This is a genomic window from Sulfitobacter sp. (assembly GCF_036960155.1).
Lineage (GTDB): Bacteria > Pseudomonadota > Alphaproteobacteria > Rhodobacterales > Rhodobacteraceae > Sulfitobacter.
In genome coordinates, this window is sequence record NZ_JBALWB010000003.1 from 78860 (window position 1) to 136530 (window position 57671).

At 53.5% G+C, this 57671-nt stretch carries 48 protein-coding genes and 2 pseudogenes (1 of these 50 cut by a window edge); 34 read left to right on the forward strand and 16 right to left on the reverse strand.

All coding sequences use genetic code 11. The annotated features are described in order from the left end of the window. The coding region (locus V7775_RS10400) for a Calx-beta domain-containing protein (RefSeq protein WP_335751831.1) at window positions 1-4189 on the reverse strand (4189 nt) is incomplete at its 3' end. Window positions 4190-4345: 156 nt separating this feature from the next. Between V7775_RS10400 and V7775_RS10405 the strand changes: the two genes are divergently transcribed. Beyond that, entirely contained in the window at window positions 4346-5500 is a 1155-nt protein-coding gene (locus V7775_RS10405; protein WP_335751832.1) for a hypothetical protein, read from the forward strand. A gap of 706 nt (window positions 5501-6206) precedes the next feature. Here the strand turns inward: V7775_RS10405 and V7775_RS10410 are convergent. From V7775_RS10410 to V7775_RS10450, 8 genes and pseudogenes are all read right to left on the reverse strand, one after another. Beyond that, a complete protein-coding gene (locus tag V7775_RS10410) occupies window positions 6207-6596 on the reverse strand; it encodes a hypothetical protein (RefSeq protein WP_335751833.1) in 390 nt (129 codons plus the stop codon). Further along, a complete protein-coding gene (locus V7775_RS10415) occupies window positions 6593-7513 on the reverse strand; it encodes a toprim domain-containing protein (RefSeq protein WP_335751834.1) in 921 nt (306 codons plus the stop codon). The genes V7775_RS10410 and V7775_RS10415 overlap by 4 nt, the downstream gene beginning before the upstream one ends. Before the next feature lie 619 nt (window positions 7514-8132). Then, window positions 8133-8402: pseudogene (locus tag V7775_RS10425) on the reverse strand (IS3 family transposase); the annotation flags it as partial. Window positions 8403-8430: 28 nt separating this feature from the next. After that, a complete protein-coding gene (locus V7775_RS10430) occupies window positions 8431-9261 on the reverse strand; it encodes a hypothetical protein (RefSeq protein WP_335751835.1) in 831 nt (276 codons plus the stop codon). Then, entirely contained in the window at window positions 9258-10466 is a 1209-nt protein-coding gene (locus tag V7775_RS10435) for a tyrosine-type recombinase/integrase (RefSeq protein ID WP_335751836.1), read from the reverse strand. The genes V7775_RS10430 and V7775_RS10435 overlap by 4 nt, the downstream gene beginning before the upstream one ends. Window positions 10467-12365: 1899 nt before the next feature. Further along, window positions 12366-13256 carry an RNA polymerase sigma factor SigJ gene (sigJ, locus tag V7775_RS10440; RefSeq protein ID WP_335751837.1) on the reverse strand — a complete coding sequence of 297 codons (891 nt, stop codon included), beginning with the start codon at window positions 13254-13256 and terminating at the stop codon, window positions 12366-12368. Beyond that, the gene (locus V7775_RS10445; protein WP_335751838.1) at window positions 13250-13792 is read right to left on the reverse strand and encodes a hypothetical protein; all 543 of its coding nucleotides are present in this window, start codon (window positions 13790-13792) and stop codon (window positions 13250-13252) included. The genes sigJ and V7775_RS10445 overlap by 7 nt, the downstream gene beginning before the upstream one ends. Then, window positions 13789-14175 carry a hypothetical protein gene (locus V7775_RS10450; RefSeq protein ID WP_335751839.1) on the reverse strand — a complete coding sequence of 129 codons (387 nt, stop codon included), beginning with the start codon at window positions 14173-14175 and terminating at the stop codon, window positions 13789-13791. The genes V7775_RS10445 and V7775_RS10450 overlap by 4 nt, the downstream gene beginning before the upstream one ends. A 403-nt stretch (window positions 14176-14578) precedes the next feature. Here V7775_RS10450 and V7775_RS24730 point away from each other — a divergent pair, with 403 nt between their 5' ends. Beyond that, window positions 14579-14971: a hypothetical protein gene (locus V7775_RS24730; protein ID WP_443070111.1), complete on the forward strand. Its 393-nt coding sequence runs from the start codon at window positions 14579-14581 to the stop codon at window positions 14969-14971. A gap of 672 nt (window positions 14972-15643) precedes the next feature. Here V7775_RS24730 and metG read toward each other — a convergent pair. After that, window positions 15644-17356: a methionine--tRNA ligase gene (gene metG / locus V7775_RS10460; protein ID WP_335751840.1), complete on the reverse strand. Its 1713-nt coding sequence runs from the start codon at window positions 17354-17356 to the stop codon at window positions 15644-15646. A gap of 73 nt (window positions 17357-17429) precedes the next feature. Further along, the gene (locus V7775_RS10465) at window positions 17430-18131 is read right to left on the reverse strand and encodes a hypothetical protein (RefSeq protein WP_335751841.1); all 702 of its coding nucleotides are present in this window, start codon (window positions 18129-18131) and stop codon (window positions 17430-17432) included. A 379-nt stretch (window positions 18132-18510) separates the two neighbouring features. On the opposite strand from V7775_RS10465, the gene V7775_RS10470 reads away from it, so the two are divergent. Continuing rightward, window positions 18511-18684, forward strand: a complete 174-nt coding sequence (locus V7775_RS10470) for a hypothetical protein (protein WP_335751842.1) — start codon at window positions 18511-18513, stop codon at window positions 18682-18684. On the opposite strand, the gene V7775_RS10475 is transcribed toward V7775_RS10470, so the two are convergent. Next, window positions 18655-19911 (reverse strand): MFS transporter, encoded by a 1257-nt coding sequence (locus V7775_RS10475; protein WP_335751843.1) that lies wholly within the window; start codon window positions 19909-19911, stop codon window positions 18655-18657. The genes V7775_RS10470 and V7775_RS10475 overlap by 30 nt on opposite strands. 152 nt (window positions 19912-20063) lie before the next feature. Between V7775_RS10475 and V7775_RS10480 the strand changes: the two genes are divergently transcribed. The 7 genes from V7775_RS10480 (at window position 20064) to V7775_RS10510 (ending at window position 26915) form a co-directional block, all read left to right on the forward strand. Continuing rightward, on the forward strand, window positions 20064-21107 hold the full coding sequence (locus tag V7775_RS10480) for an aldo/keto reductase (protein WP_335751844.1): 1044 nt from the start codon (window positions 20064-20066) through the stop codon (window positions 21105-21107). A gap of 108 nt (window positions 21108-21215) precedes the next feature. Then, window positions 21216-22127, forward strand: coding sequence for a 3-keto-5-aminohexanoate cleavage protein (locus V7775_RS10485; protein WP_335751845.1), 912 nt, complete (start codon window positions 21216-21218; stop codon window positions 22125-22127). Continuing rightward, window positions 22124-22657: a lipocalin gene (locus tag V7775_RS10490; protein ID WP_335751846.1), complete on the forward strand. Its 534-nt coding sequence runs from the start codon at window positions 22124-22126 to the stop codon at window positions 22655-22657. The genes V7775_RS10485 and V7775_RS10490 overlap by 4 nt, the downstream gene beginning before the upstream one ends. Further along, entirely contained in the window at window positions 22654-24123 is a 1470-nt protein-coding gene (locus V7775_RS10495) for a carnitine 3-dehydrogenase (RefSeq protein WP_335751847.1), read from the forward strand. The genes V7775_RS10490 and V7775_RS10495 overlap by 4 nt, the downstream gene beginning before the upstream one ends. Continuing rightward, window positions 24120-24866, forward strand: coding sequence for an SDR family oxidoreductase (locus tag V7775_RS10500; RefSeq protein WP_335751848.1), 747 nt, complete (start codon window positions 24120-24122; stop codon window positions 24864-24866). The genes V7775_RS10495 and V7775_RS10500 overlap by 4 nt, the downstream gene beginning before the upstream one ends. A 193-nt stretch (window positions 24867-25059) precedes the next feature. Beyond that, window positions 25060-25989 carry a fatty acid desaturase gene (locus V7775_RS10505; protein ID WP_335751849.1) on the forward strand — a complete coding sequence of 310 codons (930 nt, stop codon included), beginning with the start codon at window positions 25060-25062 and terminating at the stop codon, window positions 25987-25989. A 20-nt stretch (window positions 25990-26009) separates the two neighbouring features. Then, window positions 26010-26915 (forward strand): EamA family transporter, encoded by a 906-nt coding sequence (locus V7775_RS10510; protein ID WP_335751850.1) that lies wholly within the window; start codon window positions 26010-26012, stop codon window positions 26913-26915. Here V7775_RS10510 and V7775_RS10515 read toward each other — a convergent pair. Further along, complete coding sequence (locus V7775_RS10515; protein ID WP_335751851.1) at window positions 26912-27619, reverse strand: NUDIX hydrolase; 708 nt, start codon at window positions 27617-27619, stop codon at window positions 26912-26914. The two genes, V7775_RS10510 and V7775_RS10515, sit on opposite strands and share 4 nt — an antisense overlap. Before the next feature lie 31 nt (window positions 27620-27650). After that, window positions 27651-28070, reverse strand: coding sequence for a DUF983 domain-containing protein (locus tag V7775_RS10520; RefSeq protein WP_443070112.1), 420 nt, complete (start codon window positions 28068-28070; stop codon window positions 27651-27653). Window positions 28071-28263: 193 nt separating this feature from the next. Here V7775_RS10520 and V7775_RS10525 point away from each other — a divergent pair, with 193 nt between their 5' ends. The 4 genes from V7775_RS10525 to V7775_RS10540 all read left to right on the forward strand — a co-directional run bounded on the left by V7775_RS10525 (window position 28264) and on the right by V7775_RS10540 (window position 30262). Then, on the forward strand, window positions 28264-28812 hold the full coding sequence (locus tag V7775_RS10525; protein ID WP_335751852.1) for an EF-hand domain-containing protein: 549 nt from the start codon (window positions 28264-28266) through the stop codon (window positions 28810-28812). Window positions 28813-28880: 68 nt separating this feature from the next. Next, window positions 28881-29465, forward strand: coding sequence for an RNA polymerase sigma factor (locus V7775_RS10530; RefSeq protein WP_335751853.1), 585 nt, complete (start codon window positions 28881-28883; stop codon window positions 29463-29465). After that, window positions 29452-29784 carry a hypothetical protein gene (locus tag V7775_RS10535; protein WP_335751854.1) on the forward strand — a complete coding sequence of 111 codons (333 nt, stop codon included), beginning with the start codon at window positions 29452-29454 and terminating at the stop codon, window positions 29782-29784. Before V7775_RS10530 ends, V7775_RS10535 begins: the two co-directional genes overlap by 14 nt. Window positions 29785-29788: 4 nt before the next feature. Continuing rightward, window positions 29789-30262 carry a hypothetical protein gene (locus tag V7775_RS10540; protein ID WP_335751855.1) on the forward strand — a complete coding sequence of 158 codons (474 nt, stop codon included), beginning with the start codon at window positions 29789-29791 and terminating at the stop codon, window positions 30260-30262. Between the two features lie 76 nt (window positions 30263-30338). Here the strand turns inward: V7775_RS10540 and V7775_RS10545 are convergent, their stop codons facing one another. Next, the gene (locus tag V7775_RS10545) at window positions 30339-31754 is read right to left on the reverse strand and encodes a diguanylate cyclase (protein WP_335751856.1); all 1416 of its coding nucleotides are present in this window, start codon (window positions 31752-31754) and stop codon (window positions 30339-30341) included. Window positions 31755-31850: 96 nt separating this feature from the next. Between V7775_RS10545 and V7775_RS10550 the strand changes: the two genes are divergently transcribed. The 15 genes and pseudogenes from V7775_RS10550 to V7775_RS10615 all read left to right on the forward strand — a co-directional run bounded on the left by V7775_RS10550 (window position 31851) and on the right by V7775_RS10615 (window position 43090). Next, window positions 31851-32135, forward strand: a complete 285-nt coding sequence (locus V7775_RS10550; protein WP_335751857.1) for a DUF3572 domain-containing protein — start codon at window positions 31851-31853, stop codon at window positions 32133-32135. Then, entirely contained in the window at window positions 32126-32839 is a 714-nt protein-coding gene (locus tag V7775_RS10555; protein WP_335751858.1) for an HAD family hydrolase, read from the forward strand. The genes V7775_RS10550 and V7775_RS10555 overlap by 10 nt, the downstream gene beginning before the upstream one ends. 101 nt (window positions 32840-32940) lie before the next feature. Next, window positions 32941-34500 carry a trimethylamine methyltransferase family protein gene (locus tag V7775_RS10560; protein WP_335751859.1) on the forward strand — a complete coding sequence of 520 codons (1560 nt, stop codon included), beginning with the start codon at window positions 32941-32943 and terminating at the stop codon, window positions 34498-34500. A gap of 86 nt (window positions 34501-34586) precedes the next feature. Then, window positions 34587-35174, forward strand: coding sequence for a heme NO-binding domain-containing protein (locus tag V7775_RS10565; protein WP_335751860.1), 588 nt, complete (start codon window positions 34587-34589; stop codon window positions 35172-35174). Then, window positions 35171-36196 (forward strand): diguanylate cyclase domain-containing protein, encoded by a 1026-nt coding sequence (locus V7775_RS10570; protein WP_335751861.1) that lies wholly within the window; start codon window positions 35171-35173, stop codon window positions 36194-36196. The genes V7775_RS10565 and V7775_RS10570 overlap by 4 nt, the downstream gene beginning before the upstream one ends. 82 nt (window positions 36197-36278) lie before the next feature. Continuing rightward, a complete protein-coding gene (locus V7775_RS10575; protein ID WP_335751862.1) occupies window positions 36279-36545 on the forward strand; it encodes a GntR family transcriptional regulator in 267 nt (88 codons plus the stop codon). Window positions 36546-36589: 44 nt separating this feature from the next. Beyond that, window positions 36590-36889, forward strand: a complete 300-nt coding sequence (locus V7775_RS24735) for an FCD domain-containing protein (protein ID WP_443070117.1) — start codon at window positions 36590-36592, stop codon at window positions 36887-36889. A gap of 341 nt (window positions 36890-37230) precedes the next feature. Next, window positions 37231-37611: a dihydrodipicolinate synthase family protein gene (locus V7775_RS24740; RefSeq protein WP_443070113.1), complete on the forward strand. Its 381-nt coding sequence runs from the start codon at window positions 37231-37233 to the stop codon at window positions 37609-37611. A gap of 19 nt (window positions 37612-37630) precedes the next feature. Beyond that, a complete protein-coding gene (locus V7775_RS24745) occupies window positions 37631-37813 on the forward strand; it encodes a hypothetical protein (protein WP_443070114.1) in 183 nt (60 codons plus the stop codon). A gap of 118 nt (window positions 37814-37931) precedes the next feature. After that, a pseudogene (locus tag V7775_RS10590) lies at window positions 37932-39040 on the forward strand (aldehyde dehydrogenase family protein). After that, window positions 39040-39792, forward strand: a complete 753-nt coding sequence (locus V7775_RS10595; RefSeq protein ID WP_335751864.1) for an NAD(P)-binding domain-containing protein — start codon at window positions 39040-39042, stop codon at window positions 39790-39792. The pseudogene V7775_RS10590 and the gene V7775_RS10595 overlap by 1 nt, the downstream one beginning before the upstream one ends. Window positions 39793-39860: 68 nt before the next feature. After that, on the forward strand, window positions 39861-40379 hold the full coding sequence (locus tag V7775_RS10600; RefSeq protein ID WP_335751865.1) for an FAD-dependent oxidoreductase: 519 nt from the start codon (window positions 39861-39863) through the stop codon (window positions 40377-40379). A gap of 247 nt (window positions 40380-40626) precedes the next feature. After that, window positions 40627-41076, forward strand: coding sequence for a hypothetical protein (locus tag V7775_RS10605; protein ID WP_335751866.1), 450 nt, complete (start codon window positions 40627-40629; stop codon window positions 41074-41076). Between the two features lie 35 nt (window positions 41077-41111). After that, entirely contained in the window at window positions 41112-42152 is a 1041-nt protein-coding gene (locus V7775_RS10610) for a glycosyltransferase family 2 protein (protein WP_335751867.1), read from the forward strand. Next, window positions 42149-43090, forward strand: coding sequence for a glycosyltransferase family 2 protein (locus tag V7775_RS10615; protein ID WP_335751868.1), 942 nt, complete (start codon window positions 42149-42151; stop codon window positions 43088-43090). Before V7775_RS10610 ends, V7775_RS10615 begins: the two co-directional genes overlap by 4 nt. Window positions 43091-43092: 2 nt before the next feature. Here V7775_RS10615 and V7775_RS10620 read toward each other — a convergent pair whose 3' ends face one another. Then, a complete protein-coding gene (locus V7775_RS10620; RefSeq protein ID WP_335751869.1) occupies window positions 43093-43839 on the reverse strand; it encodes a WecB/TagA/CpsF family glycosyltransferase in 747 nt (248 codons plus the stop codon). A gap of 195 nt (window positions 43840-44034) precedes the next feature. Here V7775_RS10620 and V7775_RS10625 point away from each other — a divergent pair, with 195 nt between their 5' ends. The 5 genes from V7775_RS10625 to V7775_RS10645 form a co-directional block, all read left to right on the forward strand. Next, on the forward strand, window positions 44035-45492 hold the full coding sequence (locus V7775_RS10625) for a hypothetical protein (protein WP_335751870.1): 1458 nt from the start codon (window positions 44035-44037) through the stop codon (window positions 45490-45492). Between the two features lie 275 nt (window positions 45493-45767). Beyond that, a complete protein-coding gene (locus tag V7775_RS10630) occupies window positions 45768-52169 on the forward strand; it encodes a type I polyketide synthase (protein WP_335751871.1) in 6402 nt (2133 codons plus the stop codon). Window positions 52170-52173: 4 nt separating this feature from the next. Beyond that, window positions 52174-53148, forward strand: a complete 975-nt coding sequence (locus V7775_RS10635; RefSeq protein WP_335751872.1) for a glycosyltransferase family 2 protein — start codon at window positions 52174-52176, stop codon at window positions 53146-53148. Then, on the forward strand, window positions 53145-57626 hold the full coding sequence (locus tag V7775_RS10640; protein ID WP_335751873.1) for a MupA/Atu3671 family FMN-dependent luciferase-like monooxygenase: 4482 nt from the start codon (window positions 53145-53147) through the stop codon (window positions 57624-57626). The genes V7775_RS10635 and V7775_RS10640 overlap by 4 nt, the downstream gene beginning before the upstream one ends. Then, window positions 57623-57671, forward strand: partial view of a 4'-phosphopantetheinyl transferase family protein gene (locus V7775_RS10645; RefSeq protein ID WP_335751874.1) — the 5' end (the start) only. 662 nt of this gene lie beyond the right edge of the window; 49 of the gene's 711 nt are visible here — the first part of the coding sequence; its start codon is at window positions 57623-57625; the stop codon falls past the right edge of the window. The genes V7775_RS10640 and V7775_RS10645 overlap by 4 nt, the downstream gene beginning before the upstream one ends.

A 57671-nucleotide genomic window follows, 5' to 3' on the forward strand; every position in this document is an offset into this window, starting at 1 on the left:
CATCGCCCGCCGCATCCCCCTGATTGAACCGGCTGACTTGTAGGTCCGCAACCACCCTGGCAAGCGCATCGCTGTATTGCGCGCGGTCGACGCCGCTGCCACCGTTGAGAGAGTCAGCACCCGCGCCGCCCAGCAGTACGTCATCGCCCGCACCACCGCGCAAATCGTCATCATGGCCCTGACCATAAAGTATGTCGTTGTCGCCCATACCCGACAGCACATCCTTGCCCGCGCGGCCATACAGAACGTCGCCGCCCGCAGCCCCCCAGAGGGTGTTGTTGCTGCCGTCACCGCGCAGATCATCTGCGAAGCTTGTGCCATAGAGGTTCTCGATCAGCTGATAGGCATCGCCCGCCGCATCCCCCTGATTGAACCGGCTGACTTGTAGGTCCGCAACCACACCAGAAAGCGCATCGCTGTATTGCGCGCGGTCCACGCCGCTGCCGCCGTTGAGTAAATCAGCGCCCGCGCCGCCTAGAAGCACGTCATCCCCCGCACCGCCGTAGAGTTCATCATCACCGCGACCGCCTGCCGAGAAATCGTTTCCGGCTTCCGCGCGGATGACATTGTCGTTTTCATCACCTCGGATAACATCATTCCATCTTGTTGCTATCACATTCTCAATGGAAACAAGCTCGTCCGTAAAGGCAACACGCTCTACATCAGCAATTACACCAGACGGCTCACCCCCTCCGACCGCTTCCCTCGTGTTTATGACAAGCATTGCAGAACCGGTAGTTGAACTTAAATCAGCGATCAATCGGCCATCCGCGCCAGAGTAGTCTATCGTATCAGCGCCTAAACCTCCATCGACGCTATCATTTCCATCGGAATGGATAATCCAATCATCTCCGCCCAAAGCACTTATTTTTTCGGAACTCTGAACACCAGCGAGAACGTTTGAATCATCACTTGCAGCGCCGTCCAATGAACTCATTTTGAGGTTGGGAAAAAGGTCAAAGACCTTCTGTTGCGCCGCTTGGAATTTATCAGCGGTCCATTCGAACACGCCATTTTTGACCTCGGCAGCAGCACTGAATCCCTGCTTAATTTTTGTATCGAAATGATTGTCCCAAACTTTGTCTAGCTCTCCTTGAACCGCGTCAGCATAAAAATAGCTCGCCACGCCTCCGATAACGATACCCACCGCAATAAGTGGGAGAGCAGCCGTTCCAAGGATTAACCCTGCCCCAACTGCGACAGCAACACCCGCAGTCGCAGTGACACCATAACCGGCAACTGTACCGGTCACCAAGTCTTGAAATTCATCGGCAGCTTCATCGGATGACTTGGCATTAATAACATCCAGAGACTCTATCGCAGCATTCAGGAACCAAAGCTTTTTTTGAATTTCCTTTATGTCCTTAGCCTCAAAGTTCAATACAGATAGGTTTCCGGCGAGTTTCACTTTTTTCTCTGTCAGCTTGACAGTCCCATCCGAAGGTGAAGCATAGCTGTCATCAAGGCCAAAATTGAAGCGCCGCCCGTCAGCGACGGAGAAAGTGTCTTCCAAAATGCCTAGTGCCCGTTTACCTTCTTCTTCCAACCGAGACTGCGCTTCCAATACCTGCGCAATAAGCAGAGCCTTCTGATCAGAAGAGTCCCTTACAGTACCATTCACAACGCGATTGGGATCAAACTCCGCCCCATTCGCACTTTTGACAGACAGCCTCACCTGCTCATCCGCAATGCTTACAGAATTAAAGAAAGTGGGAATGTCGATAGTACCGTTACTCGAACCCGCTTTAATTACTGTGGAGCCCTGATGATATTGGGCCTGAACCGCGGAAGAGGCACCGTTTGCCAGCTGATAGCTAACTTCGACATCCGAGCTTGTAGGTTGGTCTAGCCTTAGTTCAAATTGCAGCACCTCACCTTCAACTGCTGATGCATCTCTGACGGAAAGGTTTGGTAGTTTTTGACTAACTAGCGTATTTTGAATTTCTCCTTCGGCTGCTGATCGAACCAATTCTCCATAGTTCACTCCAAGTACCTGCAGCTTCATAAATTCAGTGACTTCGTTTTCTGCGTCTAAACTTGTCGCAATACGAATTTCACCTGTTTTCGTACCCTTTACGATTGTCGCCGTTGCCGAGGTTGTTCCATCATAGTCACCCCGGGCATGAGTAGCAGAGGCCCCCCATGTACGATACTCAATCTGAATGTCTCGGTCCGTCTCCTGATCCAGTGTTACTTGGAACACAAGATCGTCGCCTTCGGCTGCCTGTGCATCTGAGACCGTTATCTTTGGTTGAGGCAAATTATAAATTTTCTGTGTGGCATTAAATTCAATAAGGTCAGCGTATTCCGACGTACCCTTGGCAAATTTAATAGTGTTTTCGGCGCTACCTGATCCATATGTCTGAAGCACTTTGGATGTTTGGAAATGCAAATGGTATCCGGTGGTTAGGCCCGTCAAGCCAATTTCGCCGACGACGTCACCTTTGGTTACCATAGCACCAATTGCAACTGGAATTGAATCTTTTTCCAAGTGCAGATAGGTCGCATAAAATTCATTTGCTTTGCCAGCATTGAATTGGATTGTAATGAAGTTTCCCATATTACTGCTTCCAGCAGTATCATGAGGAACGGACTCTCTCATATCAATAACAACCCCATCCGCTACTGCTAGCACTTCACTATAACGTCGCAGACCAAAGTCCCATCCAGAGGCAAAATCACCGTTATGCGAATAAGTGCCATTTGGATATTGGGTAATCCATACTGAATGAACGTCGGTATCAAATGGATAGGGGATAACAATATCAGCACTGTCGGCTACAGTTGGGATATTTTTTCCATTATCAAAGATAAAACCTTTTCCCGTTCCGTCCGCTATCTGAGCACCAGATACACTCACAATTTTCAAACTCATTGTGTCGGTAGCATCAGCCACACCATCTTCACGTGTCTGTATTCGGACTTCTGCCGAATTGCTTCCTTTGGGAATTACCAGAGTCGACCCAGCGGTGCCGAAATAGTCGCCCCCCGCCTGGCTCGCCGACCCCACAAGCGTCTGATATAAAATACTTATATCTTCACTTGCAACCTTGTCCAATGTGATCTTGAAGCGAAGCGTCCCGCCTTCCGTTGCCGTCGCATCCGCGATGCTGATCCGTGGCGGGTTCGAGGCAGTATCGTTGTCATAGATCGTGCCACTCGCCGTGCTATCAATGATCGTGCCGTATGACGTCCCGCTCAGCTTCAAACCAGTCGTCTCGGTACCCTCAACAGCGCTGTCATCCGTGGTTCTGACATTGATGACTGCGCTGGTCGCGCCCTCGCGGATGGTGATCGAACTGCCGGTCGTGCCTAGATAATCGCCCGCCGCAGAACTCGCGCTGCCAGTCGTGGTATAATAGCTCAGCGTAAAATCCTTGTCCGCCGCGCGGTCCAAGGTCACACGGTACGCAAGCGTCCCGCCTTCCGTTGCCGTCGCATCCGCGATGCTGATCCGTGGCGGGTTCGAGGCAGTATCGTTGTCATAGATCGTGCCACTCGCCGTGCTATCAATGATCGTGCCGTATGACGTCCCGCTCAGCTTCAAACCAGTCGTCTCGGTACCCTCAACAGCGCTGTCATCCGTGGTTCTGACATTGATGACTGCGCTGGTCGCGCCCTCGCGGATGGTGATCGAACTGCCGGTCGTGCCTAGATAATCGCCCGCCGCAGAACTCGCGCTGCCAGTCGTGGTATAATAGCTCAGCGTAAAATCCTTGTCCGCCGCGCGGTCCAAGGTCACACGGTACGCAAGCGTCCCGCCTTCCGTTGCCGTCGCATCCGCGATGCTGATCCGTGGCGGGTTCGAGGCAAATCCACCAACCTGAAGCGTAGCAGATACCGCACCAGCAGAACTTGTGCCGTCAGAAGCGTTCGCGACAAGCCTATCAGATGAGCCAACTGGACCTGAAACAAAGTAGGCGTCCGCTAAATCACGAAGGGTGAACTTGATTTCTTGAGACCCTACTGTGACGTTCGCATCTCTGTGGAATCCTGCGGTATACCCAGATGGAATAACCCTACCCGCCACCTCAATATAACCGCCACCGCTGCTCTCGTCTCGGAACCAGATGGCGTCAATATCCGCACCCCCGTCCGGATCAGACAAATTTACCAAGCTCAAGAGTGAGGATTTCTCACCGGGTTTAAAGTTACCAAATGATTTGAACGAAATACTAGGAATAGCCATTGAAATCCTCGAATCAGTAAAGTTTGCACCACACTTGGCTATCGCCTGCAATATGGAAAGTCCCTAGTGCTTCTCGTGACTTGAATTAAGTGTTCATCTTGCAATCCTAACGTACAAGCACCACGTATTCCGTATTGGCAATATAAGGCACAATTCATGGCTTCATTCAGCGGCTTCATCCGCAAATCCCCCGACGCACGCTTGGCGGTATTCCTAAATGCAAAAGGGGTTCATGCCCCCGATGACTTTAATTGGCAAAGCGAGGGGCGCGGAACGAAGCTTGTGAATGACATAAACGGCCTCATTGCCGAACTGCCGGAGGGTACCCAAGATCGCGTAAAAGCGGAACTGGATCACCTCGCCAGCTTGGCCACGCCCCAAACCATGACCGCAGCGGAACAAGTTTGCACCGCCCAGCGCATTGATCTGGAGGGATTGCAAGGCATTCAGGACGTCCTATTGATGCTGGCAATAGACCACCCCAAAACACTGGAACGCGTTGCTGCACAGGCCTCTTTGATGCAGCGTACGGGGGGCAAGAATTGGTCCGCCTTTCAATTCGAGGATGACGGCGAACCTTGGGCGCTGGGCGATGACATTGCCCGCGCAGGTTTTGTAACCGATGCCATTGCCCTTTTGAACCTGCCAGAACACCGCAAACGCGAAGCGGACTGGTACACCTCAATTCGCGTGCACCCTATTACGGGCGAAGAAACAGAAGTCTTGCAAGCAACAATATATGTCGAAGCGCGTGCCGAAAGTGAACTGACCTTTGGGCCATCTGAAGGGTTGGAACGGCAAGTGTTTCAACGTGTTTTGGAAGTCGGAATCGCCTGCAATGCAAAAGAACGGATTGTGGAAATCTGCGCCAATGGTGGCAAGAAAATACGCGATCAATACGCCTCATCCTTTGCCAAGCACTTTGCCCCTCAGTCTGCACCACCTGTCGAGGCTCCGCGACGGGACGTGTTGCTAAACGCACTGCTTTCAAATCCCAGCTTTCCAACGGAACCGGCGGACGGCATTGCAAAGGTCCAAGTTTCGTCTCTTGAATTTTATTCTGTAGGTGGCGGCTTTGCGCGTTTTGAGCATCTCGGGGATGATGAAACCATCTACCAATTCCTTGAACGCCAGTTTGGCGCGCAATCTCCAATTCATTCAACGGGCTGGACGATAACTGGCGCAACACTTCGGATCATGCAAACACCCGAAGACGGTACGGGCCTGTCGGTTAGCGATGATAACCAGTGTCGGTTTCTAACGATCTCAGGTGATAGATTTAATGCGGCTCAGCACGGTCGATGCTGCTGAAGGCGTTTTCGAACATTGGCTATCCTGCTGTTTTTCAACAGAGTAGTTTTAGATGTTACAAGGGGCAACGGGGAACTGGGCGCTGGGCAGTACTGAGCAATAGATTTACCGAAGAGGTTCATGAGATGGGGTTGGGGTGTAAGCTTTGAAAAGCTGTCTGCAGAAATTTTACCGCTGCAAACCTTATCATTTCTTATCATTTACAAACGTGCTTCGAGGAGTGTTACGCATAGTAACAGCACAGCGAACGAGGTGAGCTGCCTTAAAGAGGCTGTTAAAGTTGCAATTTGTAACTTGTCTTCAAAATGGATGAAGATGCGGTGACTGTTCTGCCAATTACCGTAAAAAAGTGGCAAGGCTAAGGGCCTACTTCTGGCGGGATCACAATGCTTCAGGACTGTCGTGAAAGCGCCAAAGGCGCTGGTGCGCGATAGCTAGGTTATCTATTAAAAATTAGGTGCAACGTGCTGTGGGGGCATCTCAGAAGCGTTTATTAAATGCTAATCGAAGATTTTTATCTCTAGTAGGTGACTCTGGTTCCCGTTGGTAAGATAATCATTAATGTGAAGCCTATGGCTAGATATATATATTGGCCAGAAATTTAGGACAGGCTTATCCATTCATTTGTCAGGATTGTTAGGACAGTCTGGGTCTGTTTGCACTAGCACAACACCTTTCTTTGGCACGATTTTTAGGACAGGCTGTCCTAATTTTCTTGCTGGGGTTCTGATTTTTTCGTAAAATCGAAGGTGGGTTTAGAGCCATCACAAGGCAGGTGTGTTAAACGCCATTCTGTCGCCCGCCCTTTACCTTCCACACCCAAGGCATGCTGTTTAACCGCTACAATAAACCCTCTGTTTTCAAGCACCTTAAAGTAAGCGAGAGCGGTATCTTTTGTGCAATTCAGGCGCTCGGCTGCTTGGCGCGAGGATAGGTATATTTTGCCATTGTTGTAACCTTTGAACCTAGCAATCAATTCAAAAAATAGAGATCGTGGGCCGACCTTTAGTGATCTGTAGGCTGGATGGTTGAAAACGCTATGGTCAATCATAATGAACTTCGATTTCGAGCCTCGTTTTCCTTGCGGGCGTGTCATTTCTTAAATCCAGCTCTGAGCGCGTCGTTCCAATCCTGGCCGATTGGAGCCGGCATAAGGGATACAGACCAACCTGCTGCCTTCGCGCGATTTGCTAGTATTTTGCCAGAGTGCGCTCCTGAACCGCTGTCGTCGCTGTCGGTTGCAATAATCAAGCGTCCAGCATGCTTTGGCAGTACCAATGACTTCATTCCGCTAGTGGACAATGCAGCCCAGACCTCATGTGGGCCATCTAATATTCCGCTCAGCAAGCTCAAGCCGGTTTCAATGCCCTCACACACGACAAGGGGACCACTGGATGCTGACAAGCGCACTGCACCACCTCTACATGGCCCTAACATCATCTTAGCGGAGCCCGTCAGGCGTTGGCCTCTCTTAGTGAAGAATGTGCGGTGAACGCCTCCTGTCGGAACAACGTTCCCGATCATCGCAGAGCAGATGCCTCGGCTGGGTGTGTGGTACGCGTTTTCTATCCAACGCAATGAAGTGGGTAAGTGGCAACCTATGCCGCGCGATCTGAGGTAGGCTTCTCCTTGCGAGTTGATGATCGTCTTGCTTGATTTCCAAAGAGCTCTAGAGCGTGCTCTTGTTTTTGCGGCTTTTTCAATCTGTGCTGAATGGTTTTCCTGTGCCACGGCGGGACTGTAGTCGCCAACACTGCCGACAATGCCTGCCGCGGTCATAATTGAACGAAAGCCACAGCCGCCTTTCTTGCAGTGAAGCAAAAGCTTTTGAATGCCATCGCTGATTGTCAAAGCATCCTGATTATCAAGGCGCTCAACTTGGCAGACTGGGCAAGGGGCGACGCCGTAGGCTCCGTGCCATCGTCCATTAAGGTGTTGTGTTAATATTTTGGGACCAATTTGCGGCCGGTTTTTTTGGGAGTAGTCATGGGCAATAGTCTCCTGCTCGGCCAAGGCCGTTTTCAGAAAAGCACGTGTTAGGTGCAATACAAGTTGGGAAGTTGCTGCGATTGGGGTGCTTAGTTGATCAGCCGGAAAGTGGTCCAGTTTAAGTGGGGTGCAGTGAAACGACTTTGGCGGTCGTTAAAAATTCTAAGTTTTCAGGCTTTCGAGGGCGTTCGCAGTGGTTAGGTTGGAATAGATAAATTTAGAATAGGCACTGAATCTATCCTGGATGCTTCACAGCGCTTTAATCGCAGCATCTACCTCGCTCTCATTCCAGTACAGTTTCGATCCGATCTTCACTGGTTTTGGCAAACGCTTAGCCTTAACATCACCGTAGATCGTAGTGCGTCCACGATTTCCTAATTTGGCTCTTAATTGCCGCATGTTGACGTAGTTCAATTTGTCTCTCCGTGTTCAGTTATGTTCTGACCTAAACATGGCCGTTCGGAGAGTGGCAGATCAAGTTCTCTATTGTGACACTCTATGTGACACTTGAAGGTGCTTGGCTGGTTCTTGATTTTAATTAAGAAAAATCAAATTGTTAATATCTTTGTGTTGTCACAAATTTGATCTAGTTGTGGCGGATTGCAATAATTAGCATTTTCATTTTACGTGGCCTGAACAGGCCTTAGCCGCCGATCGCCGATTGCGCTATCGTGCCGCCCCAAGTGCCTGTGTAAGCCACCTTCCGATCGAAATCGACCGGGCTTTTCCAACCCGGTGCTGAGTGTCGGCGTGGGTTATAGAACCCATTGATGTATTCGAAGATGGCGATCGCTGCCTTGCGCCATGTCTCCCAAGGATGCCGGCAGATCAGCTCTGCTTTGATCGTTTTGAAGAACGTCTCAACGGCCGTATTATCATAGCAATTTCCTTTGCCGCTGATTGACACCTTGAAGGTAGTGGATGCAGTGCGGTTCGGAATGCTAGTCGGCTTTTGTCTTCCAGTAGCGATAAAATGCTTGGCGAAGTGCATCGTCGCTCTTTGTTTTGTATTTGGCAAATGACGTCACAAAATTCGCGCTTAAAACCTTGAAGGGAAGGCCTTCTGGTTTGTTAATATAACCATGTAATTCGCAAAATGCCTTTACGTCATAGCTCATCTCTGTCGGCTTTTGGTGCTCAATTTGATCAGTGTCGGAGCTCCATAGAAGCCCCGGAATAGGCCTTTTAAGCGCAAAGTCAGTTGGTAGGTGAACATACGAGGCAAGGGCCTCAATAGTTGGAAGGGAACTTTTGGGCCATAACCATTGGGCACCTGCAAGTCTCTTTTTATCATTATATCTCTGCACTGCGTTAAAGTAGCTTTCGGTGATACCTCTTCCGTTTGCGCTTGGATCGATAAGGTCAGTCGGAGTAATTACCTTCATTTCTTCCGGGTCGATGTGCTGAAAGTATCGACGTGGCGCGTAGTTCGCTGGGTCGTCGCCTTGCCGCTTGCTGTGATCAAAAATCCAATCGGGCGTTTCAACTATAGTTTCTCTCCATTTTACTAGCAAAGCAGTCTTGACGCCCCGAGCACCTATGGCGTCACAGGCAAATCGCCAAAAGGCCCTGATATAAAACCGCTCCGCTCTCCTGCGGTCATCATCTGTCTCAGACAGGTCAAGCAATTCTACAGAGAGATTTGGCATTTGTTGTGCCATAGCAATCCGGTTTTTCTGACTTACCAGGACCAGCTCTTCTCGGTTTTGTTCGCACAAAGACCGTATCCAGCCTCTGATTTGAGCAGCAGGTACGAAATCATCGGGGTTCATGATTGGCTCGTAGGCAAGTTGACAACATTATTGGTCTCACAGCCCGAAACAAATATGCTCCAACGTTCCATTAAAATGCGGCGCTTATCGATTAGGTCAGTGCGGCGGTAAGCCCGCTCTACTTTACTTGCAACAGAGTGAGCTAAGCATTCTTCGGCAACAACTCGTGGGGTATCCGTCTGCTCCTCTACCCAAGTTCGAAAGGATGAGCGGAAGCCATGTGGCCGTGCCTCCATTTTCGCTCGTGACATGTATGCACCCATCGTCGCGTCTGATAATACACCTTTACGCATGCTTGGGAACAAGAAGCCGTCGCGCGCAAAAGGTGAGGCTTGCGTGATCACCCCCAACGCTGCAACAGAAAGGGGGACGAGGAAGTCCTCCGTCCCGCCGCGTCTGCCTTTCATCATATCTGCGGGTATCGTCCAGATCGCCTTTTCCAAGTCGAATTGTTCGATGCGAGCAAAGCGCAACGGGGATGATCTGACAGCGGTTAGGATTAACAGCCGCAATGCCAGTTGTGTGATCGTGCCCTCATCAAGTGTCCGGTAAAAGGCCGGAGTTTCTTTCCATGAAAGAGCGGGGATGTTTTTTACTTTTTTGTCTTGTTGACCTAGCAGCAGCTTTGCCTTTTCGGCGGCTTGCAGGTCCACTGATAGTCCCAGCGCGGCTGCGTGTCGGAAACATAAGTGGAGGCGGCCCAGAGCCTTTACTGCTGTGTCGGGTTTGGTCTTCCAAATCGGGCGAAGAGTATTGCGTATGTCGATCTGATCAATTTCGGAGATGGGCATCTCTCCCAGTTTGGGCAGTACATGCAATTCCAATGGTGACATCCACCGGCCAGCTTTGCCATCCCCTTTGAGGCTTGCCTTGTGGCTCTCGAAGGCATCGGATGCCACATCACGCAAGACATGTAGATTGCGTTGAGAGGCGCGACGATCTGCTTCGCGCTGCTTAATTGGATCTTTGCCCTCTGCGGCGACCCTGCGCCATTTTTCGGCAAGGGTACGGGCTTCCTTCAGGACCACACGGGGGTAGGGGCCAAGCCCCATCTCACGACGTCGCCCGTGTACATGAACACGAAGCACCCACTTTCCATTGTTTTCGTCGGATTTGACAAGCCATAGACTGCCACCGTCACCGTACTTTCCGGCTGGAGCAGATTTTATCGCTATTGCAGCTAGCTTATTTAATCCCCGCGTCATGCAGTCCCCTTATCGGTCCCCCCTATGCCATTTGCATAGGTTGAGACAGTAGTGAACACATTGGGGCACTAAGTGTTAGATAAATATAAGATAAGCAGATTTTAAGGTGCAAGTCAGGACAGGAGTGAACAGCACTTTGGTGCTCCCCGCCCGCACCACTGTTTGCGTATTATTAATTTAAATTCAAGTGGTTGATGATGGTGTTCAAAAGTGAATCCACCCTTTGGTTGGTAGTGCGGATCGAGCAGAAAACGATTTCTAAAATCTCGCGGGCAAATATCATTGTAACACGTTGCAATGATATTGTGTGCCTTTGGGGCGGTTTTCAGCGAAAGGAACTAACGGCGTAGCGTGTAGCCGAGACGCGTGAACTCGGGCTCTTGTCTATGCCGTAGGACATATACGCTTCGCCTGTGCATCAAGTTAGAGCTCATGGCTATTTCTTCGCACATGCCAGTTTGGTGGTTGAACTGTTTGTTTTGGTGGTGTGTGTTAACATGAAGGTCAATAAAATCCCGTTGATGGGCGCCTGCTTTGGTCGAGAAATTAAATCGAACTGGCTTTGATAATTACCAACGAAGTTGCCGTTCTGTCCCATAGCTTAAAGGGTGGAAAACAGAAGTTCGCTGCGCCTAGGTCAATTTATTCCAATGCGGACGTTCACTAAGGGCGACGTTGGGTCTTCAATCTTGATTTGGAAGACTTCTTCCCAAGTATCAATTTCGGGCGCGTGCGCTGCTATTTCATGAAAACAAGAATTTGGCACTTAACCCAGATGTTGCCACCGTCATTGCGCAGACTCTGTGGCGTTCGGTGCTCTTGTCGCCGATGTTCGAGCATTGCGCGATAGTGAGGAAAATCTAAAGGCAAAGATTGATGCGCTAGAAGCTCAAGACAAAGACCGGATGCGGTGGCTATCGGTGCGTTAGGTGCCGCTGTGATTGCTTTGGGTTCCTACATTTGGGCATTCAAGGTGGACAATTGATAAAAGTCTACTTCGCGCGGTTTGCTAGTTTTTACTCCAAGGCAAACGCCCGCCTCTGTCAGTTCAGGGGTGGGCATTTTGCGTTTTGATGGTTCTATTATTGAATGGAAGACTTCGCCCTAAATCAGGACTGCACGTTTCAACGCACGGCATCCGGCTGGCGACAAATTTACACGTTTACATGGTTTTGAAATTGCAGCGGTGATTTCTGCTCTGAAAATGCTGCGCGGACTTTGCCAGGGCGCAAGAGCCTGAAACTGATAGCGAACTCTTTGGCCGCTGATTGGTTGGTATCATGACGGGTTTCATTTTGGTATTGAGATGCCAGCTATATCTTATTGCCCGTGGTGCGGTGTAAAGAAGCAGAATAGTGTGAAGGGGGCGAAGAGATGGCAGCGCACAACCGAGACGACGACGAAGTTTGGATAGTTTACGCATTCGGAGAGTTTGTGGCTCTTCTCGACAGTGAGCGCGATGCTGAGAGTATGTGCTCAATGCTGGGGTCGGGGCACACATGGAAGCACTTCATAGCAAATAGGGGGCGGTAATTGTGAAGCGTCTAGTTCTGGTCGGGGTGCCCCGCGAAGTGGCACAACAACCTTGCATGGTCTTTTGTGTAGCGCTGGGAACGTCAATGATTTCTGCGAAGAACCTAGTTATTTAGGATTTATGTTTCGGAGCTGGACGCGAGGTGTGGGGCGTTGGAAGGCTCATACTTTTGACTTTCACGATACACTTGCGGATTTTGCAGATCGCCAACGGGGTTACATCCTTTCGGAATTGGAACATAGGCTTAATTCCAAGAACATATAGCCAGAATGAGGAGGCATCAGGAAGCTGAGTATTCGCGAGTGCAGCGAAAGTCGGCAATGAACCAAAACTGTCAGGTGTTGCTCGATGAACCGATGACTGCTTTAGTGATCCATCGAATGGATGGCCGCACCAAGCTTGTCTGGGTTTCGCATAATGTAGAGCCACGCAATCTTTCCGTTTCGGCACGGTGCTAGCGTGGTAACAGAGTCCAAGAGCCCGTAATGGTAGCGCAGGAACGCTGGTTTCCCATTCACCATTGATACCCGTGTGCTCCAGCCTTGTTCGCTTTGGGCTTTTTCATATTGCGCTCGAAGTACTTGAACAATTTCGTCGCCGCCGATCAACGGACGCCGCGCCGCGCGTTTCTTCGCACCACCGTCAGTGATCGCAATGGAGTCGGGTGTAAACAATGCAAGCGCTTCGTCAAAATTCTGCGCCATGATCGCGGAAAAGAAACGCTGACTTAATTCGGCGACCTCTTCGGGTGTGGCGTCAAACCGCGGGCCAGAGGTCTGCAGTTTCTTTTGTGAGCGGCTAACAAGCTGGCGGCAAGCCGCTTCGGTTGTGCCGAGGGTGGCAGCGATTTCTGGATAACTGGCGTCGAACGCCTCTCTGAGGATAAACGCTGCGCGCTCTTTTTCCGTCAGGCGCTCCATTGCCCAAAGCAACGCCAACTCGCATTCCTGAGCAAGCTCAAAATGAGGGGGCGTCATTTCGGCGTCAGATTGAATAAGAGGCTCAGGAAGCCATGGGCCGACATATACCTCGCGGTGACGGTGCGCAGATCGCAGCGTGTCAATCGCCACATTTGTAGCAACGCGACGGAGCCAAGCCTGCGGATTGTCAATGTGGGCCGTGTCAGCCGCGGCCCACTTCAACCAAGTATCCTGGACTGCGTCCTCGGCTCCCGCACGTTCACCAAGCATACGGTAGCACAATGAAAACAGCTTTGTGCGCTCTGCCGCAAACACATCGGAGATTATATTCAACATTGATCCACTACCTGTATTTCTTCTTTTTTGACGCGGACAATGCTACAGGTTTGACCAAAGCCCAACCCGCGTTTCAACACCGGATATATTCGACCACTAGACGCGGCAAAGCTTGTTGCTGCGACGGTGGATGCACCAAAACGCCTTTCGATTTCATCTCGCAATTGGTCTAAATCAAGGGCGTTTGTAATGGCAGCTTGAGCAAACCTGTAACCAAGACCCACATCACCTGCGGCATCGGCATGCCCTTGCAGGCAAAGAGCAAGCTGATCTGAGGGAACTTGCGCCTCAAGGGCCATATCGACAACTAGCTGCACGCATGGCCCACAATCCCCTTCCTGCGTTGACCCAAGCAATGCACCCGCCCAGACATTGACGCCCTCTTTTGGCCCCCGAAACTGACTGTAGATTGGAAGCATGGCCAACCGTATCCCAGCCGCAGATGATGTATCAATGACATGAGTCATATAGCTGGTGTCGTAATCGTATCGCTTTGCGAAGCGCTTTGTTCCCATTTTTAGAAGAGACCGGATCATGATTTTGTCCTTGGTTTTTGAAAGTTGAGTGCCACGAATAGTCCGATAAGAGCTGGCAATTGGATGCCAACAAGGTTCGTTAAGGATATGATATCTATGGGAAGACCACGATGCAGCCAAATCCAAATATGAAATAGTGCATGAAGGACAAGCCAGGAAGCGCCACATATTCCAGCTGTCTTGTCATATTTGGCACCAGCCCAAATCAAGGCTGCACCGCTTGCCAGATAGGCAAGGGCCACATCCTTTGCAAAATGAAGGTTTAGCGGTCCGGTTGCTGAAACCCCTGGGACATTTTCATACCAATGCTGGGTAGCGCTCCACATATAGCCGGCTGTTCCAATGGAAAGCATGCCAACTGTAATCAATATTGTTCTTTGCATCATCACTCCGAATTTTTTGGGTCCTAGATATATGACGATTCAAACTCAGAGTTTGTGACAGCTTTCAAAAAAGGAGCAGACATTGCCGCATTAGCCGGCAAGGTCAGCTTTGTCCTGTGTGGACGGCTCCTGCTTAGCAAAACATTTCTGATGTGATTTATGTTTGTCAGATGCGGTCTTGTGTCCGGCCTGTTTGCGCGGATCACTTGGCGACTAGCCCTCCCTCTCGTGCATGTTTTCCACAAACCAAGCCCCATTTTGCGTATCGAACAACATGTGTTTAGGACAAAGCACGGTGTGTCTTGGTTTTAGGGTCGACAAAATTTCGATCACTTCATTGGTCTTGCTATCTCTGTGTTTCGGTTTGGCTCAGATTGCTCTGATGCGATAAAGTTGGTTTTTGGTGAGCACAGTCCAAACCATGCGAGCCGTTTTGTTGGCCAAGGCAACGGCTGCGACTTTTCCCTGTTTTCGCGCCATGATATCTGCGAACCATGGGTCACACCGCTCAGGGTTTCTGACAACTGCAGCATGGCGCATTACGACGCCAGTGGGTGCAGGAGCCATCCATCCCATCTGCATGGCCGACGAAGTTTTGGATGCAGAGATTTCGGCTATGTCTGACGATAACAGTAGATCCAGTGCTGCGATAACGGCTGGATGCTTTGACCAAATAGAGTATTTTTTGGGTGCAGGATTGGCTGCGGTTCAGAAATACATGTCGGAAATCATTTGCTCTTCGGATGAGGACCAATTGAAAGCACTGGGTTTGAGGTCATCTGTTTATGACGCATAAGGTGCAGGATCGAACGTGAGTGCTAGTAGATTTGGTTTTCGCGAATCCATAAATCTCGGGATTATAATTTTTGTGGTTTTGCTTGGTTTCGTTTGTGCCTTCGAGTTCCCAGCCAGTCCATTGTTCCTCGACTTGCAGCTTGGACATATTGGGCGTTCTTTTTCGCCTACGCTTGTTGCGATTTCGACCTTTTTGCTCGCCATAGCGCTTGGCAGTCAAGTGACCTTGTTCAGGCAGAACCGACATAGATTACGTTCTGTGTTGCGACCCAATTTAGGACGTGTCGTGAGTGCGGTCGTGTTGGCAGTTCTTTTACCATACTATGTCATCGATTATTTGCCCGTTACGTTTCTTTTCCCTGTGGTTGTTGCTTTGTAGGGAATTGTTTCAGGTCATAGCCCCAAACCAGATACTCTCTTTGCGTTAAAAGGGTTTGTCCTTTTCGGGTGCCCAGCGGCATATGTTTTCGCAAGCCTCATTATTTCCGGGGTACAGTCCCGTTGGGTGCGGGTTGCACTGTTTGGGCAGGTTTGGCTTGGAGCCTACGGTACCGTTCTCTTAGTGATCGGCATCCGGCCTTTCTTATGATGGAATGAAGATTCAATAATTGGGCGGCTAGACATTACTTCGTCTTGCCGCCCAATTATTCGTTCTGGGAGACTAAAAAGGTTGTTAGTCCCGCTTGCCTGCGAAACGTTCCGCCCAGTCTTCGCGCTGATCGTCGGTGATTTTTGCGAATAGCACTTCGGGGACCTCAAACACGTGACCAGCAGGTAGCTGTGCAACGGCGGCAGGCACATCATCTGGCCAACCCGCATCCTCAACCCTCATGCCTGCCAGCATCTTCGCTGCTGCATCGGGGATGAAAGGCGCGGCAAGGGACGCATAAAGCGGGATCAGGTTAAGCGCGAGGCGCACCTGTGCTGCGGCTTTGTCAGGGTCTGTTTTGAACGTGGTCCAAGGTGCTTGTGCTTGTAGGTATTCGTTACCTGCGGCCCAAATTGCGCGCAACTCAGCCGCCGATTTGCGGACTTCCATCTTGTCCATCTGCTCGGCGTAGCGGGCCACACGTTCTGTCAGGTCGGCGATCAATGCGTTCTCGGCCTCACCATATTCTCCAGCCTCGGGCACAGCTTCGCCAAATTTGGCGCGGCAGAATTTTGTGATGCGGCTGACAAAGTTACCCAATACATCCGCGAGGTCCTTGTTTGTATCGGTCTGGAAATTCTCCCACGTAAATTCAGAATCGGATGTTTCTGGCGCATGGGACAGCAACCACCAGCGCCAGTAATCGGCGGGTAGGATTTCCAACGCCTGATCCATAAACACGCCGCGTCCGCGTGAGGTGCTGAACTGGCCTCCGTCATAGTTGAGGTAGTTGAACGATTTGATGTAATCGACCAGTTTCCATGGCTCGTTTGAGCCCATGATTGTCGCGGGGAAGCTGAGCGTGTGGAATGGGACGTTATCCTTGCCCATGAACTGGGTGTACTGGACGTCATCGGCACCTTTGTCGGTGCGCCACCAACGCTCCCAATCGGTGCCTTTGCCTGCATCCACCCATTCCTGCGCACAGGCGATGTATTCGATGGGGGCATCAAACCAGACGTAGAAAACCTTGCCTTCCATGCCGGGCCATTCAGTATCGCCGCGTTTCACAGGCACACCCCACTTCAGATCACGGGTGATACCGCGGTCTCGGAGGCCATCACCGTCGTGCAGCCACTTCTTTGCGATTGATGTGGTCAACACAGGCCAGTCGGCTTTTGAATTGATCCATTCATCAAGGCGGTCCTTGAGGTTGGATTGCTTTAAAAACAGGTGCTTTGTTGCCCGCATTTCCAGATCGGTCGCGCCTGACACGGTTGAGCGTGGGTTGATCAGGTCTTCGGGATCTAGCTGCTTGGTGCAGTTATCACATTGATCGCCGCGCGCGTCTTCAAAGCCACAGTTGGGGCAGGTGCCCTCAACGTAGCGGTCGGGCAAGAAGCGGCCATCGGTTTCGGAATAGATTTGGCTTTGCTCGACTTCCTCTATGAGGCCCTCATCGGCCAAGGCGCCCGCGAAATGCTGGGTAAGGCGTTCGTTTTGATCCGAGGACGAGCGTCCGAAGTGATCAAACGAAAGGCCAAAGCCTTTGGCGATCTCTGCCTGCACAGCGTACATTTCTGCGCAATATTCTTCAACGGGTTTGCCCGCTTTGGCTGCGGCCAATTCGGCGGGTGTGCCATGTTCGTCGGTGGCGCAGAGGAACAGAACCTCGTTGCCGCGCTGGCGCAAATAACGTGCGTATAAATCTGCGGGCAGCTGACTGCCCACCAAATTTCCAAGGTGTTTGATCCCGTTGATATAGGGAATGGCGGAGGTGATGAGGTGACGGGTCATGGAACGGCCTTGTTTCTGCGTTAGGAGGGGGGATAGCGCAAGCAGCGCGCCCACACCAGTGGCTAGAACTTAGTCACGAGGGTAGATCTATGTTCCACTTTTCGCGGAATGTCTGTTTTACACGGGGTAAATCACCGTCGCGATCGGCAAGTAGATACAAGGTTTTGTATGCTGCTCTGCCCTTTTGAGTAATCTGGATGTCTTCGGACGTCTCCCAGTTAAGCCATTCTTTGTCGTTTTTGTAGCGGTTCACTTTGGACACCATCGTAGGGCGAGTTACCTGAGGGTCGTAGTCTTTTGCCAACTCAAAGAGGACGTGATGGCTGATGGGGAAACCAAACCGTTCCCGCGCGTGGGAAGCGGCGATAAGGAGCAGATCGAAGCCTTTGTTGCGGGACCTGATGGGTGGTTTTGCTGCATCGGGCATTAGGATTTTTCTATAGCCATTTATGGTATCTGATGGCCTTTGTTCTTGATCAGTAGGTGTCTGGATGCTCGGAAGGGCAATGCTGTTTGCGGTTGTTGCGTTCGTACTGGAAACACCCGTTGCCTGTGGCAAATGCGCACTATTCTGAGCGGTATTTCCGCCGATGATGTGAAGATATTGTTGCAGCTGTTGCTTTAGTTCGGTAGCTTCCTCCTCAAGCTCTGGCGACAGATCCGGAGCAACGCGCCCAGCAAGGCGTTTTAGAGGCAGTCGATTTTTGTTGAGTAGGTTATTGATTTCACGAATGAGAATCAGAGTTTTTTTGAGCTCTGTATTGGCATGTGTCATCGTCATGCCCTCCCCAACAAGCGCAGTGCCTATCTAAATATACCGCGTCCCAGCGGTAAATAGTGATGCAGATCATGCGGTGCCAAGCCGTATAATTGCATTGCGCAATATCCCATGGCGTGTCGCACCATATCAAACCAAACCAATATTTTAAAATTCTGTAACGAATCTAATCAGGCCTGTTCACCAAGTTGTCATAAGAAGGCTTGGGATGGCAAGTAATATCATTCGATGTCGTATGGTTTGTCTCTATTTGATATCAATTGATATTACGACAACGGGTACTAACTATGTGACAAGATGATCGTACAATATCAAACACCTATCCGAAGATAGAGGGGCTCAAGCTGCATGAGCAATTCTTTTGGAGGAGAATGTGATGAAATGTTGGAAACGAGCTTTTCTAGTTGTTATTTGCATCATGGCGCTGGCCGCGCTGATTTATTCGATGGCGTTCGGCAACCCTGACGCAGAAGCGTTGCATGTGTTGTTGGCAAAGATTGTCGCTCTGTCGTTGGGAGCGTTAGTTTTCTTGTTGGGATTGGACAGATGATCCATTCTTGGGTTCGCGGCTGCGCCCCGTGAGTCGACCCACGACAAAGCTGGTGCGGAGCGCGTTTACAAAGCGGGTGCGGTGGGTTGCAATGCGGCCTGCACGCATCCGTGCGATGCTGAAGATGATTAGCCCTAAATGACCAGCTGCAAGCATGATAAACAAGGCTTTTGGGCCGTAGTTATCTATCAAAATCGACGCGCCGTAGGGGGCTGCAATTGCCCCCATCGCAAACCAGAACATCAGCGCCGCGGATAATTCGACGCGCTCATCTGAACTGGCGAAATCATGGGCGTGTGCCGCCGCGACAGAGTAGATCGGAAAGGTTGTCAGTCCAAATAAACCCGCAGATAGCAAAATACCTGTAAGCCCCCAACTGGCGGTCGTTACTGTAACACCGCAGCTACAAATCGCAGCGACCGATAGCCAGATCAGGACTTTGCGGCGGTCATATTTATCAGCGATCCAGCCAACCGGAAATTGTGCCAAGGCCCCTCCGATGACAAAGGCAGCAAGGAACCATGCGATCTGGCCTGCGCTTAGGCCCATTTCCTGACCGTAAATTGGGCCAACCATTCTGAAAGAGGCGCTTGAGAGGGCGGCGACAATGACGCCCGCCACGGCTAGGGGTGAACGGCCGTAGGCCAATCCGGGGCGCAGGCGTGGGGATTTGGGCGTTTCAGGCTGGGCAACCTTGGTCAAGGTGATGGGCAGCAACGCCGCGCAGCACAGGATCGCTAGAATATTATATGAAATGTAATCGGCAGGAGCCAAAATACCGATCATGCCTTGCGCGGCTAGACTGCCAGACATGTCCACCATGCGGTAGGTGCCCATGGCACGGCCGCGCGTTTCATTGGTAACTTTTGCCTGCAACCATGCTTCAACCACCGTATAACATCCGGCAACGCACAATCCTGATGCGACCCGCATTAGCGCCCAAGCATAGGGATCTATTACCATCATATGAGCAAGTAACCCAATACTGCCCGCAGCGGTAAATGCGGCAAAGGCGCGGCTGTGTCCCACGCTGCCCAGCAATCGAGGGGCAAACCAACACCCAATGAAAAAGCCAAAAAAATGCGCAGAGCCGAGCATGCCGATTTCTTGGCGTGTAAACCCAAGGGCTGTGCCCGAAAGAACATCAAGTGGGCCAACCCCACCAGAAGAAAGCTGCAATAGGACAACTGAAAAAAACAGCGCCGCAAAAGAAATCATCATCCGCATGTCTTCTGAATGATCCTGTTGAGATAAAAAACATAGAGAAATCCGACAAAGCGTGTCGCTTTGTGTCTAAATTCGCATTGGGCATCGAAAACAGGTTGCGACTGGTGATGCGGTGATTAGTGTCTGCGCGAAACTAGGTAGGGGACCGAACAATGCAAATGACTAAACTGGGCCGCACGGGCATCGAAGTATCAAAGTTCTGTTTGGGTTCCATGACTTGGGGGACACAAAATATCACTGCCGAGGGCCACGACCAGATCGATGCGGCGCTGGCTGCTGGGATCAACTTTGTCGACACTGCTGAAATGTATCCGGTCAATCCGCTGAGCGCAGAAACGCAGGGGCGCACCGAAGAGGTGATTGGCGATTGGTTTGCAGCTGGCGGTGCACGTGAACGCATGGTGCTTGCGACCAAACACTCGGGCAACGGGATCGCTTATGTGCGCGAGGGCCGCGACATCACGGCGGCATCCATACCAGAGGCGATCGATGGCTCGCTTGCGCGTCTCAAGACCGATTATATTGATCTCTACCAGTTTCATTGGCCAAATCGCGGCAGCTATATGTTTCGCAAAAACTGGGCCTATGACCCCAGCAGCCAGAACCGCGCGACGACGATGCAAGATATGGAAGACTGCTTGGGGGCATTGCAGATCGAAGTAGACCGTGGACGTATCCGCGCCTTTGGCATGAGCAATGAAAGCGCATGGGGTTTGACGCAATGGGCTAACGCAGCAGAGCGGAGCAGTGGCCCGCGTGTAGCGACCGTGCAAAACGAATATTCCCTCATGTGCAGATTGGCGGATACGGATGTTGCCGAGGCATGTCACAACGAAGACATCGGGATGCTGTCGTTTTCACCTTTGGCCTGTGGCCTGCTGACAGGTAAATATCAGGATGATGCGATGCCGGATGGTTCACGCATGACGCTGAGCCCCGAATTGGGTGGCCGTAAAAATCCGCGTACATTTGAGGCCGTTGCAGCATATTTGGAAGTCGCGCAGAAGCACGGGCTTGATCCTGTTCAGATGGCGATGGCATTTGCGCGGGACCGCCCGTTTATGGCCAGCGTGATATTTGGCGCGACAACAATGGCGCAGCTCGAACTGATCCTTGCGGGTGCTGATCTGGAGCTTGGCGAAGAGGTTATGGCGGACATTGATCTAGCCCATCGTAGCCATCCGATGCCCTACTAAAGGCGTCCGAAGAAAAATTTGGACGTTTTTGGAAAAGACTAAGACGCTTTTGGATGTCAGGCTGGGTATAGACCGTGTTTGTGTCCTTCAAAATAATAGGAGACCGCTATGCCACTCGCAATGAACCGTGAGGTGTTTATCACCTGCGCTGTAACCGGATCTGGGGCAACACAGGACCGCAGCCACCATGTGCCACGCAGCCCCGAGCAGATTGCCGATAGTGCAATTGCGGCGGCAAAGGCAGGGGCGGCTGTTGTGCATTGCCACGTGCGCGACCCAGAGACAGGCGCGCCAAGCCGTGATCTGGGGTTGTACCGTGAGTTAACTGAGCGGGTGCGCGACAGTGAAACTGACGTTGTGCTGAACCTTACGGCCGGTATGGGCGGCGATATCGTCTTTGGCGGTGTTGAAAACCCGATGAACCTGAATGAGGCGGGCACCGACATGATCGGCGCGACCGAGCGGATGGCCCATATCAAGGAATGCCTGCCGGAAATCTGCACGCTAGATTGCGGCACGATGAACTTTGCCGAAGCCGACTATGTCATGACCAACACGCCGGGCATGTTGACGACCATGGGTCAAATGATGACTGAACTGGGCGTAAAGCCCGAAATCGAAGCCTTTGATACAGGTCATCTTTGGTATGCCAAAGAACTGGTTAAACAAGGCGTTCTGGACAGCCCCGCATTGGTTCAACTGTGCATGGGCGTGCGTTGGGGCGCTCCGGATGATCTCAATACCTTTATGGCGATGGTCAATAACGTACCGGATGATTGGACGTTCTCGGGCTTTGGTCTTGGGCGCAACCAGATGGCTTATGTCGCGGCATCCGTTCTTGCGGGCGGCAACGTGCGCGTCGGACTAGAGGACAACCTGTGGCTTGACAAAGGCGTATTGGCCGAAAACCATGAGCTGGTGACACGTGCGCGTGGCATCATTGAAGGCATGGGCGCAACGTTGATCGGCCCTGAGGCCGTGCGTGAAAAGCTGGGTCTGCAAAAGCGGATGCCGCGTTGATACGCAGCATTTTGCTGGCCAGTCTATTGGCATTGGGCGCATGTGTGGCACAGCCACCTGCGCCCGTGCCTGTTGACCCCAGCTACCGTGACCAAAATGCGCTGATTGGCGTAACTTCGCGATTTGACGCGGATAAATTTTCTGGCCTTTGGTATGTGCGTGCAGGGTTTGATCCCACAATCTCGCGCATGGCGTTTCGCATGATTGATACACCCAAAGGCCACTCAATGCGTCTGGGCGTTTTTGTATGTGACGGCGGTGGCGTTTGCGGCGATTACGCCGAAGACCTACCTGCCACCAAGAACGGTAAAGGCCGCTACAGCGTGAAAATGCCAAACGGCCAAACCCGAGAGTTTTGGGTGCTATGGGTCGATGAAGGTTTTCGCACAGCAGTTCTGGGCAACAAGCAGGGCGATTTCGGCTGGATCGTGGACCGCAGCACCACTGGTGGCGCGGACCGGATCAAAGCCGCACGAGAGATATTAGATTTCAACGGCTACAACGTGAGCCTTCTTAGGACAGTAAAATGAGCAAGATAGCAGCAATTATTGGCGGCGGTGTTATTGGTGGCGGCTGGGCCGCACGGTTTCTTCTGAACGGTTGGGACGTACAGGTCTTTGACCCTGATCCACAGGCCGAACGTAAAATTAGCGAAGTGATGGCCAACGCCCGCCGCTCCCTTCCGGGATTGACGGATGTGGCACTGCCGCCAGAGGGCAAGCTGACCTATCATGCGACCATCGCCGAGGCTGTAACTGGCGCGGACTGGATTCAGGAAAGCGTGCCAGAGCGTCTTGAAATCAAACACGCAACTTTTGCTGAAGTGCAGGCCGCTTGTGCGCTAGATGCTGTGATCGGGTCGTCTACGTCCGGCTTTAAGCCCTCTGAACTGCAGATCGGCGCCATGCGCCCAGAGCAGATCATGGTCGCGCATCCGTTTAACCCTGTTTACCTGCTGCCACTGATCGAATTGGTCACCACTAAGGTTGAACCTACGCTGATCGAGAAAGCCAAAGGGCTGCTCACGTCGCTGGGGATGTTCCCGCTGCATCTGAAAAAAGAGATCGACGCGCATGTTGCGGATCGCTTTCTTGAGGCAGTCTGGCGCGAAGCTCTGTGGCTGGTCAAAGACGGCATCGCCACTACCGAAGAAATCGACAATGCGATCCGCTATGGCTTTGGTATCCGTTGGGCGCAGATGGGTCTGTTTGAGACCTACCGCGTTGCGGGCGGTGAAGCGGGCATGAAGCACTTTATGGCGCAGTTCGGTCCATGTCTGAAATCACCTTGGACCAAGCTGATGGATGTGCCTGACTTTACGGAAGAATTGGTCGACCTCATTGCGGGTCAATCCGATGAACAGTCCGGCATGCATTCCATTCGAGAGCTTGAGCGTATCCGGGACAACAACCTCGTGACCATGATGCGGGGCCTAAAGGCGGAAGATTGGGGCGCTGGTGCGCTGCTGAATGCCCAGGAACGGGAAATGCGTGTTGGCACGGTACACGGCGCAGTGGCTGCTGATCTGCCAGCGGATGTGTTGGTTGAAACAGCCCACCGGACGATCCCGCTGGACTGGACCGACTATAACGGCCACATGACGGAATCGCGTTATTTGCAGGCCTTTGCCGATGCAACTGACCGCTTTATGACGATCATTGGCTGTGACGCTGAGTATATTTCATCAGGCGGCAGCTACTTTACTGCGGAATCCCACATCCGTCACATTGATGAGGTTCACGCAGGTGCGTTGGTGACAATACGTACCCGTGTGGTGATGGGGGAGGGCAAAAAGATGCACCTCTGGCATGAGATGTATGAGGGCGACCGCTTGCTTGCCACCGGTGAACACTTCTTGCTGCACGTCAGCCTTGAGACACGTAAACCCACACCACCTTCCGAACATATCGAGGCGGCGTTGGTTCGGTTTGCAAAGGGTCACGCGGGCCTACCAACACCCGAAGGTCTTGGCCGGGCCATCGGCGCGCCAAGATGAGCAAAGTCCTAATCACTGCAGGCGCGTCTGGTATTGGACGCGCCATGGCAGAAGCATTTGAGGCTGTGGGCCATGAGGTCTGGGTGACGGATGTTGATCAGGCCGGCCTCGCAGCGTTGCCAAAGACTTGGCACACGCGCGAGGCAAATGCGGTGGACGAGGCGCGCATGGCGCAGATTATCGCTGAGATGGGTCAAATTGACGTGGTGTGTGCCAATGCAGGCATCGCGGGCCCCACGGCACAGATCGAAGACATCGAACTGGACGAATGGCGCGCCTGTGTGAGCGTTAATTTGGAGGGGGCATTTCTGGCCACGAAACATGCGGCACCTCTGATGAAGGCCGCAGGGCAGGGTGCTATCATTCTGACCTCTTCGACCGCGGGCATTTACGGGTATCCAAACCGCGCGCCTTATGCGGCGGCGAAATGGGCGATCATCGGGCTGATGAAAACCCTTGCAATGGAACTGGGCCCGCATGGCATCCGCGCGAACGCGATTTGTCCGGGTGCAGTTGAGGGCGCGCGCATGGAAGGCGTGCTGGAACGCGAAGCATTGGCCAAGGGGATGACCCGTGATCAGGTCTATGACGGTTACGCGGTTGGCACCTCGATGCGGCGGTTTGTTGAAGCCTCCGATATCGCCAACATGGCAGTCTTCTTGGGTTCAGACGCTGCGCGATTGGTTTCTGGGCAGGTGATTGCTGTGGATGGTCATACAGAAAATCCCGACCCGAAAGTGTGATGCGGACAGGCGTATCGCTGCGGTAGGCCCGTACCTAAGAACTTGAAAGTTCCGGTTGATCACGGCTGGCATGCCTCCCTCAGGTTTCTGATGTGTCCAATCTGGCATGTCGCTTTCAGAATGGGCTTTTGCGGGGAGAGGTATATATTCAGCCAATCGAATCCCCATAACACAGAGAATTTAAAACCTATTGATGTCCCAATACCGTCTGCCAAGCTCCGATTTCTCCCAGATATTGTCGCGATTTGATTGGCCTACTGTATTTCTTCTAATTGCTACCTTTGGCACATGGGCGGTGGCATTGCTGCTTCCTGCAGTGTGGGGGCCAGTAGCGTTTGTGCTGCTGACGCTTGCATTGACGCTTCATAGTTCGCTGAGCCACGAGATATTGCATGGGCACCCTTTTGGAGTGGAACGTGCCGAGACGGTTTTGGGGCTGTGGCAACCGGGCCTGTTTGTGCCCTACTTGCGGTTCAAACGTCAGCATTTGGCGCACCACAGCGATGCAAACCTGACGGACCCCTATGATGATCCTGAAAGCAACTATCTTGATCCCGCCGTTTGGGCGCGTTTGAGCAAGTGGCAGCGCGCCCTCTTTCGCATCAATAACACATTGGCAGGGCGCATTATTTTGGGCCCTATCGTGGGGATCTTCGCATTTGTTCGAAGTGACATCATCGCAGCGCGAGCAGGCGACCGCGTGATTGTTGGCGATTGGCTGGCTCACATCCCAGGTGTCATACTAACGCTTTGGGCGGTGTCTGCGTCTGAGTTGAGCTTTGGCCTGTATCTTGGGGCCTGTTATGCGGCCCTTTCAATGCTGAAAATCAGAACCTTCCTTGAGCACCAAGCACATGAACGCGTGTCTGGCCGCACAGCCATTGTTGAAGATCGTGGAGTTTTGGGATTTTTGTTTCTCAACAACAACCTGCATGTGGTTCATCACATGAACCCTTCGGTGTCGTGGTTTCGCCTTTGGCCGCTTTATCTTGAGCAGCGAGATCGCTTTGTAACCCGCAATAATGGCTATGTGTATGCGTCTTACGGCGAGGTATTTCGCCGCTACTTTTTGAAGAGCAAAGATCCCGTGGTGCATCCGCTCTGGCGCGAGGGCAAAGATTGATGCACTAGGGCAGGATGAATATGCCTGAACTTTGGATCATTGTTACCTTTCTTGCCGCTGCGTTCCAAACGGTCCGCTTTATGCTGCAAAAGGTGCTCGCAACTTCAACGCTTAGTCCTGCAGGGGCTACGTTCTCGCGGTTCATCTATTCCGCACCGTTCATCGCTGTGCTGGTGATCGTTTACATGAATATGACGGGTTCTAGCCTGCCTGCGCTTGATGGTCGTTTCTGGGGCTTTGGACTGCTGGGCGGTACCAGTCAGATTTTGGCAACGATCTGCGTGGTGGCATTGTTCAAAGAACGCAATTTTGCCGTTGGGATCACATTTAAAAAGACCGAAGTCATCCAGACTGTGCTGGTTGGTGTTCTGCTGTTGGGCGAATTGGTGAGCTGGGGCGGCTTTGCGGCGATTGCGTTGGGGCTGGTTGGCTTGCTGTTGTTGTCTGGCGGCAAAGAAGCGTCGGGTTTTCACCTGTCTGATTTGCGCAACCGTGCGACAGGGCTTGGGATACTCTCGGGTATATTGTTTGCCTTTTCTGCCGTTAGTTACCGCGGTGCATCGCTTACGTTGGCGACAGACGACCCGCTGCTGCGTGCAGGTGTGACGCTGATGGCAGTGGTCATGATGCAAACGCTGATCATGGCGGTTTGGCTGCATTTCCGCGAGCAGGGCGAAATTGGCCGCGTCTGGCGGGCACGTCGCGTTGCAATTTGGATCGGTCTGACCTCAATGGGCGGATCACTGTGCTGGTTCATCGCGTTCACGCTGCAAAACGCGGCATATGTAAAAGCATTGGGTCAGGTTGAGCTGATCCTGAGTGTGATCGCCTCAACCCTGTTTTTCCGCGAAAAAATTACAGGACGCGAGGCGTTGGGAATGGCTATTCTTGTCGCATCGATACTGTTGCTGATCCTCGCGATCTAGTCTTCTTTTGTGTAGTGGATGCTTTTCCCTTGAAGACGGATGAACAGGCTCTCTTCATCGTTGTTCTTGAAATAAGGAACTGAATTGGGCGCAGATAGATCGCGCGCACGCGCTTCTACTTCGGCCAGCACAACTTCGGTGATGAAGGGCATGTCAAAACTGCGGGCTTCGCTCAACGGGACCCACTGAAGATGGGACAGCTCGTCACATGCTTCTGCAAAATCATCTAGGTCAGTAGCAATGGCATCGGCATCCAGCAAAAAGAAGCGGGCGTCAAATCGGCGAGGCCGACCCGGAGGGGTCAACGCGCGGAAGACAAACTGCAAGGCACTTGCTTGGGGAACATAACCCTTTGCGGCAAAGCTTTGCCAATCTTCGGGAATATCACCTTCCCATGTTCCTTTGGCACCTAGGATAAGGCCGGTTTCTTCCCACAGCTCACGCACAGCGGCGACAGGAATGGCATGGCTTAGCGTCGCGTCAGCATCTTCTTGAATGCGGGCGGCGCATTGTTCGGGCAATCCCGCCGCAAGCGGGACATGCGCGTCTGAAGCGTCTACTGCGCCGCCCGGAAAGACGAACTTGTTGGGCATAAATGCCGCCTTGGCACCGCGTTGGCCCATCAAAATGGAAGGCGCTGTCATCCGATCACGGATGACAATCACTGTGGCCGCGTTTCTAATTGCCGTTTTGTCGATGGTCATATGGCCCCTCATCATGTCAGGGGCCAAATGTTCAGGCTTTGCGCTCAAAGCCGCCCATTTCCTTGGCCCATTGAAAGCCGATCAAGGCTCCCTTCAGTCTGGGAAGAAGGTAGAGTGACAATGCCACCGTGCCAACCGCAAAGATCGTAAAGAGGGTGATAGGTTCGGGGCGGAACTGTACAAAAACAATGTGTAGCAAGGGAGCCATCAAGTGACCTACTACCAAGATTGTCAAATATGCTGGGCCATCATCCGCACGGTGATGATGAAACTCTTGCTCACAAACAGTACAATGATCATGCACTTTGAGATATCCATACAACAATGGCCCTGACCCACAGTTTGGGCATTTGCAACGCCACCCTCGCAGGATTGCTGGCATGCGCAGGCGTTCCGGATTTTTAGCTGATTCCGTTGGCGCGATATCAGAATGAAGTGCTGTCTGTGTCATATTGGTTTCCCGAGACGTGGTGATCCTTGTAGATGCTATAGCATTGCGGAAAACAAAAGGTGGCGAATTGTCTCAAGGATAATATTGATCTTTTTTCAAAGTATTTGCGACGGAACCGTTTTGCCAGCGCGTAAGACATCCAACTGCACGGCAAAAGAGACTGATGCAGCGAGCAATAAAAACGGAGAACACCATGTTTAAAGAAACAATGACAGCACTGGCAATCGTAGCAGGCCTCGTGGCCACTAGCGCTCAAGCGCGTGAAGGTGGCGAAGGCATGCAAGCCCGCTTTGCTCAGATCGATGTGAACGGTGACGGCGAAATTACTGCTGAAGAGATGAAGGCGCAGGCAACTGCCCATTTCGCAGCAGCGGATACAAACGGTGACGGCGCATTGACCCAAGAGGAAATGTCTGCCGCCAAGCAGGGCAAACACAAAGAACGCCTGCTCAAGCGGTTTGATACAGACGGTGACGGCGCGCTAAGTGCCGAAGAGTTGAACAAAGCACCTGAGGGCAAAAAGGGCGGTCGCGCTGCCAAGCATTTTGACCGGATGGATGCAGACGATAGCGGCAGCCTAACCTTTGAAGAAATGCAAGGGCGCCGTGACCCCGCCAAAATGGTGGAAAAGCTGGATACTGATAAAAGCGGTGGTTTAAGCGCCGAGGAGTTTGCAAAAGCCCGTGGACATGGCAAACACATGAAAAAGCACGGCCACGATGAAAAGCCTGCCAAAGACTAATTAATGCCTTTGGCAGCCCCCGCCTCGGGACCGAGGCGGGGGCAAACTGGAAAGACCTTGTGAAAGACATGTCTGAGCATACAGCCGCACGTGATGCGGATGCCGAGCTTTTGGCGCGATATGCGGCAGGAGAAGAGGCTGCGGCTCGTCTTCTTTCAGCGCGCCTGTCACCGCGTGCCTATGCGCATGCATACCGAGTTTTGGGTGATACAGCAGAAGCTGAGGATGTGACACAAGAGGCGATGTTACGCCTTTGGAAACAAGCGCCCAACTGGGATGCTGGACGCGCGCAAGCGGCGACTTGGGTGTACCGCGTGGTTGCGAACTTGTGCACTGATCGGCTGCGGGGACGTCGAACCGAGACATTGGACGAGATTGACGCGCCTGCTGATCCAGGACCAAGTGCAGAGACACGGTTGCAGAATATTGCACGCCATGACGCACTGCAGTCGGCGTTGCTTAGATTGCCAGAAAGGCAACGGCAGGCAGTGGTTTTACGCCACATCGAAGGGTTGGCGAACCCCGAAATCGCTGAGATATTGGACGTAGGCATCGAAGCTGTGGAAAGCTTGACCGCCCGCGGGAAACGGGCGCTCACTGCGGATATGGCCGCGCAGCGCGATGCATTGGGGTATAATGATGACACAACCTGACAGTTTTGATCTTGAGGCAGCTTTTGATGCTGCGCGCGCGGCACCTCCACAGATGTCGGATGCACTGGCCGCGCGGATAGTCGCAGATGCCGAAACGATGCAGCCCGCTGCGCCCATCTGGCAGCGCTTATTGAACGCGATCGGCGGCCCTGCGGCGCTTGGTGGGTTGGTAACGGCCACAGCTGTTGGTTTTTGGTTTGGGGTGGCCCTTCCGGGTGATGTGCTGGATCCGATCACACTGCTGGGCGCATTAGAACAATCTACAGACGAAGACATGACCCAGCTGATGGGTGACGGTTGGTACAATGACGAAGGATAACGAAATGGCTGAAGTAGGTACGAAAAAACGATGGATGCCGATTGTGCTTGGGCTTTCGCTTGCTGTGAACCTTGCGGTTATTGCAGCCGTTTCCGGCGCGGCCTTGCGACACAAGAACTATGATAAGGGTCGGCAGCATGTGGACAAAGGTGGAGCCATCTACATGCGGGCGTTGCCACATGAAACCCGACGTGAGATTTTTGGAAAATTGCGCGAGAATAAGCGTAATATCGGGATAAATCCGGCTGAGATGTTAGACATTCTGAAGCATGTCCCGTTTGATGTGGATGCAGCGACCCGCGTTCTGAATGCTCAAAACGATGCAGGTCTGCAAAGGGTCCAAGCGGTAACGGGTGCTTGGTTGACCGAAATCACAGAGATGAGTGTGAAAGAACGCGACGCATATGCAGGTCGCCTACAAGAGCTATTGGAACAGCGTGAAGAACGTCGCAAAGAAAAGGCTGCTTCACGCAAATAATCCAAGTCGGATTACATCCGCGCGCACAGATAAAACGAATGTACGTGTCTGGAGCTTGATAACTCGTGGCTTATGATCAGGCTGCGGGACGGGCATGCGGTTGACTAAGCGTGACGCGATTGCGCCCTTGCATTTTTGCGACGTACAACGCTTTGTCCGCGCGATCTAGCAAGGTTTCGACAGATTCAATGCTGCGGTCATCTTTGGTCAATGGCGGCCTGCCGAGTGTAAGTCCTAAGCTAATCGTGATGGAGACTGGCTGTGCCGAACCGGGAATGACAAACGGCACATCTGCAATGGCGCTGCAAATATGGTCGGCTATCTTCCTTGCCGATGCGACATCAGTTGCAGGCATCGCAATCATAAATTCCTCTCCACCAATTCGGGAGACGACATCTGAGTGCCGCGCAACGCTGCGCAGGCGGCGGGCGGTTTCGACCAAAACAGCGTCCCCAGATGCGTGACCGTAGGCGTCATTGATCCGCTTAAAATAGTCCATATCGCCCAGGATAACCGCAAAAGGAGCGCTAGTTGCTGAGCATTGCTCAATCATGCGGGCCATGTAGGGCATCGCATAGCGTCTGTTATAAAGACCAGTGAGCGGATCATTCACCACTTCACGCAGACCTGTGCGCACGTTTTGCAGTATCTTCGCGACTTGTCGCTTGCGCCTCAACAGTACCTGTATCCGCAACGCGAGTTCCGCAGGACGAAAGCCTGCGGTCATTACATCATCTGCGCCCATATCCAGAGCCGAGGTCAATCTTAAGGGATCTATCGTTTTCTGAATGACCAACAAAGCGATATCGCGCGTTCTTGCACTGGCCCTTAAGGCGGGGATTAGGCGTAAACATTCATCCGTTAGTTCAGGCGCACTGGGGAGGGATAGCACAATAACATCCGGAGCGTTCTCTGCTTGCATGCCCGACATAGAATCCCGCAGATGTGCGATTTTATATTCTGCGCTTAAGTGCGGCGACAACTGACGCACCCAGCCTTGAAAGGGTGTGGTGTCCAGTCCGATCAGCGTGATCCTACCTGGGTGTGTGAACTCGGCAGGGGCTTCGGAAAGGCCAAGTGCACAGTTGGTGTCATCGCGAATTTGCCATTCTGCAAGCTGGTTATGCATGCGGATCATGTTGCGAACGCGGCCCAAAAGAAGTGTTTCATTGAGGGGCCTGTGCATGACTTCAGTTACGCCTGCATAGAGGGTTTCTAACCGTGCATTTTCATCAATGCCGCAGCCGATGGCCAGAACAGGGATTGCGGTTGCATGCCGTGCGCCGCGTAAGTGATGGCATAGGTCCGACACCGATCCGTCCGGTAATTTCATGGCTGACACTACAAGATCAGGCTTTTCACTGTTAATGATATCTAAGGCTTCGGCCAGCGTACCTGCTTGTAAAACATGATAAAAAGCGGAGGATAGCTTGACCTTCAGCACAATGCGGTTGGTCGAAATGCTGTCTACTATGAGGATTTTACCCTGCATTTTCGCTCCTTCCCGCGCTTATGATTTGTTAAGCTTTAGTTTTCTGACCAATTGGTTAACAAAGCGTTGAGGAATCAGTGTAATTGGAGACAGAATATGAGCGCTACGCGAAATACCGCCGAAACCATCGCATTGCAGTCTCTGGGCTGGCTGGTGGGTAACGAGGAATTGCTGCCTATTTTTCTTGGTGCAACGGGGGCGTCAGAGGCGGATATGCGCGGGGCGGCGCATGACCCCGAGTTTTTGGGATCTGTTCTGGATTTCATTTTGATGGATGATTTATGGGTTGTCGCCTGCTGTGATGCGCATAACATCCCCTACGAGCGCCTTTCAGAAGCGCGTCAAAGCTTACCAGGTGGAGGGAACATACATTGGACCTAAGCAATACAACGATACCGATCAAAGGGTTATGTTTTGACAAGGACGGCACGCTGTTTGATTTTGCGGCGACTTGGGAAGCCTGGGCAAATGCATTTTTGCTCCGTGCAGCGCAAGGTGATGTTGCGCGTGCAACGCGTGTGGGGGCTTCCATTGGATTTGACCTGACCACATCCAAATTCGCGCCCGATAGCATTGTCATCGCGGGCACTCCGGGGGAGGTGTCAGATGCGCTTGCGCCGCATTTCCCAGAACTGTCGCGTTCCGCATTGTTGGACATGTTGAATGAGGAGGCGTCTCGCGCGCCGCAAGAACCTGCTGTTCCGTTAACGCCATTGCTGGAAGGGTTTCGCGCTGCGGGCTTGATGCTGGGGGTTGCGACCAACGATAGTGAAGGCCCTGCACGCGCGCATCTTGACGCAGCAGGGGTTACAGGACTGTTTGATTTTATCGCCGGATACGACAGCGGGTTTGGTGGAAAACCTGCTCCCGGACAGCTGTTGGCCTTTGCCTCTGCGGTTAGTCTGGCACCTGAGCAGATCGTCATGGTTGGGGACAGCACCCATGATCTTGATGCGGGTCGTGCGGCAGGGATGAGGACAATCGGAGTTCTGACAGGGACCGCCAAAATCGAGGATCTAGCCCCTTTTGCAGATGTGGTATTGCGCGATATCGGGGAAATTCCGGTATGGCTTGAGATGCAGTAGGGTAAGTGAGGCGCTAAAAACGACAATTTTCGTCGCGAACGGATAGGCGGTGCTTCGGTGCCTCAGGCTTCCTGTTGGGTAGACCCGTAAGGAGAAACCCAATGACGAATGAGCCGAAACGCAGAACCCGTGGCGGTGGCCGCGCTGGTGCAAAGTCACGCCGAGGCACTGCCGTTATTGAGCAGATGCCATGGAACCCACCTGTCAACATCGATCGCCCGACAGAGCCACTTGGCCCTGAAGGTGTTCAAGCAGTGCATGACGGTGCGATGCGCATTCTTGAAGAAATCGGGATCGAAATACTGAACCCTGAAGCGTTGGAAATCCTGCGCAAGGCGGGCTGTACCATTGACGGCGATAACGTGCGCATGGGCCGTGACATGGTCATGGAATATGTGGCCATGGCCCCGTCCGAGTTCACAATTACACCGCGCAATCCAGATCGAAAGATCACAATTGGTGGTAAGAACCTGCTATTTGGCAACGTGTCGTCACCGCCAAACTATTGGGATATGGCATTGGGGCGCAAAGTGCCCGGCACCCGCGAAATGTGTCGTGATCTGCTGAAGCTGACGCAATATTTCAACTGCATCCACTTTGCTGGTGGCTATCCCGTTGAACCCGTAGATATCCACGCTTCTGTGCGCCACCTCGATGTTTTGTATGACAAATTAACGCTGACGGACAAAGCCATGCACGCCTATTCATTGGGCAAAGAGCGGGTTGAGGACGTGATGGAGATGGTGCGCATTTCTGGCGGTTGGACGGACGCAGAATTTGAAGACAGTCCCAAGATGTATACAAACATCAATTCGACTTCGCCGCTCAAACACGACTTCCCGATGCTTGACGGATGGATGCGTATCGCGCGGCGCAATCAGGGATTGGTGGTTACGCCATTTACCTTGGCGGGGGCGATGGCACCTGTGACAATGTCAGGGGCGGTTGCACAATCACTGGCTGAAGCATTGATTGCTGTGGTCCTTGCGCAGATCATCAGACCGGGGGCCAGCGTGGCGATTGGCACGTTTACCTCAAACGTTGATATGAAAACCGGCGCACCTGCGTTTGGGACGCCTGAATATATGCGGGCCACGCAAATGACGGGGCAGCTGTGTCGTTATTACGGGTTGCCGATGCGATCATCGGGGGTTTGTGCGGCCAATGTGCCGGACGGACAGGCTATGTGGGAGACCTCAAATAGTCTGTGGGCTGCTGTGCAATCGGGCACAAATATGGTTTACCACGCTGCGGGTTGGTTAGAGGGAGGGCTGATCGCCAGCCCCGAAAAATTCATCATGGATTGCGAAATTTTGCAGCAAATCCAGCGTTATATGGACCCTCAAATTTGCGCAACAGGGCCTGATGAAATTGCACTTGATGCGATTAAGTCAGTAGGCAATCAGGGGCATTTCTTTGGTATTCAGCACACGCAAGACCGGTATGAGACTGCATTTTACCAACCTTTCCTGAGTGATTGGACAAATTACGAGGGTTGGGAAGTTGCGGGTGGCATCTGGACGCAAGAACGCGCGCATCACATGTTCAAAGAAATTGTTGGCAGTTTCGAGGAGCCTCCTATGGATGTCGCTATCCGCGAAGAGCTGGCGGCATTTGTAGAACGACGTAAAGCCGAAGGCGGTGCGCCAACAGATTTTTAACCATTAACAGAACCATTCGGCGGATTTAGCCTCTTGTTAATGCCTACCCATCATCAAGATGGGGATGGTAGTAACAAGAGGCCGGTATGCACGGGCTTATTAATCGCAGTTTTCAGAACTTCACATGCGACCGCTACGGCAGGGATGCCTGGCTGAAGGTCGCCGCTCAGGTTGAGTTGTCTCCTCCTGATTTTGAGGCAATGTTGTCTTATGATGACGCGATTGCGCCAGCGGTTCTGGATGCAATGGCGCGTGTCCTGCGCCGCCCGCGCGACGAGGTGATGGAAGACATCGGCAGTTATCTGGTGTCGCACCCCAATACCGAAGCAGTGCGTAGGTTGCTGCGCTTTGGTGGTATGAATTTCGAAGATTTCTTGCACTCTCTGGATGATCTTCCCGATCGCGCCCGGATGGCTGTTTCGGATCTTCATTTGCCCGCAATTGAACTGCATGGCCATGCAGATGGCCGCTATAGTTTGATCTGCGATAGCCCAATCGCGGGGTTTGGGTATCTGATGATGGGCATACTGCGGGTGATGGCGGATGATTATGGTTCGTTGGCACTGTTGGAATTAGAAAGCTGCGAAACGGGCCGCGAAACGGTGCGCATCCAACTTATTGATACCGAATTTGCAGATGGGCGCGCGTTTGAGCTCGGCGCGGGAACAACATGAGACCTAATTTTGAACCCGAAGTGTTGAATGTATTGTGCCCGATGCACCTAATGCTGGATGCTCATGGCATCATCATTCATGTCGGTCCCACCACGCAAAAGCTCCGCCCAGATATTTCCTTGATCGGCATGCCCTTTATGGATGCTTTTAAGGTGATGCGCCCTCGTGGCATCGTTACTCTGGAACAGCTCTGGGAGATACAACATGTCAAATTGCATTTGGAAATGGTTGGCGCGCCGCCCGCACGATTAAAGGGTGTGCTGGTATCTGATGGCCAGGGCGGGGGAATTGTAAATCTGTCATTCGGCATTTCCATTCTGGACGGTGTACGGGATTATGCCCTGACCAACGCAGATTTCGCTGCAACTGATCTGGCCATCGAAATGCTTTATCTGGTTGAGGCAAACAGTGCCGCGATGGAGGCGTCTCGTAAGCTAAATTTACGCCTGCAAGGGGCGAAGATTGTTGCAGAGGAGCAGGCGGTCACAGACACCCTTACTGGGCTCAAAAACAGGCGTGCGCTTGATCAAGTGTTAGAACACATGCTGGCCTCGGGCACGGCATTTGCCATCATGCACATTGATTTGGATTTCTTTAAGGCCGTCAATGACACGCTGGGTCACGCGGCGGGTGACCATGTTTTGCAAGTGGCTGCCAAGGCAATGGTCGAAGAAACACGTTCGACGGATACCGTTGCGCGGGTAGGCGGTGATGAATTTACCGTTCTTTTGCCGGAAGTGCGCGATATTGCCGTTTTGGAACGAGTAGGACGCCGGATCATTGACCGCATTGAGGTGCCAGTCCCGTTCAATGGTGCCGTATGCGAAATATCGGCAAGTATTGGCACTGTCTGGATACAGAATAACCATAGCGCCACACGCGAAACCGTTATGGAAGACGCTGACATCGCGCTCTATGCGTCAAAGAACAAAGGCCGCGCATGTCAGACATTTTACACACCAGAAATGCGTGAGGTTGCGAACTGTCTGACGCCTCCCAAAGGACGTACTGAGCAAAAATAAACGCCTGAGCACAACTTTTGTATAAAGATAGTATCCATGCAGAACCTTCCATGAATCATCTTGATGCACGAAAGGCCTAATCATGGGCACAACCCCAAGCAGTCGCAAAGCCGCGCTTTTGGAGATGCTGCGTATGCGGATAATCACTCAGGCGATTGTGCCTGGGTTTGATCTGGACGAGGCACGCCTTTTAAAGGAAATTGACCTGTCACGAACTCCCTTGCGCGGGGCGCTGCGCGAGCGTGCGGGCGAGGGGTATGTCGAGCTGACGCAAAACCGTGGTGCGTGTGTTGCTAAGATGAGCCATACCACATTGCGCGACTTTTTCCTTGCGGCCCCGATAGTCTAGACGCCATTCTGAGGCTTGCGCCGATCCATGCACTGCAAGACCAGATTGATGCGTTAAAGCACGCACAAAACCAATTTTGTGCAGCCGTTGCCAGCGGTGACGTGGTCGCCAAGGCGCTGGCGAATAACGGCTTTCTTACAATCACGGGCGATATGGAGGGGAATATATATCTGCGTTCTAGTTTCCACCGGTTGCTGAACGATCATGCGCGTATTTCGATGATATTTTATGGCGTTGATTCCGTTGTTGAAACTGGTGATGCCGCCGATCAGCATGATGCGATGATCGATGCCATCGTCGCACGACATCCAGAGAGGGTTGCCAAGCTTGTCGAAGAACATTGAGAGCTTTCGCTTCACCGCAATCACACAATTTGTGATGCTCGCACCGTTAAATGACTACCTTGGCGAAACTATTCCAACTGTGAGAAGCCTATAACACCTATTTTCAAATTCGAGGGTATTTATACCCCGTTAGTGACGCCATAACTGCGCGAGGGTGATTTTAATCTGGATGCTTTGAGTGATCAGATCGAACATCTGATTGAAGCGGGCGTGCACTGAGTGATCTCAGGGGGGCTACTAGTGAGAATTAGGCGCAATCGATTCCTGAACGTCTTGAGCTGGCGCGTTTCACCAAGGATCGTCTTAAAGGCTGATTGCCGCTGATCGTTGGACCGGGATCCATGCGCACACCTGACAGTGTTGCCTTGGCGACAGGGGCACGGGAAATGAGGGCTGACGCAATTTTGCTGGGCACGCTGCCTTATTCAGTTCCGACCGAACGGGAGAATGCGCTTAACGCATTGGCGATTGACCGTGCTGAGAACCTGTTTGTGATGCTGTATAACTATCCGGGCCTGATGGGTGTGAATATGAGCGAAGAATTCCTCGATCGTGTGGGCCGTTCGCGCAATATTTGCGCGATTAAAGAAAGCTCAAGCGATATCAACCGCGTCCATCTTTTGGCGCGAGATTATCCGCATATCCCGATGTCATGCGGGATGGATGATCAGGCGTTGGAGTTTTTTGCATGGGGCGCGCAGCTGGGTCTGTGCGGGAAGTAACTTCCTGCCCAAAGAACACGTGGCGCTTTATCAAGCCTGTGCTGTTGAGGGTAATTTCGACAAGGGCCGCCGGATCATGTCGGCGATGATACCGCTGATGCGTGTGCTGGAGCAGGGAGGTGAATTTGCCCAATGCGTCAAAAACGGAGTGACAATGGCGGGGATCGGCACAGGCGGCATGATGCCGCCGCTTAAAACCTGAATTAAAATGATAACCGTGAGCTGGAACAGGTGGTGCGCGTCTTGTAATCCAATGTTGCGGCAATCGTGAAGGAGACAAACTGCTGACACGCGAGGAATACGGCACATTGGCTGCGGATATGGAATTTGCCACACTGGCGTTTGTTGATGGCGGGTATCGCCCAGCCGTATCCGGCAATACATTCGACAGCTTAATCCGGCTACTGGCACAGAATGCGGCCTTCGGTGCTGAGGACGTAGATTATGCGGTGTCCAAAGCCGCGAAGCATTTGAGGATGGCCGTTGGGCCGCGGGTTGCCCTGTTGTTAAACCTGCCGAAGAGACCTCTTTAACCACTTTGCGCGTCGCTGAGTTGGCGCATGAGGCTGGCTTGCCGCGTGGTGTGTTAAACGTGCTGCCGGGCTCTGGACCGGACGTAGGTGAACCGCTGGGCCATCACGTGAACGTAAATATGGTGAGCTTCACAGGCTCCACCGTCACGGGCAAACGCCTCCTTGGGTATGCGGGTGACAGCAACGCAAAAGAGATCGTGCTAGAGATGGGTGGTAAGAACCCGTGCATCGTTATGGATAACCCTGAAAACCTGGACCGCGTTGCTGCGCATATTGCCAATGGCGCGCTGTGGAACATGGGTGAGAATTGCTCGGCGATCAGCCGCTTGATCGTGCACAGCGATGTGAAGGCGACGCTGATGGACCGGATCGAGGCCTTTATGTGTGAATGGCCAATGGGGAATCCATTGGATCCTGAAACGCGTCTGGGCGCGAAGGTTAGCAGGGCGCATTTTGACAAGGTTGCAGGTCATCTGGCTGATGCCCGCGTTGGCTGCGGCACCGCTGAGGGCGCATTTGTCGAGGCGACTATGGTTGAGCTGCCTTCAAACGATCACTGACTGGGGCGTGAAGAAATATTCGGCCCTGTGCTGAGCGTGATTGAGGTTGCCTCTTTTGATGAGACGATCGCGGTAGTTAATGACACTGACTATGGTCTGTGCGCCAGCCTGCTTACCGCCAACGCCGAACACGCCTTGCGGGGCGCGCGCATGCTGCGGGCTGGTATTGTAAAGGTATATACCTAAGGTGAAGGCGATATCGCAACGCCGTTTGGTGGCTGCAAGTAATCGGGATTTGGCGGGCGTGATAACGGCGTGCATGGGTATGATCAGTCCACCCGGTTGAAAACCATCTGGCTGGACCTTAGCAATGATGAAAACGGGAGTGTGAGCTGATGCGTGTTGGATTTATTGGAACAGGTGAAATCGCGGCGGCGATGGTTGAAGGGCTGTCGGGCCGTGGCCACGAACTGCTGCTGTCTGAGCGTAACGCGCAGGTCGCGGCTACCCTCAAAGGGCAGTTTGCCGATGTTCAGGTTGCTGCCAACGCTGATGTGGTCGCGGGATCAGACGTGGTGTTTTTGTGCCTTATGGCTGACGTTGCGCGCGACGTTTTGATAGCGCTGCCGTGGCGCGCAGATCACTCCGTGATTTCCGTAATGGTTGATGTTCCACTGGCAGACTTGGCACGTCTTTGCGCACCCGCCCATGATATAGCGCTGACCATCCCTCTCAGTGCGGTTGCGGTGGGTGGTTCTGTGCTGCCGTGTCACCCCGAAAGCCGGGCGTTAATTGAACTATTTGGCGAAAGCGACACCATCATCAATGTACCAAGCGAGGCAGGGTTGAACGCGCACTTTGCAGCTTCTGCATTGTCTGCGCCGCTTTTGACGTTGATGCAAACCGGATCACAATGGCTGGCCGATCAGACTGGTGATCCACAAGGGGCTGAAACCTACGTCGCTGGCGTTTTTGCAGGCTTCCTGCGGCAGATGTCAGAACAAGGCGCTGACTTTGATCAGCTCTTACAAAGCCTAGCAACCGAAGGTGGGCTGAATGCGACCCTTAAGGAAGACATGGCGCATGCGGGGGCACCTGATGCGCTTCGTGCGGGTTTAAACAACCTCAAACCACGTTTGGGAATATGAGCTATACTGCTGCCCGAACACCGCGTTTTGCGTAATCTGCGGCCTGAGTTGAAATATTGGGGCGGGCTGTGCGTTATCCCGCGTTGACTGGCGCGCGCACGGCCGATGTTGTGGTTGTTGGGGTTGGGTTTACAGGGCTATCTGCTGCGTGGCGCTTGCTGCAGCTTGATCCTGAATTAAAGGTCACCTTGCTAGACGCATGGGACATTGTTGAGGGATTGGCGGGGCGTAAATCAGGGTTTGTGATCGATCTGCCTCACGATTTGGCATCCCAAGATTATGCAGGCAGAGGTGATGAGACCAGTCTAATCGCGCTGAACCGCACAGCGATAGCATTTGCCCAAGCGGTCAAGGCTGAGTACGAGATTGATCCTGCCTATGTTGATCCGGTTGGCAAAATAAACGGTGCGGCCTCGGAAACGGCAGATGCCCAGAACCGCAACTATGCCACCCATTTGGCTGCTTTGGGTAAAACATGCGAGCATATTGATGGTCAGTCAGTGACAGAGCTGACAGGCAGCAGGCACAATGTTTCTGGCCTCTATACGCCTGGCACATTGATGCTCCAGTCGGCTGGATATATCTAAGGGATGGCGTCGGGATTGGTCCATGCTGGTGTTGCAATGCATCCCCGCAGCGCTGTTTTGGGTTTTATGCGTGAGGGTGCTATATGGCGGGTCGGCACCGAAAATGGCCATATCGAGAGCTTTGGCATCGCAGGTGGTCGCTTGATGCAGCTCTTACCTATGCCTCCGTGACGCCTGAACTAGACGCAGATCAGCTGTCTGCGCTGGGCGGTGGGGTGTCACACTGTCGGATTCGATGGGTACAACGATGCGGCGTATCGATACTGGACAAGGTGGCAACCGGATTATCACGCACACCTGTGCGACGATCCAGCCAAACATGGAGGCCAGCCCGCGCGGCATTGCCTGCGCCAACGCGGTGCAACGTGTTAAATTCGCGGATCGGTTTCCGCAGTTGGAGGGTATCAAGATGGAATATAAATGGGCTGGGCATTTATGTCTTAGCCGCAATGGCGTGGCTGCCACTCAAGAGATCGAAGATGGTGTATTCACTGCGGCAGTTCAAAACGGTCTGGGCACCGCGCGCGGCAAACTGACCGGAATTGCCGCCGCTGAGGTCGGGATGGACCATGCCAGTGCGATAGGGGCGTATTTCAAAGCTGAGGATGCGCGTGTGAAGCTTCCGCCAAAGCCATTTGCGACATGGGGCGCAAATGCATACCTGCGCTGGAAAGAGGCGTGTGTGGGCTCCGAGTAGTGGACCGCTGCGCGCGGCTGTCGTAAAGACAGGATATGACACAACGCGCCTCCATTTTCGCCCGTATTCGCAATCGTTTGGCCAAAGCCAACCGCCGCCGCAGATTTGCCAGCGCGGTAGAACATTTGCACGGGGACAATTTTCACGTGCCAGAAGGCGAAGTACTGGCCATCGTGTTGGTGCGCGACGGCGCGTATTACCTTGATGCGTTTTTCGAATATTACCGCAAACTTGGCATCAGATACTTTGCGTTTATCGACAATGGCTCAACGGATGACACAATCACGCGCATACGAAATGAGGAGGGCTGTGTGGTTGACCGCGCTGTCCTGCCTTTGGCGCAATATGAGGACCTGATGCGGGGATACCCTGCGCAAAAATACGGGCAAAACCGCTGGTGTCTCTATGTAGACATGGACGAACAATTCGATTTTGAAGGCCGCGAAACCCACGGCCTGCCTGCGCTGATCCGCTATCTTGAGACACGCGGTGATACCGCTTTGATGGCCCAGATGCTTGAAATGTTCCCGCACGCGCCATTGGCTGACGTCAATGATCTTAGTTTTGGTCAGTCGCTAGAGGCTTTTGAATATTACGATATTAGCAGCGTTGACCAGTTTGAGTACCACTCGCCACAGATCGAATTCGAGGCACTGTTGCGCGGCAATTCTCTTACATCGGATGCTCTGATGTACCAATTTGGTGGTGTGCGGGGCAAGGTGTTTGGTGAGATGTGTTGCCTGACCAAACACCCACTTATCTTTAACGGCAGTGATGTCATTGCCGCGCCACATCCGCATTTATCGCAGAATGTGATTGTTTCAGATTTCACTGCGGTCATTCGCCATTACAAATTTGCAGGTAATGTTGCGGCACGCGACGCAGCAAGTGCCAACAGTGGTGATTTGGCGCATGGCGAAGATCAGGCGCGGTTGGATGTTCTATCTGCGCAATCTGAGCTGACTTTGTATTCAGATGCGGCACAAAAATGGTCAGGGTTTGCGCCGCTTTACGACGCGGGTTTCCTCAATGCCTCCGAAGGGTACCGCAGCTTTTTGACGGGGGATAAATCATGAGCATTGGCGCAATTGTCATCGGACGCAATGAGGGCGCGCGTTTGATTGCCTGCCTCGAAGGGTTAAGCGGTGTTGCGCCGCTGATCTATGTTGATAGCGGATCAACGGATGGGTCTGTTGATGCTGCGCGTACGCGTGGCGCGCAGGTGGTTGAGCTGGATATGTCCTTGCCTTTCACGGCCGCGCGGGCACGCAACGCTGGATTGGCGGCGCTTCCCAATGACGTCGATTTAGTGCAATTCCTCGATGGGGATTGCGTTGTGCAGGCAGGGTGGCTGGATCAGGCGCAAGCGTTTTTGGCGCAACACCCTGACGTTGCAGTTGTTTGTGGACGGCGGCGCGAAATGTACCCGGACGCATCGGTTTACAATGCAATGATCGATGATGAATGGGATACTCCCGTAGGAGAGACATTGGCCTGCGGGGGCGATGCTCTGATGCGCGTTGATGCATTGCGGGCCGTTCAGGGCTACCGCGAGGATCTGATTGCTGGCGAAGAGCCAGAACTGTGCGTGCGTCTTAGGCAAGTAGGCTGGCGGATTTGGCGATTGGAAGTAGAGATGACAGCGCATGACGCGCAAATCACGCAGTTTGGCCAGTGGTGGAAACGTACAAAGCGCGCAGGCCATGCCTTTGCTGAAGGGGCCGCATTGCACGGTGCCCCACCCGAGCGGCATTGGGTGGCGCAAACGCGGCGTGCGTTGATCTGGGGTGCGGCCCTGCCGATCTTTGTGGTGCTTGCGGCGATCTTCATCGGGCCTATAGGGTTGCTTTTGGTGCTGATCTATCCGTTGCAAATAGCGCGATTGGGGCGGCGCGGCGGTGTGTCATGGGCGTGTTTCAGTGTGCTGGGCAAATTCGCCGAGGCACGCGGTGCGTTGAGCTATTATTGGCGTCAGTTCACGGGCGGTAAAAAGCGCCTGATCGAGTATAAATAACTTCAGCGTTGGCGCCATGCATCCAATGTCAGCTTGGGCAGGATTGCAAAACACTTTGCATAGCGCGGGATCATCCGCTTGGGGCTTTGTAATGCGCGCCACAACCATTCTAGCGCCAATGCGCGCATGATCTTGGGTGCGCGCACCTGATGGCCTGACAAAAAATCCAGTCCTGCTCCGATGGAGGCAAACCCAACAGCTGGGCAACGGCCCCTTGCGAAGGCTGCAAACAGTTCTTGTTTAGGAGCGCCTAGCGCAATGAAGCACAGGCGGGCGCCACTCTCGTTAAGCATATCGCAGATTTCCTCAGCGGCTGCACCTGAGGGATCAAACCCGTATGCAGGCGCGTGTGTCATTACAACATTCACCCCCGGAACGCGGGCTTCTAGGGCTGCTTTCGCGCCGGAAAGTGCCTCGTCCGAGCTGCCCATCAGGGCGATAGGCATCTGCATTTCTGCGGCGAGTTCGGTCATTGGTATGACAAGGTCAGAGCCGGGCATGAGCTCTAGTGGGTGTTTGGCAAGCTGGGACAACCAGACAACAGGCCGTCCGTCAGCAACAACCAAATCCTGCGCGCGGTAAGCTTCGGCAAAGGTTGCTTCACTGGGCAGTTTGGTCAGGTGGTCTAGGTTCAACGTCGCGAGCGCGAATCCATCCCCTTGCGCAAATTTTGTGCGAACCGCGTGAAACAATGCCGCGCGGGTGGGGATATTGACCTCAACTGCGGAACGCCCTGTGCCAAATTTCATATCAGACCTGTGCAAGCTTGCCACAACGAGGTGTGGTTGGATGTGTGTAAAACGGCAAATAACCATTCTATTTCAATTGGATGTAGGATTATCCTGCTGTGGATAATCTATTTTGATGCAAACTAGCGTGATGACACTGGCCTGCCTAGAGTGTAAATGAAGGCGCATTCCCCCGTCCACACCCACAGGAGCATGATGCCCAACGCAATTGCATATCTGATGCTGCTGATTTGGCCGTTTGCCTGCCTTGTGTTGTTTCGCACGCAAGCAGTTGAACGGGCGATCGTTTGGTCGATCCTTGCGGGCTATCTTTTGCTGCCGCCCTTGGCCGAGTTTAACCTGCCACTGGTTCCGGGGATGGATAAGGTTTCGATCCCGAACCTGAGTGTTCTTTTCATTTTGATGTTCGCCACGGTGCATCAGGTCAGGCTGGTGCCAGAGGGAAGGGCCGCGAGGGCATTGGTGTTCTTGTTTGTGTTCAGCGCAATCCCGACAGTCCTAACCAACCGCGAACCGATCCTGTTTGAGGTTTTGCGCGATGCTGACCCTATTTTATTTTTGATTGATGCGCTGCCGGGGCAGTCGGTGCGTGATATTGGTTCGGTTCTTATTGGGCAGGTGCTTACGATTGTTCCCTTTCTTGTCGCGCGCCAGTTCCTAAGTTCAGAAGTTGGTCTGCGTGAGCTTTTGCTGGCTTTGATGGTCGGGGCGATTGCCTATTCGGTGCCTTCATTTGTTGAAATCCTAGTGTCACCGCAGATGAACATTTGGGTTTATGGGTTCTTCCAACACAGTTTTGAGCAAACCATTCGGGCAGGGGGCTATCGACCGATTGTGTTTTTGCCGCACGGTCTTTGGCTGGCGCTGTTTGTATGTACGGGTGCAATGGCGGCTGCGGCATTGGCTCGGATCACGTCAAGTTTAGATCGTTGGAAGGCCGTGCTTTGGATTTTATACCTGCTGCTGTTTCTGCTTGCGTGCAAAAGTGCGGCTTCCATCGCTTATGGCCTGTTGTTGGTGCCTGCGATTTACTTCATGCCGCGCCGCTGGTTGATCTTGATTGCAACTTTGTTTGCCATGATCGCGGTGACCTATCCAATGTTGCGCAACCTTGGGGTCGTCCCGACGGACGCTATTGTCGCTAAGGTTGCCGAGGCAAACCCGAACCGCGCGCAATCGCTTGGCTACCGCTTTGATAACGAAGAACAACTGCTTACCAGAGCGGCGCAAAAGCCAGCCTTTGGCTGGAGCGGATGGGGGCGCAGTCTGGTGCGCGATTCAGAGGATGGAGAAATCCTGACCATCCCGGATGGCCGTTGGATTATTGTTTTCGGCAGCTTTGGCTGGTTGGGGTATATCGCTGAGTTCGGCTTGCTAGCATTACCGCTGCTGTTGCTGGGCTGCCATGTAATGCGCCATCGAAATGTAGAACTGTCTCCCTATATCGGAGCGGTCGCTTTGATACTGGGGGTCACGTTGATGGATATGCTGCTCAACGCGACGCTAACGCCGTTCACATGGCTGACGGCGGGGGCCATCCTTGGCCATGTTGAGAAGCTCAACCCGAGGCGCGCTTTTGTTCCGCGCCATGCCTTGAAAAATACACCCGTTATGACACGTGAAAAACCAACCGAACGGGGCAGTATGTTGTGATTGCTTGATTTTAGGTGATTCTACCTGATCAAGGCATTTTCCTGTACTCGGTGTGTCATTGTTTCGGCACTTGTAACAATGCACGTGTTCTGAGGGGATTTAATATGCTAGTCTCCCCCTGCAAGACGGTTTGAAACTGGCCCCGCGCCATGAAATAAACACTATCAACACGTAGTAATGTGTTCGACGATTTTGGTCGTCTTAGTAAATGGTCCGCTATTATTTATCGCGTGGAGACACCTCTCCAACTCATGCGGGCCGAAGGGTGAGACCATATGACTGAGCAGAGCCGCAAAAAGATGTTGCAGGATGAAGATATCGCTATCGTGGGTATGGCGGTCAACGTGCCGGGTGCCGACACGGTGGCGGCTTTCTGGGATAACCTACGCGGCGGTGTGTCCTCTATCCGTAAGTTGAGCGAAGAAGAACTGCTTGCCGCGGGGGAGACACCACAAAACATCGCCCGCAAGAATTATGTGCGCTCTGCGGCTGACCTCAAAGGGTTTGAAACCTTTGATGCAGATTTCTTCGGCTTCTCGCCAAAAGACGCGGCCATTCTTGATCCTCAGCACCGCAAATTTCTTGAGGTTGCGTGGGAGGCGATGGAACAGGCAGGTCATGTGCCTGAAAATGTACCCGGTCCCATCGGTGTTTATGCAGGCTGCGGGATGGGCAGCTATTTCTATTTCAACATCTGTTCTAATCCTGATTTGGTTGATGATGTGGGCATGTTCTTGCTGCGCCACACGGGCAATGACAAAGATTTCCTATCCACCCGTGTAAGCCATGTGTTTGACCTCAAGGGGCCTTCGATAAACTTGCAAACGGCCTGCTCGACGTCTTTGGTTGCGATCCACTATGCCGCTGCTGCGCTACGCACGGGCGAGGTGGACATGGCGCTGGCGGGTGGTGTCACCATCGAACTGCCCCAAGGGCGCGGTTATGTGTTTAAGGAAAACGAAATCCTCTCACCGGATGGTGAGTGCCACGCGTTTGACCACCGCGCCCAAGGGACTGTTTTCGGGTCAGGGGCTGGCTGTGTCGCGCTCAAGCGTTTGTCAGATGCGCAAGCAGACGGCGATCACATTTGGGCTGTGATCAAGGGATCCGCACTCAACAACGACGGGGCAGCGAAAGCTGGATATCTTGCACCCTCCGTTGACGGACAAGCGCAGGCAATCGGCAAGGCGCTGGATGCGTCCGGCGTTGCTGCAGACCAGATTGAACTGATTGAATGTCACGGCACTGGTACGTATTTGGGGGACCCGATTGAGGTCGCCGCGCTGACCGAAGCTTACCGCATGCAAACTGATAAGGTCGATTATGCGCGTATCGGGTCGGTGAAAACCAACATCGGGCATTTGGACACGGCGGCTGGCGTGGCAGGATTGGTGAAGGCGTCCTTGGCGTTGCATCACAATGAAATGCCCCCCTCATTAGGGTATGAAGCACCCAACCCCGCAATTGGGTTTGAGGGCAGCCCGTTTTCCGTAAACGCGAAGCTCACTCCATGGCCGCGCCGAGATACGCCGCGCCATGCTGCAATTAACGCGCTTGGAGTTGGGGGCACAAACGCCCACGCCATCCTCGCCGAAGCACCTGTACGCGAAGCATCAGAAGAGAGCGATTTCCCCTTCCACGTGCTGTGCATTTCTGGCCGTTCAAAAGCAGCGCTAGACGCAAATGCGGCAGCCCTTGCGGCGCATCTGCGGGCGCATCCTGAACAAGACCTTGCTGACGTGGCCCATACGTTGAAAAACGGGCGCCGCGGGTTTGAGCGTCGCCGTGTTGTGGTGGCCGAAACCCACGCTGAAGCCGCCGCATTGCTGGAGGCTGGCGACACCCGCCGCGTGTTCACTCACGAAGTTCTGGGCGTAGATCCCGAAGTTGTCTTTATGTTCCCAGGAGGTGGGGCGCAGTATCCTGAGATGGCCCGCGATCTGTATGAAACCGAGCCAACCTTTGCCGAGGCGATGGACCGTGGCCTTGATCACCTCGCGCCTCAGTTGGATTACGATATTCGCGCGCTTTGGTTGCCTGATGGCGACACAGATGCAGCCGCTGAAACGCTCAAGAAACCCTCTGCGCAATTGCCCCTAATAGCCATCGTTGAATACGCGCTTGCGCAGCTCTGGATCAGCTGGGGCGTGAAACCTGCCGCGATGGTGGGCCATTCAATGGGGGAAAACGTCGCGGCCTGTCTTGCGGGCGTGATGAGCTTTGAAGATCTGATTGATTTGGTGCTGCTGCGCGGACGCCTTTTCGATACCGTGCCAGCGGGCGGCATGCTGAGCGTGCCACTGTCCCTTGAGGCGACGCGCCCCTACCTGAGCGATGATCTGGATATCGCCAGCGTAAACGGACCCGAACTGACAGCTATTTCCGGCCCTGATGCTGCGCTAAAGGCTTTGGCCGAACGCCTGACCGCTGATGATATCGAAAGCCAACGCATAGCGATCGACATCGCGGCCCATAGTCGAATGTTGGAACCCATTCTTAACGAATACCGCGCTTTCCTTACTGGGTTGAACCTAAAAGCCCCGACAATGACGTTTATGTCCAACCGCACAGGCGTGGCGATTACAGCAGCCCAAGCAACCGATCCAGATTACTGGGTCGAGCAACTGCGCAATACCGTGTATTTTGCCGATTGCATCACCACTTTGAGCGCCGAAGAAGGCCGCGTGTTCCTTGAAGTAGGACCCGGTAAGGCACTGTCATCACTGGCACAGATGTGCCCCGCCGTTAAACCTGCCCAAGTGCTGAGCACCTTGCGCCATCCCGATCAACAGATTGCGGATGATATGTATTTCATGGGCGTCATCGGCAGGCTTTGGGCTTGCGGTGTTGAGGCCGACTGGGATCAGATTTGGGGCGAAGCACGCCGTAATCGCGTCCTGTTGCCAACATACCAGTTCCAACGCAGCCCCTATTTCATTGAACCAAGCACACAATCCGTGATGTCACAAACGCCCGAAATCGCCCGACTTGATGACATGTCAGATTGGGGCGCTGTGCCAAGCTGGCGCGCGCAATACGCTGATGTGGACGCCGACCTAGATGCAGCTTTGACGACGGCAGAGGGTGAAAACTGGTTGGTGTTCGCCGATCAGGATGGCGTTGCGACATCTGTTATTGCGCGCCTGCGCAGCGTTGGTGCAACCGTGAATGTGGTTGAGGCTGGCGATAGTTTTACAGACATGGGCGAGGGGCGTTTCACACTAGCGCCTGAGCAGGGCCGTGAAGGCTATGATGCATTGATTGCCGCACTGGTTGCCGCCGAACAATCACCCACTCGGATCGCCCATTTCTGGGGCATCACCAGCGCAGAAACCCATCGCCCAGGGAGCAGTTTTTATGACCGCACTCTGGAGCAAGGTTTTTACAGCTTGCTGTGGCTGGCCCAAACCCTGTCAGAGCGTGAAGACGCATCGCAAACACACCTGAGCATATTTACCAATGGAGCGGCTCAAGTTGCATCTGAAGCGCTGCCTTATCCTGAAAAAGCTATGATCAGTGGCCCTGCTGGCGTTATGCCACATGAAATCACCGACCTTACTGTTGCCACTGTTGATGTGGTCCTGCCAAAGGCGGCAGCGCCGAAATCCATGTTTGCCCGTTCTACTGAACCAGCCGCAGATATTACCGACACGCTGCTTGAAGAGCTACTTGCGACGCCCGCAAATGCGGTGGTGGCCCTGCGGGACGGACGTCGTTTTGTCCAAGGGTTCCGGACCCAGCGATTGGCGCAAATTGAAACACCAGCCCTTAAACGCGGTGGAACTTTCCTGATCACAGGCGGTTTTGGCGGCATTGGCCAGACGATTGCGGCAGATTTACTATCCTCGCATGACGCGCATGTTGTGCTTCTGAGCCGTACTCCATTGCCACCGCGAGAGGCATGGCCGCGCGTTATGCAAACGACCCATGCGGGTGATGCAACCGCGCGCCGCATTCGGGCGGTTCAGCGCCTTGAGGCGCTTGGCGGTTCCGTCGAAGTGGCCGCCGCTGATGTGATGAACGTGGCGCAGATGCGCAAAGTTATTGATGGGTTGCGCGCACGCGGCACAATCGACGGTGTGATCCACGCCGCTGGTGTGCTGGATGATGCACCGCTGCTGGGCAAAACGCAGGCGCAGGTTGATGCGGTGCTCGCACCCAAAGTACAAGGCTTGCGGGTGCTGGACCAATTGCTGCCAGATGGCGCGGTAGATTTGATGGTGCTCTTTGCTTCCACATCAACCGCGACGCGTGCAGCTGGTCAGGTCGATTACGTTGCTGCCAATGACTACCTCAATGCGTTCGCCAAGGGGCGCGCAGGCGGAAAAACCCGTGTCGTTGCCTTAAACTGGGGTGTTTGGGCGGATGTTGGCATGGCGGCCGAGGCCGTAGGGCACACGCCTGTCGAAACACTGCCGCCGCGTGCAATTGATGCGCCGATGTTGGACACAATCGAAGTGTTGGAGGGCGAGACACGTTTTGCCGCCACTCTGGACGCAAAAAACGATTGGGTCTTGGACCAACACCGGATGGCAGATGGCGCTGCCGTCATGCCCGGCACAGGGATGGTTGAGGCAATTGCACAGGCAGCGCAAGGCGCTGGCCTGAACGCGCCCTTTGTGCTGCGCGACCTGTATTTCCTGCGCGCTTTTAATGCGCCGGAAGGGACCACACGCCAGATGCGCGTGACTTTGGAACAGCAAACAGATGGTTTTGGCGCGACTTTGCGCAGTGATTGCACGTTGGATGGCCGCGACGGTTGGCAGGCGCACGCGGAAGCTCAGATAGGGGCAACACGGAGGGCCGCGCAGCCCGTTGATCTCGAAGGTATCTCTAACCGTCTTGGTGCAGTGCAAGAAGATGGTGGCGCGCATATGCCCACCCCTCAAGAGGCGCATTTACGTTTTGGGATGCAGTGGCAAGTACTGCGCGCACGCCAGTTGGGTGAGGCCGAGGGCCTTGCGCGGCTGATGCTGGATACACCGTTGGATACCGGACAAATCCTGCATCCGGGGCTGATGGATTTGGCAACAGGCTGGGGCATGGAATTGGCACCGGGGTATGACGGGACAGACCTTTGGGTGCCGATGTCATACGGTGAAATCACCGTTCATGCGCCGCTGAAATCCGAGATTTACAGCTGGATGCGCCTCAGTGCATCTGGCACTGATGATGCGCGGTTTGACGTGACAATCTGCGATGCGGACGGAGCCGTTCTGGTTGAGGTTACTGATTTCGCCATGACGCGCCTAGCAGGTGGCTTTGCTGCGCAAACAGCACCGGTCAGCGCCTCGGAGGTTGCGTTTGATGTTGATCCACAAGCGGAGGATCGCCCGCAAACCGATGCCGAAGAACGCCTAGCCTATATGGTTGCCCAAGGCATCACAGCAGCAGAGGGGCCAGCAGCCCTGTCACGCGCATTGGCGCTGAATGTGCCGCAAGTTTATGTGTCTTCATTGCCGCTACAGGCGCTGATAACGCAGGCTGATACGCCGCCGCGTGAGATGCCCAAAGGCCAAAGCTTTGAGCGGACTGATCTGGAAGGGTTTGTTGCGCCGGAAGGCCCTGTGCAAACAGGTTTGGCGGAAATGTGGTCAACGCTGCTGGGGGTTTCACCTGTTGGTGCGGATGACAGTTTCTTTGATCTGGGCGGTCATTCGTTGATCGCGGTGCGGTTGTTTGCGGCCGTAAAGCGTGAATACGGTGTTGAGTTCCCGATTTCGGTGTTGTTTGAGGCGCCGACAATTGCGGATATCGCCGCGCGTATCACTGAACAGACGGGCGAGATCGCCGACACTGACACGGCAGACACGGAGACATCCAAGCCGACGTTCATCCACCTTGTGCCGCTCAACGGGGTTAAACCAACGCAGGCTGCACCGTTGTTTGTAGTGGCTGGGATGTTCGGCAATGTTCTTAACCTGCGCCATCTGGCGTTACAGTTTGCCGATGCGCGCGCGGTCTACGGGTTGCAGGCACGTGGGTTGATCGGTGACAGTGCACCGCATGACACGATTGCGGCCGCTGCCAAGGATTATATCGCTGAAATTCGACAGGTTCAGGCGCATGGTCCCTATTTGTTATCGGGTTTCTCAGGTGGTGGGATAACCGCCTATGAGATGGCACGCCAATTGAAATCTGCAGGCGAAGAGGTTGCTGTTCTGGCGCTGCTGGATACGCCGCTGCCCGTGCGCCCAAGTCTTAGCAAGCCCGACAAGGCGCGGATCAAGATCGCAGAGTTGCGCGAAAAAGGGCCGCGTTATCTGTTGGAATGGGCGCAAAACCGCATTGCTTGGGAAAAGAGCAAACGTGAGGGGCATGTCGAAGACACTGCTGGTGCCCAGTTCAACAACACAAAAATCGAGGCTGCATTTCTGCGGGCTGTTGGCCAGTATCAGACGCCTGATTGGGACGGGGCGATGATATTGCTGCGCCCAGCACTTGATCGCCGTTTCAAGGTAGGCGGTGGCAATTGGGTCAGCGAAGCGCGCGAGTACGTTTTCGATGATAATGAATGGACGCAATTTGCGCCGCATGTTCGCGTGATCGAAGTTCCGGGGGATCATGATAGTATGGTGCTATCCCCGAATGTAGTTGTGATGGCAGCAGAGCTGCGTGAAGTAATTTTCGAGGCGCTGGACACCCAAGCACCTCGTCAGGCGACGGCGGCAGAGTAACGATATGACTAAACCAAACGTCTTATGCATTTTACTTAATTTTTGCACACCTGATATGACCCTGCGCGCAGCAGAGGCGGCATTGGCTGATCTGCACGCCTTGGGCGGTGAGCTGGTGATCGTCGATAACGCCTCGGGCGATGGATCGTATGAGACATTAGCGCGTGAAGTCGCCGCGCGTGGCTGGGCGGAAAACGGATTGGTGCGCGTTATCGCATCCCCTGTGAATGGCGGGTTTGGCGCGGGCAATAACATCGGTTTGCGCATGAAAATGAGCAATGCCAGCAGCCCTCATTATTTCTATGTTCTGAACTCTGATGCATTTCCGGATGCCGGATGTAGTGCTGCATTGGTTGAGCATCTTGAGGCGCACCCAAAGGCAGGTTTTGCATGCAGTCACGTGCGCGGTGAGGACAACATTGTTCACACCACTGCTTTCCGCTTTCCCAGCATTGCAGGCGAATTTGTCGGTGCGGCGCGGCTTGGGTTTATTGACCGGATGTTGCCGGATGCGCCCGTTCCCATGCCACAACCACATGAGACCTGCCAAGTCGACTGGAGCGCGGGTGCTTCGATGATGATACGTCGCAGCATGCTGGACGAGATCGGCGCTTTCGATGAAACTTTTTTCCTGTATTTTGAAGAAACTGACCTATGCTTGCGCGCCGCACGCGCGGGCTGGTCGTGCTGGTATGTTCCGGATAGCCGCGTTGTGCACATTGGCTCGGTTTCTACGGGCATGAAAATCAAACGTAGGATGCCATCCTATTGGTACGATTCCCGCAGACATTATTTCATTAAAAACCATGGCCGCGTTTACGCCATAACGGCGCTGTTTGCCCATCTCGCAGGCGGTATTTTGCACCGCCTAAGATCAGGCATTGCGGGTCGTCGCCCCCAAGACCCAAACTGGTTCTTGGCTGATTTGGTGACCCACGCCGCTACCCCATATCGTACGTCCTCGGAGGACCGTTTATGACTGCTCCCTTTAATGCCGCAAGCTATTCCTGTGTGATCCTTGGCGATCAATCTTTGACGATTGCATGTGCCGATATGATTGTTGCAGGGGGGCATACCGTAGCCGCGCTGGTAAGCACGGATGCAGATGTGCGCAATTGGGCTGAAGCCAAGGGGATCTCTGTTTTTGAGAAGCCTGTTAACTTGGTAGATGCGGGTTTACCTGCGTTTGACTGGCTTTTGAGCATCGCAAACCTGCGCATTATTCCGGATGATGTACTGGCTTTGCCGGCAAAGGGCGCGGTCAACTTCCATGATGGTCCATTGCCGCGTTACGCTGGTTTGAACACGCCTGCATGGGCCATCATCAACGGCGAGGCGCAGCATGGCGTCAGCTGGCACATGATTGAGGGCGGCGTTGATGAGGGAGATCTGTTGGCCCAAGAGCTGATGGATATTGCACCAGATGAGACTGCCTTTAGCCTGAATTCAAAGTGCTATGCGGCAGGTATGGAGAGCTTTGGCCGTGTTATGGCGCAGCTTGAAAGTGGCACGCTGGAACGCAGTGCTCAAGACCTGAGCCAGCGCAGCTATTTTGCGCGCGATCAGCGGCCAGCGGTGTTGGGAATGATTGATTTCAGTCAGAGCACACAGCAGATCACTGCCTTGTTGCGCGGTCTGGATTTTGCCGGATATTGGAACCCGCTGGGCGTGGCCAAGATTGCGGTTAATGGTGTGGTTTTTGCCGTAAGTTCAGGAGAACCATCTGGCGCAAGCGGTACAGTAGGAACCGTAATTGAAGCGGGACAGCAAACGATGGTTGTTGGTACTGCTGATGGTGCGGTTACGCTTGCAGGTGTAAAGCCGTTGAACGGTTATGCGGCCCTTCCTGTTGTTGGAACCCAGTTGCAAGCTGTTGATGCGACATTGACGGATGCGCAGACCCGCATGATTGCGGACGAAATCTATTGGCGTGCCAAATTATCTGCGATTGAACCGTTACCTGTTCCTTTAGCGCAGAGCACTGCTTCTGGTGAATGGGTGACGCGCAGCGTTGCGTTGCCGACGGGCAGTACAGCAGAGGAAACAGTTCGCGCGATTTTGGCGGCTCTAACATTAGGTGCAGGGCAGGCGGCAGGTGATGTCGGTTATGCGATTAGTGGCGCAGTTGAAGGCTTTACCGCAGATTGGGTGCCGCTGCGCAGTGACGCAGCACTTGCCGCACAGCTTGCACGGATATCCAAAACGGCAGGTTTTGCGGCGGATCTAGCGCTGCGTGATCCTGCAATTGAGCTGGTGCAGCCCGCGATCATAATTGCTGACGCGCCTGTTGAGGGTAGCGTTCTGACGTTAGTTTTGAGTGACAATTCGCTCACGATGCATTGTGACAGTGGGCTGCTTGATGATGGCGCGATGGATATGATAGCCGCGCGTTTCGCTCATTGTGTGAGTGGTGCAGACGGCCTGCCAGCGACGGAGAAATCCGCTCTGATAGAGACGTGGAATGCAACCGATACTGATTACGAAGCATTACCAATCCATACGGCCTTTGAAGCGCAGGTTAACCGCACTCCAGAGGCAACAGCATTGGTGTTTGAGGATCAAACGTTCAGTTACCGTGCGCTGAACGAAGCTGCAAACCAACTGGCGCACCGTTTGATTACAGAAGGCGTAATAACAGGCACACCTGTTGGCTTGGCAACTTCGCGCGGACCTGACCTGTTAATCGGCGCGCTTGGTATTCTCAAAGCGGGCGGGGCCTATGTGCCGCTGGATCCTGCGTACCCGGTTGATCGGATCAAACACTATATTGCCGACAGCGGCGCGCCTGTGATTGTGACGCAATCGGCGTTGGCCGATAGCCTGCCAAAAGGCAGTGCAAAACTATTGGTTCTTGATACAGATAGTGATCTTACAACGGCGTCTACCTCCAACCCTGATGCGGGCGCTGGTGCGGATACGTTGGCGTATTTGATCTACACTTCAGGTTCTACGGGCACGCCAAAGGGCGTGATGGTCGGCCATGGCAATGTCGCCAATTTCTTTGTTGGGATGGATCAGCGCATCACCCATACTGAGGGGGACGCATGGCTGGCAGTCACCAGCTTGTCTTTCGACATTTCTGTGCTTGAGCTGTTCTGGACCCTTAGCCGGGGCTTTAAGCTGGTGCTTGCTGGGGACGACAGCCGTACCGAGCTGAGCCGTGGGCCAATTGCGGTGTCTGATCGCAAGATCGCCTTTAACCTGTTTTATTGGGGCAATGACGATGGCGTTGGTCGCGAAAAATACCGTCTCCTGCTGGAAGGTGCGAAATTTGCCGATGCAAATGGATTCAATGCTATTTGGACGCCTGAGCGTCACTTTCACGCCTTTGGTGGCCCTTATCCCAACCCGTCAGTAACAGGTGCAGCGGTCGCTGCGGTGACCCAAAACCTTGATGTGCGTGCGGGGTCGTGTGTGGCACCGCTTCACCATCCGGCGCGTATCGCCGAAGAATGGGCCGTTATTGATAACCTCACCAACGGGCGTGTTGGGCTGGCCATCGCAAGTGGCTGGCAGCCGGATGATTTTGTCCTACGGCCGGAAAATACACCACCCAATAACAAGCCAGCAATGTACAAAGCGATTGATCAATTGCGTCAGTTGTGGCGCGGTGATGCGGTCGAATTCCCAACCAAAGATGGCACGCCCTTTGGGGTGGTCACACAGCCGCGTCCGGTGTCCAAAGAACTGCCAATTTGGGTGACGACTGCTGGCAATCCTGAGACATGGAAAGAGGCGGGTCAGATCGGTGCTAATGTTCTGACGCACCTGTTGGGTCAATCGGTGGCTGAGGTTGCGGATAAGATCAAAATCTATCACGCGGCCCTGCGCGAAGCAGGTCACGATCCGGCGAACTTTAACGTGACAGTTATGTTGCACACCTATTTGGCCGAAACGCGGGAGCTTGCCGAAGAAATCGCGCGCAATCCAATGAAGGAATACCTGCGTTCTGCTGCTGGTCTGATCAAACAATATGCTTGGGCCTTTCCTGCATTCAAAAAGCCTAAAGGTGTTACCAACCCGTTTGAGGTGGACCTTGCTGGTTTGGACGATGAAGAAATGGAAGCGATCCTTGAATTCGCGTTCCAGCGATACTTCAATGACAGCGGTCTTTTTGGCACCATTGAGGACGGCATAGCACGCGCAGAAGATCTCAAACGGATCGGCGTGGACGAAATTGCCTGCCTGATCGATTATGGCATTGATGTCGACACGGTCATGGAAGGCCTAAAACCACTGGCCGAAGTGCTCAAACGCTCAAATGCGGGTGCTATGCTGCAGGATGATGATTTCTCGCTGGCCGCACAACTGATGCGTCACAAGGTCAGCCACATGCAATGTACCCCGTCCATGGCACAGATGCTGGTGATGAACGACGAAACACGTCATGCGCTTTCAGGTTTACAAGAGCTGATGGTCGGCGGCGAAGCATTACCGGGTGCGCTGGCATCTGAGCTGATCAAGGCTTGCGGCGGGCGGGTGCAGAATATGTACGGCCCAACTGAGACGACAATCTGGTCCACAACACAAATGGTGACCCATGCCGAAGCTACTGCGGCTATTGGTACGCCAATCGCAAATACGCAGGTCTATGTGCTGGATGATGCACTTGCGCCGCGCCCTGCCGGTGTCGCGGGAGAGTTGTATATTGCGGGTGATGGCGTGACGCACGGGTATTGGAACCGCGCAGAAATGACCGCGGAGCGATTTGTCGACAACCCGTTTGGCACAGGAAACATGTACCGCACCGGCGACCTAGCTGCATGGCGCAGTGATGGCACGCTTGGCTTTATGGGTCGTGCGGATGATCAGGTGAAAATCCGCGGCCATCGCATTGAACTGGGTGAGATCGAGAGCGCGCTTGCCGCGCAGGTCGGGATCACACAAGCCGTGGTTGTGGCCCGTGACGGGCCCGGTGGTGCGCAGCTGGTTGGGTATGTGACGGGCAACGACCTCAATGAGGAGGCGCTGCGCCGTGCTCTTGGTGAGACATTGCCGGACATCATGGTGCCTGCGCGCATCGTCGAAATAGCGAAAATGCCCTTAACGCCGAACAAGAAAATTGACCGCAAAGCATTGCCAGCGCCAACCGCCAAAGTTGCAGAGCAGATCACAGCCGAGGTTGCACCTGAGGGGGACACCCAAGCAGCAATTGCCAGCGTTTGGAGCGCAATCTTAGGCGTCACAAACATTCGCTCATCGGATAACTTCTTTGCATTGGGCGGGCATTCATTACTGGCTGTTCAGGCGCACCGCGATATCAAGGCGGCGCTGGGCGCGGATAAGCTGGGGATCACAGATATCTTCCGCTTCCCAACGCTGGCAGGGCTGGCGGCGCATTTGGACAAAGGCAAAACACCACTCCCGGCTCCTGTTATTGAGGACACCCCAGCAAGATCAGAAACCATGTCGAAACGCCGCGCAATGCGCGCAGGACGGAGCAAGGCAGACACGTGATTTCCGAGCTTAATCCAGATCTTGTACAGGGGTTGACCGAGTTGG

Excerpts from the sequence above, each read along its gene's own strand:
- V7775_RS10470 (WP_335751842.1), top strand. The coding sequence starts at position 18,511 with ATGAAATGTTGGAAACGAGCTTTTCTAGTTGTTATTTGCATCATGGCG.
- V7775_RS10505 (WP_335751849.1), top strand. The coding sequence starts at position 25,060 with ATGTCCCAATACCGTCTGCCAAGCTCCGATTTCTCCCAGATATTGTCG.
- sigJ (WP_335751837.1), bottom strand. The coding sequence starts at position 13,256 with ATGTTGAATATAATCTCCGATGTGTTTGCGGCAGAGCGCACAAAGCTG.
- V7775_RS10525 (WP_335751852.1), top strand. The coding sequence starts at position 28,264 with ATGTTTAAAGAAACAATGACAGCACTGGCAATCGTAGCAGGCCTCGTG.
- V7775_RS10475 (WP_335751843.1), bottom strand. The coding sequence starts at position 19,911 with ATGCGGATGATGATTTCTTTTGCGGCGCTGTTTTTTTCAGTTGTCCTA.
- V7775_RS10465 (WP_335751841.1), bottom strand. The coding sequence starts at position 18,131 with ATGACACATGCCAATACAGAGCTCAAAAAAACTCTGATTCTCATTCGT.
- metG (WP_335751840.1), bottom strand. The coding sequence starts at position 17,356 with ATGACCCGTCACCTCATCACCTCCGCCATTCCCTATATCAACGGGATC.
- V7775_RS10535 (WP_335751854.1), top strand. The coding sequence starts at position 29,452 with ATGACACAACCTGACAGTTTTGATCTTGAGGCAGCTTTTGATGCTGCG.
- V7775_RS10540 (WP_335751855.1), top strand. The coding sequence starts at position 29,789 with ATGGCTGAAGTAGGTACGAAAAAACGATGGATGCCGATTGTGCTTGGG.
- V7775_RS10480 (WP_335751844.1), top strand. The coding sequence starts at position 20,064 with ATGCAAATGACTAAACTGGGCCGCACGGGCATCGAAGTATCAAAGTTC.
- V7775_RS10565 (WP_335751860.1), top strand. The coding sequence starts at position 34,587 with ATGCACGGGCTTATTAATCGCAGTTTTCAGAACTTCACATGCGACCGC.
- V7775_RS10575 (WP_335751862.1), top strand. The coding sequence starts at position 36,279 with ATGGGCACAACCCCAAGCAGTCGCAAAGCCGCGCTTTTGGAGATGCTG.
- V7775_RS10500 (WP_335751848.1), top strand. The coding sequence starts at position 24,120 with ATGAGCAAAGTCCTAATCACTGCAGGCGCGTCTGGTATTGGACGCGCC.
- V7775_RS24740 (WP_443070113.1), top strand. The coding sequence starts at position 37,231 with ATGCGCACACCTGACAGTGTTGCCTTGGCGACAGGGGCACGGGAAATG.
- V7775_RS10635 (WP_335751872.1), top strand. The coding sequence starts at position 52,174 with ATGACTAAACCAAACGTCTTATGCATTTTACTTAATTTTTGCACACCT.
- V7775_RS10615 (WP_335751868.1), top strand. The coding sequence starts at position 42,149 with ATGAGCATTGGCGCAATTGTCATCGGACGCAATGAGGGCGCGCGTTTG.
- V7775_RS10625 (WP_335751870.1), top strand. The coding sequence starts at position 44,035 with ATGCCCAACGCAATTGCATATCTGATGCTGCTGATTTGGCCGTTTGCC.
- V7775_RS10605 (WP_335751866.1), top strand. The coding sequence starts at position 40,627 with ATGCGGCGTATCGATACTGGACAAGGTGGCAACCGGATTATCACGCAC.
- V7775_RS10430 (WP_335751835.1), bottom strand. The coding sequence starts at position 9,261 with ATGAACCCCGATGATTTCGTACCTGCTGCTCAAATCAGAGGCTGGATA.
- V7775_RS10435 (WP_335751836.1), bottom strand. The coding sequence starts at position 10,466 with ATGACGCGGGGATTAAATAAGCTAGCTGCAATAGCGATAAAATCTGCT.
- V7775_RS10545 (WP_335751856.1), bottom strand. The coding sequence starts at position 31,754 with ATGCAGGGTAAAATCCTCATAGTAGACAGCATTTCGACCAACCGCATT.
- V7775_RS10510 (WP_335751850.1), top strand. The coding sequence starts at position 26,010 with ATGCCTGAACTTTGGATCATTGTTACCTTTCTTGCCGCTGCGTTCCAA.
- V7775_RS10520 (WP_443070112.1), bottom strand. The coding sequence starts at position 28,070 with ATGACACAGACAGCACTTCATTCTGATATCGCGCCAACGGAATCAGCT.
- V7775_RS10570 (WP_335751861.1), top strand. The coding sequence starts at position 35,171 with ATGAGACCTAATTTTGAACCCGAAGTGTTGAATGTATTGTGCCCGATG.
- V7775_RS10560 (WP_335751859.1), top strand. The coding sequence starts at position 32,941 with ATGACGAATGAGCCGAAACGCAGAACCCGTGGCGGTGGCCGCGCTGGT.
- V7775_RS10550 (WP_335751857.1), top strand. The coding sequence starts at position 31,851 with ATGAGCGCTACGCGAAATACCGCCGAAACCATCGCATTGCAGTCTCTG.
- V7775_RS10640 (WP_335751873.1), top strand. The coding sequence starts at position 53,145 with ATGACTGCTCCCTTTAATGCCGCAAGCTATTCCTGTGTGATCCTTGGC.
- V7775_RS10485 (WP_335751845.1), top strand. The coding sequence starts at position 21,216 with ATGCCACTCGCAATGAACCGTGAGGTGTTTATCACCTGCGCTGTAACC.
- V7775_RS10515 (WP_335751851.1), bottom strand. The coding sequence starts at position 27,619 with ATGACCATCGACAAAACGGCAATTAGAAACGCGGCCACAGTGATTGTC.
- V7775_RS10495 (WP_335751847.1), top strand. The coding sequence starts at position 22,654 with ATGAGCAAGATAGCAGCAATTATTGGCGGCGGTGTTATTGGTGGCGGC.
- V7775_RS10530 (WP_335751853.1), top strand. The coding sequence starts at position 28,881 with ATGTCTGAGCATACAGCCGCACGTGATGCGGATGCCGAGCTTTTGGCG.
- V7775_RS10610 (WP_335751867.1), top strand. The coding sequence starts at position 41,112 with ATGACACAACGCGCCTCCATTTTCGCCCGTATTCGCAATCGTTTGGCC.
- V7775_RS10445 (WP_335751838.1), bottom strand. The coding sequence starts at position 13,792 with ATGATCCGGTCTCTTCTAAAAATGGGAACAAAGCGCTTCGCAAAGCGA.
- V7775_RS10410 (WP_335751833.1), bottom strand. The coding sequence starts at position 6,596 with ATGACACGCCCGCAAGGAAAACGAGGCTCGAAATCGAAGTTCATTATG.
- V7775_RS10405 (WP_335751832.1), top strand. The coding sequence starts at position 4,346 with ATGGCTTCATTCAGCGGCTTCATCCGCAAATCCCCCGACGCACGCTTG.
- V7775_RS10595 (WP_335751864.1), top strand. The coding sequence starts at position 39,040 with ATGCGTGTTGGATTTATTGGAACAGGTGAAATCGCGGCGGCGATGGTT.
- V7775_RS10620 (WP_335751869.1), bottom strand. The coding sequence starts at position 43,839 with ATGAAATTTGGCACAGGGCGTTCCGCAGTTGAGGTCAATATCCCCACC.
- V7775_RS10450 (WP_335751839.1), bottom strand. The coding sequence starts at position 14,175 with ATGCAAAGAACAATATTGATTACAGTTGGCATGCTTTCCATTGGAACA.
- V7775_RS10630 (WP_335751871.1), top strand. The coding sequence starts at position 45,768 with ATGACTGAGCAGAGCCGCAAAAAGATGTTGCAGGATGAAGATATCGCT.